Annotated in this window: 52 protein-coding genes (2 of these 52 only partly in view); 13 read left to right on the top strand and 39 right to left on the bottom strand. The window is 64.7% G+C overall.

The features are described from left to right. The 3 genes from clpA to AC3WLX_RS23260 all read right to left on the bottom strand — a co-directional run. On the bottom strand, window positions 1-2,267 hold the 5' portion of the coding sequence (gene clpA, locus AC3WLX_RS23270; RefSeq protein WP_492337732.1) for an ATP-dependent Clp protease ATP-binding subunit ClpA. It extends 142 nt beyond the left edge of the window; the window shows 2,267 of its 2,409 coding nt (coding positions 1-2,267); the start codon lies at window positions 2,265-2,267; its stop codon lies off the left edge, out of view. A 285-nt stretch (window positions 2,268-2,552) separates the two neighbouring features. Next, entirely contained in the window at window positions 2,553-2,885 is a 333-nt protein-coding gene (clpS, locus tag AC3WLX_RS23265; protein ID WP_063194953.1) for an ATP-dependent Clp protease adapter ClpS, read from the bottom strand. 581 nt (window positions 2,886-3,466) lie between these two features. After that, the gene (locus tag AC3WLX_RS23260) at window positions 3,467-3,805 is read right to left on the bottom strand and encodes a phasin family protein (RefSeq protein ID WP_061877269.1); all 339 of its coding nucleotides are present in this window, start codon (window positions 3,803-3,805) and stop codon (window positions 3,467-3,469) included. A gap of 386 nt (window positions 3,806-4,191) precedes the next feature. Between AC3WLX_RS23260 and AC3WLX_RS23255 the strand changes: the two genes are divergently transcribed. Next, entirely contained in the window at window positions 4,192-6,042 is a 1,851-nt protein-coding gene (locus tag AC3WLX_RS23255) for a serine hydrolase (RefSeq protein WP_492337731.1), read from the top strand. Window positions 6,043-6,274: 232 nt separating this feature from the next. Here the strand turns inward: AC3WLX_RS23255 and AC3WLX_RS23250 are convergent, their stop codons facing one another. The 4 genes from AC3WLX_RS23250 to AC3WLX_RS23235 form a co-directional block, all read right to left on the bottom strand. Next, window positions 6,275-7,000 (bottom strand): DnaJ domain-containing protein, encoded by a 726-nt coding sequence (locus AC3WLX_RS23250; RefSeq protein WP_492337730.1) that lies wholly within the window; start codon window positions 6,998-7,000, stop codon window positions 6,275-6,277. A 57-nt stretch (window positions 7,001-7,057) separates the two neighbouring features. Further along, on the bottom strand, window positions 7,058-7,807 hold the full coding sequence (locus tag AC3WLX_RS23245; protein WP_492337729.1) for a vWA domain-containing protein: 750 nt from the start codon (window positions 7,805-7,807) through the stop codon (window positions 7,058-7,060). Window positions 7,808-7,930: 123 nt separating this feature from the next. Further along, complete coding sequence (locus AC3WLX_RS23240) at window positions 7,931-8,791, bottom strand: alpha/beta fold hydrolase (RefSeq protein ID WP_492337728.1); 861 nt, start codon at window positions 8,789-8,791, stop codon at window positions 7,931-7,933. Window positions 8,792-9,134: 343 nt separating this feature from the next. Further along, window positions 9,135-10,058 carry a division plane positioning ATPase MipZ gene (locus AC3WLX_RS23235; protein ID WP_492337727.1) on the bottom strand — a complete coding sequence of 308 codons (924 nt, stop codon included), beginning with the start codon at window positions 10,056-10,058 and terminating at the stop codon, window positions 9,135-9,137. A 276-nt stretch (window positions 10,059-10,334) separates the two neighbouring features. Between AC3WLX_RS23235 and panC the strand changes: the two genes are divergently transcribed. Next, complete coding sequence (gene panC / locus AC3WLX_RS23230) at window positions 10,335-11,186, top strand: pantoate--beta-alanine ligase (protein WP_492337726.1); 852 nt, start codon at window positions 10,335-10,337, stop codon at window positions 11,184-11,186. On the opposite strand, the gene AC3WLX_RS23225 is transcribed toward panC, so the two are convergent. From AC3WLX_RS23225 to AC3WLX_RS23210, 4 genes are all read right to left on the bottom strand, one after another. Further along, window positions 11,183-11,623: a DUF1489 family protein gene (locus tag AC3WLX_RS23225; protein ID WP_291631928.1), complete on the bottom strand. Its 441-nt coding sequence runs from the start codon at window positions 11,621-11,623 to the stop codon at window positions 11,183-11,185. The genes panC and AC3WLX_RS23225 overlap by 4 nt on opposite strands. A gap of 42 nt (window positions 11,624-11,665) precedes the next feature. Continuing rightward, window positions 11,666-12,658, bottom strand: a complete 993-nt coding sequence (locus AC3WLX_RS23220) for a hypothetical protein (protein WP_492337725.1) — start codon at window positions 12,656-12,658, stop codon at window positions 11,666-11,668. 155 nt (window positions 12,659-12,813) lie between these two features. Continuing rightward, on the bottom strand, window positions 12,814-13,017 hold the full coding sequence (locus AC3WLX_RS23215) for a hypothetical protein (protein WP_291631452.1): 204 nt from the start codon (window positions 13,015-13,017) through the stop codon (window positions 12,814-12,816). Between the two features lie 259 nt (window positions 13,018-13,276). After that, window positions 13,277-13,939 carry a glutathione S-transferase family protein gene (locus AC3WLX_RS23210; protein WP_291631454.1) on the bottom strand — a complete coding sequence of 221 codons (663 nt, stop codon included), beginning with the start codon at window positions 13,937-13,939 and terminating at the stop codon, window positions 13,277-13,279. Window positions 13,940-14,063: 124 nt separating this feature from the next. Between AC3WLX_RS23210 and AC3WLX_RS23205 the strand changes: the two genes are divergently transcribed. Then, window positions 14,064-14,783, top strand: coding sequence for a DUF599 domain-containing protein (locus AC3WLX_RS23205; RefSeq protein ID WP_291631456.1), 720 nt, complete (start codon window positions 14,064-14,066; stop codon window positions 14,781-14,783). An 873-nt stretch (window positions 14,784-15,656) separates the two neighbouring features. Here AC3WLX_RS23205 and AC3WLX_RS23200 read toward each other — a convergent pair. From AC3WLX_RS23200 to mgtE, 4 genes are all read right to left on the bottom strand, one after another. Beyond that, window positions 15,657-16,553 carry a hypothetical protein gene (locus tag AC3WLX_RS23200; protein WP_492337724.1) on the bottom strand — a complete coding sequence of 299 codons (897 nt, stop codon included), beginning with the start codon at window positions 16,551-16,553 and terminating at the stop codon, window positions 15,657-15,659. 49 nt (window positions 16,554-16,602) lie between these two features. Beyond that, complete coding sequence (locus AC3WLX_RS23195) at window positions 16,603-17,421, bottom strand: aldo/keto reductase (RefSeq protein ID WP_492337723.1); 819 nt, start codon at window positions 17,419-17,421, stop codon at window positions 16,603-16,605. A gap of 119 nt (window positions 17,422-17,540) precedes the next feature. Further along, complete coding sequence (locus AC3WLX_RS23190; protein ID WP_492337722.1) at window positions 17,541-17,843, bottom strand: helix-turn-helix domain-containing protein; 303 nt, start codon at window positions 17,841-17,843, stop codon at window positions 17,541-17,543. Window positions 17,844-18,061: 218 nt separating this feature from the next. After that, window positions 18,062-19,483, bottom strand: a complete 1,422-nt coding sequence (gene mgtE / locus AC3WLX_RS23185; RefSeq protein WP_492337721.1) for a magnesium transporter — start codon at window positions 19,481-19,483, stop codon at window positions 18,062-18,064. Window positions 19,484-19,566: 83 nt separating this feature from the next. Between mgtE and AC3WLX_RS23180 the strand changes: the two genes are divergently transcribed. Then, window positions 19,567-20,394 carry a polysaccharide deacetylase family protein gene (locus tag AC3WLX_RS23180; protein ID WP_492337720.1) on the top strand — a complete coding sequence of 276 codons (828 nt, stop codon included), beginning with the start codon at window positions 19,567-19,569 and terminating at the stop codon, window positions 20,392-20,394. 156 nt (window positions 20,395-20,550) lie between these two features. Further along, window positions 20,551-21,876 (top strand): polysaccharide deacetylase family protein, encoded by a 1,326-nt coding sequence (locus tag AC3WLX_RS23175; RefSeq protein WP_492337719.1) that lies wholly within the window; start codon window positions 20,551-20,553, stop codon window positions 21,874-21,876. Window positions 21,877-21,880: 4 nt separating this feature from the next. Here AC3WLX_RS23175 and AC3WLX_RS23170 read toward each other — a convergent pair whose 3' ends face one another. Further along, a complete protein-coding gene (locus tag AC3WLX_RS23170; RefSeq protein WP_291622612.1) occupies window positions 21,881-22,255 on the bottom strand; it encodes a hypothetical protein in 375 nt (124 codons plus the stop codon). Window positions 22,256-22,541: 286 nt separating this feature from the next. On the opposite strand from AC3WLX_RS23170, the gene AC3WLX_RS23165 reads away from it, so the two are divergent. Beyond that, window positions 22,542-22,799, top strand: a complete 258-nt coding sequence (locus AC3WLX_RS23165; protein ID WP_291622614.1) for a hypothetical protein — start codon at window positions 22,542-22,544, stop codon at window positions 22,797-22,799. Here the strand turns inward: AC3WLX_RS23165 and AC3WLX_RS23160 are convergent. Genes AC3WLX_RS23160 through AC3WLX_RS23140 form a run of 5 tightly spaced genes read right to left on the bottom strand, consistent with a single transcriptional unit; the run spans window position 22,796 to window position 25,484 of the window. Beyond that, window positions 22,796-22,984: a hypothetical protein gene (locus AC3WLX_RS23160; RefSeq protein WP_291622615.1), complete on the bottom strand. Its 189-nt coding sequence runs from the start codon at window positions 22,982-22,984 to the stop codon at window positions 22,796-22,798. The two genes, AC3WLX_RS23165 and AC3WLX_RS23160, sit on opposite strands and share 4 nt — an antisense overlap. Before the next feature lie 57 nt (window positions 22,985-23,041). After that, complete coding sequence (locus AC3WLX_RS23155) at window positions 23,042-23,941, bottom strand: NAD(P)/FAD-dependent oxidoreductase (RefSeq protein WP_291622617.1); 900 nt, start codon at window positions 23,939-23,941, stop codon at window positions 23,042-23,044. Further along, window positions 23,938-25,014, bottom strand: coding sequence for a flavodoxin family protein (locus tag AC3WLX_RS23150; protein WP_492337718.1), 1,077 nt, complete (start codon window positions 25,012-25,014; stop codon window positions 23,938-23,940). Before AC3WLX_RS23150 ends, AC3WLX_RS23155 begins: the two co-directional genes overlap by 4 nt. A 60-nt stretch (window positions 25,015-25,074) precedes the next feature. Further along, window positions 25,075-25,275, bottom strand: a complete 201-nt coding sequence (locus AC3WLX_RS23145; protein ID WP_291622621.1) for a hypothetical protein — start codon at window positions 25,273-25,275, stop codon at window positions 25,075-25,077. Next, window positions 25,275-25,484 (bottom strand): hypothetical protein, encoded by a 210-nt coding sequence (locus tag AC3WLX_RS23140; protein ID WP_291622623.1) that lies wholly within the window; start codon window positions 25,482-25,484, stop codon window positions 25,275-25,277. The genes AC3WLX_RS23145 and AC3WLX_RS23140 overlap by 1 nt, the downstream gene beginning before the upstream one ends. A 258-nt stretch (window positions 25,485-25,742) precedes the next feature. On the opposite strand from AC3WLX_RS23140, the gene AC3WLX_RS23135 reads away from it, so the two are divergent. Beyond that, entirely contained in the window at window positions 25,743-26,027 is a 285-nt protein-coding gene (locus AC3WLX_RS23135; RefSeq protein ID WP_291622626.1) for a hypothetical protein, read from the top strand. 26 nt (window positions 26,028-26,053) lie between these two features. Here the strand turns inward: AC3WLX_RS23135 and AC3WLX_RS23130 are convergent, their stop codons facing one another. The 3 genes from AC3WLX_RS23130 to AC3WLX_RS23120 form a co-directional block, all read right to left on the bottom strand. Then, complete coding sequence (locus AC3WLX_RS23130) at window positions 26,054-26,254, bottom strand: hypothetical protein (protein WP_291622628.1); 201 nt, start codon at window positions 26,252-26,254, stop codon at window positions 26,054-26,056. A 159-nt stretch (window positions 26,255-26,413) separates the two neighbouring features. Then, a complete protein-coding gene (locus AC3WLX_RS23125; protein WP_492337717.1) occupies window positions 26,414-27,160 on the bottom strand; it encodes a Crp/Fnr family transcriptional regulator in 747 nt (248 codons plus the stop codon). Beyond that, entirely contained in the window at window positions 27,160-30,330 is a 3,171-nt protein-coding gene (locus AC3WLX_RS23120) for a CheR family methyltransferase (protein ID WP_492337716.1), read from the bottom strand. The genes AC3WLX_RS23125 and AC3WLX_RS23120 overlap by 1 nt, the downstream gene beginning before the upstream one ends. 387 nt (window positions 30,331-30,717) lie before the next feature. On the opposite strand from AC3WLX_RS23120, the gene AC3WLX_RS23115 reads away from it, so the two are divergent. The 3 genes from AC3WLX_RS23115 (at window position 30,718) to AC3WLX_RS23105 (ending at window position 33,629) form a co-directional block, all read left to right on the top strand. Beyond that, window positions 30,718-31,113 carry a response regulator gene (locus AC3WLX_RS23115; RefSeq protein ID WP_492337909.1) on the top strand — a complete coding sequence of 132 codons (396 nt, stop codon included), beginning with the start codon at window positions 30,718-30,720 and terminating at the stop codon, window positions 31,111-31,113. 758 nt (window positions 31,114-31,871) lie between these two features. Then, window positions 31,872-33,047, top strand: coding sequence for a zinc-dependent alcohol dehydrogenase (locus AC3WLX_RS23110; RefSeq protein ID WP_492337715.1), 1,176 nt, complete (start codon window positions 31,872-31,874; stop codon window positions 33,045-33,047). Between the two features lie 12 nt (window positions 33,048-33,059). Then, the gene (locus tag AC3WLX_RS23105; protein ID WP_492337714.1) at window positions 33,060-33,629 is read left to right on the top strand and encodes a hypothetical protein; all 570 of its coding nucleotides are present in this window, start codon (window positions 33,060-33,062) and stop codon (window positions 33,627-33,629) included. A 219-nt stretch (window positions 33,630-33,848) separates the two neighbouring features. Here the strand turns inward: AC3WLX_RS23105 and AC3WLX_RS23100 are convergent, their stop codons facing one another. Next, window positions 33,849-34,457 (bottom strand): cysteine hydrolase family protein, encoded by a 609-nt coding sequence (locus AC3WLX_RS23100; protein WP_492337908.1) that lies wholly within the window; start codon window positions 34,455-34,457, stop codon window positions 33,849-33,851. Between the two features lie 419 nt (window positions 34,458-34,876). Here AC3WLX_RS23100 and AC3WLX_RS23095 point away from each other — a divergent pair, with 419 nt between their 5' ends. After that, entirely contained in the window at window positions 34,877-37,183 is a 2,307-nt protein-coding gene (locus AC3WLX_RS23095) for a polysaccharide biosynthesis tyrosine autokinase (protein ID WP_492337713.1), read from the top strand. Window positions 37,184-37,315: 132 nt separating this feature from the next. On the opposite strand, the gene AC3WLX_RS23090 is transcribed toward AC3WLX_RS23095, so the two are convergent. The 9 genes from AC3WLX_RS23090 to AC3WLX_RS23050 all read right to left on the bottom strand — a co-directional run bounded on the left by AC3WLX_RS23090 (window position 37,316) and on the right by AC3WLX_RS23050 (window position 47,842). Then, window positions 37,316-37,681 (bottom strand): helix-turn-helix domain-containing protein, encoded by a 366-nt coding sequence (locus tag AC3WLX_RS23090; protein ID WP_291631095.1) that lies wholly within the window; start codon window positions 37,679-37,681, stop codon window positions 37,316-37,318. Window positions 37,682-37,920: 239 nt separating this feature from the next. Then, a complete protein-coding gene (locus AC3WLX_RS23085) occupies window positions 37,921-39,375 on the bottom strand; it encodes an undecaprenyl-phosphate glucose phosphotransferase (protein WP_291631097.1) in 1,455 nt (484 codons plus the stop codon). 141 nt (window positions 39,376-39,516) lie between these two features. Further along, window positions 39,517-40,542 (bottom strand): peptidylprolyl isomerase, encoded by a 1,026-nt coding sequence (locus AC3WLX_RS23080; RefSeq protein ID WP_492337712.1) that lies wholly within the window; start codon window positions 40,540-40,542, stop codon window positions 39,517-39,519. Continuing rightward, window positions 40,539-41,132 carry a hypothetical protein gene (locus AC3WLX_RS23075; RefSeq protein WP_291630560.1) on the bottom strand — a complete coding sequence of 198 codons (594 nt, stop codon included), beginning with the start codon at window positions 41,130-41,132 and terminating at the stop codon, window positions 40,539-40,541. Before AC3WLX_RS23075 ends, AC3WLX_RS23080 begins: the two co-directional genes overlap by 4 nt. A 2-nt stretch (window positions 41,133-41,134) precedes the next feature. Further along, window positions 41,135-42,937 carry a putative porin gene (locus tag AC3WLX_RS23070; protein WP_492337711.1) on the bottom strand — a complete coding sequence of 601 codons (1,803 nt, stop codon included), beginning with the start codon at window positions 42,935-42,937 and terminating at the stop codon, window positions 41,135-41,137. Between the two features lie 41 nt (window positions 42,938-42,978). After that, window positions 42,979-43,695: an energy transducer TonB family protein gene (locus AC3WLX_RS23065; protein WP_492337710.1), complete on the bottom strand. Its 717-nt coding sequence runs from the start codon at window positions 43,693-43,695 to the stop codon at window positions 42,979-42,981. A gap of 9 nt (window positions 43,696-43,704) precedes the next feature. Next, the gene (locus tag AC3WLX_RS23060; RefSeq protein WP_492337709.1) at window positions 43,705-44,109 is read right to left on the bottom strand and encodes an ExbD/TolR family protein; all 405 of its coding nucleotides are present in this window, start codon (window positions 44,107-44,109) and stop codon (window positions 43,705-43,707) included. Window positions 44,110-44,113: 4 nt separating this feature from the next. Continuing rightward, entirely contained in the window at window positions 44,114-46,045 is a 1,932-nt protein-coding gene (locus AC3WLX_RS23055) for a DUF2341 domain-containing protein (RefSeq protein WP_492337708.1), read from the bottom strand. Continuing rightward, window positions 46,046-47,842, bottom strand: coding sequence for a ShlB/FhaC/HecB family hemolysin secretion/activation protein (locus AC3WLX_RS23050; RefSeq protein ID WP_492337707.1), 1,797 nt, complete (start codon window positions 47,840-47,842; stop codon window positions 46,046-46,048). It abuts the gene before it with no gap. A 309-nt stretch (window positions 47,843-48,151) separates the two neighbouring features. Between AC3WLX_RS23050 and AC3WLX_RS23045 the strand changes: the two genes are divergently transcribed. Together AC3WLX_RS23045 and AC3WLX_RS23040 are read left to right on the top strand one after the other, a co-directional pair. Further along, window positions 48,152-48,811 carry an RNA polymerase sigma factor gene (locus tag AC3WLX_RS23045; protein WP_492337706.1) on the top strand — a complete coding sequence of 220 codons (660 nt, stop codon included), beginning with the start codon at window positions 48,152-48,154 and terminating at the stop codon, window positions 48,809-48,811. After that, window positions 48,708-49,025 (top strand): FecR/PupR family sigma factor regulator, encoded by a 318-nt coding sequence (locus AC3WLX_RS23040; protein WP_492337705.1) that lies wholly within the window; start codon window positions 48,708-48,710, stop codon window positions 49,023-49,025. The genes AC3WLX_RS23045 and AC3WLX_RS23040 overlap by 104 nt, the downstream gene beginning before the upstream one ends. 58 nt (window positions 49,026-49,083) lie before the next feature. On the opposite strand, the gene AC3WLX_RS23035 is transcribed toward AC3WLX_RS23040, so the two are convergent. The 5 genes from AC3WLX_RS23035 to AC3WLX_RS23015 all read right to left on the bottom strand — a co-directional run. Then, window positions 49,084-49,872, bottom strand: coding sequence for a lytic transglycosylase domain-containing protein (locus tag AC3WLX_RS23035; protein ID WP_291627187.1), 789 nt, complete (start codon window positions 49,870-49,872; stop codon window positions 49,084-49,086). A 38-nt stretch (window positions 49,873-49,910) separates the two neighbouring features. Further along, on the bottom strand, window positions 49,911-50,330 hold the full coding sequence (locus AC3WLX_RS23030; RefSeq protein WP_492337704.1) for a hypothetical protein: 420 nt from the start codon (window positions 50,328-50,330) through the stop codon (window positions 49,911-49,913). Between the two features lie 160 nt (window positions 50,331-50,490). Continuing rightward, window positions 50,491-51,699 carry a polysaccharide biosynthesis/export family protein gene (locus AC3WLX_RS23025; protein WP_492337703.1) on the bottom strand — a complete coding sequence of 403 codons (1,209 nt, stop codon included), beginning with the start codon at window positions 51,697-51,699 and terminating at the stop codon, window positions 50,491-50,493. A 298-nt stretch (window positions 51,700-51,997) separates the two neighbouring features. Next, window positions 51,998-52,210: a hypothetical protein gene (locus AC3WLX_RS23020; RefSeq protein WP_291627181.1), complete on the bottom strand. Its 213-nt coding sequence runs from the start codon at window positions 52,208-52,210 to the stop codon at window positions 51,998-52,000. A gap of 264 nt (window positions 52,211-52,474) precedes the next feature. Next, on the bottom strand, window positions 52,475-55,940 hold the 3' portion of the coding sequence (locus tag AC3WLX_RS23015; protein WP_492337702.1) for a filamentous hemagglutinin family protein. It continues 9,641 nt past the right edge of the window; only the last 3,466 of its 13,107 coding nucleotides appear in the window; its start codon lies beyond the right edge, outside the window — the gene reads right to left on this strand; it ends in the stop codon at window positions 52,475-52,477.

The following is a 55,940-nucleotide window of genomic DNA, read 5'->3' as shown; positions in this document are numbered from 1 at the left end:
CCGATCTTCTCCTTGGTCTCGTCGGCCTCGTCCTTGACCAGCACAACGCGGACATGACCGCCACCCTTGAGCTTGCCGAACAGCACCTCGTCGGCCAGCGGCTTCTTGATGTGCTCCTGGATCACGCGGGCCATCGGACGCGCGCCCATCTGCTCGTCGTAGCCGTGCTGGACCAGCCAGGCCTTGGCAGGCTCGGACAGCTCGATGGTGACGTCGCGGTCGCCGAGCTGCGCCTCGAGCTGGAGCACGAACTTCTCGACCACGGTGCCGATCACGTCGACGCTGAGATGGCCGAACGAGACGATGGCATCGAGACGGTTACGGAATTCCGGCGCGAACTGCCGGTTGATCGCCTCGTGGTCGTCGCCTTCCCGCTTCGAGCGCGTGAAGCCGAACGCCTGCTTGGCGAGATCCGCCGCACCGGCATTCGTGGTCATGATCAGGATCACGTTGCGGAAGTTGACCTGCTTGCCATTGTGATCGGTGAGCCGGCCGTGATCCATGATCTGGAGCAGCACGTTGTAGAGGTCGGGATGTGCCTTCTCGATCTCGTCGAGCAGCACGACGCAATGCGGATGCTGGTCGACGCCGTCGGTGAGCAGGCCGCCTTGATCGAAGCCGACATAGCCGGGAGGCGCGCCGATCAGGCGCGACACCGTGTGCCGCTCCATGTACTCGGACATGTCGAAGCGCAGCAGCTCGACTCCGAGCGTCGCCGCGAGCTGCTTTGCCACTTCGGTCTTGCCGACACCGGTGGGCCCTGAGAACAGGTAGCAGCCGATCGGCTTCTCCGGCTCCCGCAGGCCGGCACGCGCCAGCTTGATGGAGGCGGCAAGCGATTCGATCGCCCGATCCTGGCCGAACACGGTGCGCTTCAGGGTCTGCTCGAGGTGCTTGAGCACCTCGGCATCGTCCTTCGAAACGCTCTTCGGCGGAATCCGCGCCATCGAGGCGATCGTGGTCTCGATCTCCTTGATGCCGATGGTCTTCTTGCGCTTGTTCTCGGAGACCAGCATCTGCGCCGCGCCGGACTCGTCGATCACGTCGATCGCTTTGTCCGGCAGCTTGCGGTCGTGGATGTAGCGCGAGGACAGCTGCACCGCCGCCTCGATCGCCTCATTGGTGTATTTCAGCCGGTGGTAGTCCTCGAAATACGGCTTGAGACCCTTGAGGATCGCGATGGCGTCCTCGACCGTCGGCTCGTTGACGTCGATCTTCTGGAAACGCCGCACCAGCGCGCGGTCCTTCTCGAAGTGCTGGCGGTATTCCTTGTAGGTGGTCGAGCCCATGCAACGGATCGTGCCCGAGGCGAGCGCCGGCTTGAGCAGGTTCGAGGCATCCATCGCTCCGCCCGACGTCGCGCCCGCACCGATCACGGTGTGGATCTCGTCGATGAACAGGATGGCGTTGGGATGCGCCTCGAGCTCCTTCAGCACCTGCTTCAAGCGCTCTTCGAAGTCACCGCGATAACGCGTGCCTGCGAGCAGCGTGCCCATGTCGAGCGAGAACACGGTGGCGGCCGCAAGCACCTCAGGCACTTCGCTGTCGACTATGCGCTTGGCGAGACCTTCCGCGATCGCGGTCTTGCCGACGCCGGCTTCGCCAACGAACAGCGGGTTGTTCTTCTGCCGGCGGCACAGCACCTGAATCGCGCGGTTGATCTCGGAATTGCGTCCGATCACCGGGTCGATCTTGCCGTCGCGCGCCTTCTTGTTGAGGTTGACGCAATAGGTCTCGAGCGCCTCGCCCTTCTTCTTGGCGTCCTCGTTGCCCTTGGCCTCGGTTTCCTCGTCGACGCCGCGCACGGGGCGCGCCTCGGAGACGCCGGGCCGCTTGGCGATGCCGTGGCTGATGTAGTTGACCGCGTCGTAGCGCGTCATGTCCTGCTCCTGCAGGAAATACGCGGCGTGGCTCTCGCGCTCGGCGAAGATCGCGATCAGCACGTTGGCGCCGGTCACCTCTTCGCGACCGGACGACTGCACATGGATTACCGCGCGTTGAATCACGCGCTGGAAGCCGGCGGTCGGCTTGGCGTCGTCGGCGCCATCCGTCACCAGGTTCTCGAATTCGGTCTCAAGGTAATTGACGAGGCTCGCACGGAGCTTGTCGAGATCGACGCTACAGGCGCGCATGACGGCGGCTGCATCGGAGTCGTCGATCAGGGAGAGCAAGAGATGCTCGAGCGTCGCGTATTGGTGATGACGCTCGTTTGCGATCGCCAGCGCACGATGCAGGGATTGTTCAAGGCTTTGGGAAAAAGTCGGCATTCGCGTCCTCTATGGCCCCCACCATCATGGTCGTGATCGCCCGGTCAGGCAACAACAACCTTTGTCACATATAGTTATACAAGACCGCGGTGAAAGACCGGTTCCGCGACTCGGTGGCGACACATCTGCGGTATTTTCGATGCAAAACCCGTTCCGATTTGGGCAGGATGGGCGCTGGCGCACGATTCCGTAGTTTTGCCGCCTGCGTCCAACAGCGCGCAGCCTTCACGCGACAACGACGTTGCGGCTTACAAGAGAGCCGCCTTCAAACGCGGCGAAAGGCGTCTACTTCTTTTCCATTACGCATTGCAGCGGGTGCTGGTGCTTGCGGGCGAAATCCATCACCTGCGTCACCTTGGTCTCGGCGATCTCGTAGGTGAAGACGCCGCACTCCCCGATGCCATGATGATGGACATGCAGCATGATCTTGGTCGCAGCTTCGATGTCCTTGTTGAAGAACTTCTCCAGCACGTGAACGACGAACTCCATCGGCGTGTAGTCGTCGTTGAGGATCAGCACGCGGTACAAGTTCGGCCGCTTGGTCTTGGGCTTGACCTTGGTGATCACCGAGGTGTTCGGACCCGAGGGAGTGCCCGAACGGTTCTCGTCATTGCTCATGCGAGGAGCGGCGGCAGCGGCTGGCGCGGACAAGTCGAGGCTGGAAGTCAATTGCAGCATGGCACAGGCGTTCAAAATTCCCCACGGAAGCGAATGCGGTCACCGCGCGACCCCGTCCTCCGGAGCCCGGCGCAGGCGCGCCAACCAGTTGGATCGCCGCTCCCGACAAATCCGGTCAAGCCGTATCGCTCGCTAGCAATATGGCCCTGCCCCTGGCTGGCCGCAAGCACGCGAAGCTACGGCCAATGCAGTCGCGGCAGTTCCGATTCCCGGTCCAAGCGATCCTGGTCAGGTTAATCAATCCGGACCGATTTGACAAAACCTTCCGCGCGGCTGGTTTAGAACGTGTCGACCAGGAACCCGCCGTAACCCGCCTCCAGCTAGCTACGCCGAATCCACGGCTCGCTGGAGCGATCCGACTGCGAACCGCATTATTGCGCCGGCAGCAGCGACAGGTTCGATCTGGTCAGCGCAGCCGGTGTTGCGCTCGAAGCTGCGCGCACCACGCTTCGGATCATCGCGCACAGCAAAAAGCCCGGCTGGTGCAGCCGGGCTTCTCAATTCCAGGATGTCCTGAAACCTTACTGGGCGGCCGGGGTGAACTTCGACACGATGGTCTCGACCGGCTTGAACGCCTGCTTGGCGAGGTCGCTGTAGAGGCCGGCGATCTTCTGCGATTCCGCAACGAAGGTCTCGTAGGAGGAACGGGCGAAATCGGTCTGCGCTTCCATGGCCTTGTCCAGCGACTTTACGCCGGAAAGCTTCTCGACGAAGGACTTGGTGTCCTCGAACGACTTCTTCGTATAGTCGCCATAGGCGCTGGCGATCGCCTGAAGGCCGTGCTGCACCGAGGTCGCGGAGGCAACACACTGCTCGAACTGCTCTTTCCCGTAGTTCTGGAAATCTTCAACCTTGAACATGTCGGAATCCTTATCCCTGGCTCGCGTCGGGAAGCCCCGGCTCCCTGACTCCGCACAAAAATAGTGCAACGCACAAAAAAGTCAAGAATCTTGTGCGCCGCACAAAATCGGGGGTAATCGCCGAGATTCCCGGGGTTTTCCGCAAGGGTTCCTTAAGCTTTTGGAAACCGGGGCGCCCTACCTTGATTCCCTGGACGTGTTCACTTCCGCGAGCGGTCAAAAGCCGTTTGAGAACATCACCTTAGCCAGAACAGCGGCTCAGGTCCAACGTCCCCCGCGGCGAACACCAGCGGACGGACAGCCTGAGCAGGTAATCATCCCGGGTCTTTTGGGCACAATTTCGCCCCACGAGCCGGTGATCAAGTCAGAAACGGGGACGGGGTTCCATGCTTCGTAACAACTTGTCTTCCTCGCGCTGGGCGCGGGTTGGCGTTTTCGGGCTGCTCACGGTCACCACCGCAGTCATCTTCACCATTGACGCTGCCGAGGCGCGCCGCCACCGGCGCCATTACGCGCATCACAAGGTGCAGCGAAGTGTATCCGAGAGTTCCAACCCGAAATTCGCGTCCATTATCGTCGACGGCAATTCCGGCGCGGTACTCCAGGCAACAAGCCCTGACGCGATCCGCCATCCGGCCTCGCTGACCAAGATCATGACCCTTTATCTGCTGTTCGAGCGCCTTGAGTCCGGCAAGCTGAAGCTCGATACCGAAATGCCGGTGTCCAAGCACGCCGCCGATCAGGATCCGACCAAGCTAAACCTGCGTCCCGGCCAGACCATCCGCGTCGAGGACGCGATCAAGGGCCTCGTCACCCGCTCCGCCAACGACGCCTCAGTTGTGATTGCCGAGGCAATCGCCGGAGACGAAGAGGCCTTTGCCCAGATGATGACGCGCAAGGCGCGCTCGCTCGGCATGTCGAAGACTGTCTACCGCAACGCCAATGGCCTTCCCAACGACGAGCAGGTCACGACCGCGCGCGACCAGGCTACGCTCGGCCGCGCCATCCAGGAGCGCTTCCCGCGCTATTACCGCTATTTCGCGACCTCGACGTTCAACTGGCGCGGACAATCGATCCGCAACCACAATCACCTGCTCGGCAGCGTCGAGGGCGTGGACGGCATCAAGACCGGCTACACCCGCGCCTCCGGCTTCAACCTCGTCAGCTCGATGCGCCGCGGCAATCGCCACCTGATCGGCGTGGTGCTCGGCGGCCGCAGCGGCGGCTCGCGCGACGCCATCATGCGCAACCTGCTCGCCGAGAATCTCGACAAGGGCGCGACCACGCGCACCGTCGTCGCGGTCACCGAGCGCAACGCCGCCGATGCCAATACCGATGTTGCCGACGCATCCGACACCCCAGCACGGCCCCCCGCGCAGGTCCAGGCCGCGGCAGCCCCGGCCCCCGAAGCTGCCCCGTCGCGCCTCGCCGCGCGCCTGGCGACCCTTGCGGCCGCCACCGCCGCGATGCCGCCCGCCCAGCACCGAGCGGAACCCAGCAAGCCTGAGGTTCGCCCGACCGAATCCAAGATCGAGCCCGCGCCGCTCACCAATGGCGTGATTTCGAGCCAGCCGCTCTCCATCATCCCCGGCTCGTCCGAGCCGATGAAGCCGGTCCGGGTCAAGACGGTCCAGGTCAAGGCCGGCACCGTGAAGGTCGCCTCCGCCGCCCCTGGCCAGGTTGCGCCGCCCATCACCAGCACGATCCCCTCCCGTGCGGAGGTCGCTGAGACCTCCGGTGCGGTCGTCGCAAAGGCCGATCTCGTCAGCAAGCCGGAGCCGGTAAACCAGCCGGAAACGTCGAAGGTCGAGAACGCCCGCGCCGAACTGCCGCGGCAGCCGGCCGGCTTCGGCACCGGCAACGGCATCTTGGGGGTGCTGCCGGCCGCAACCGCGGCGGCGCCCGTTCATACCGGCCCGAAGCTCGCATCCGCCGACCCGGCGCCGCAGCCGATCCAGATGAACGCCCCCACCAAGCCGGTCGTCAGCCACAGCGGCTGGATCGTCCAGGTCGGCGCGCTCGAGAGCGAGAGCGAAGCCAAGCAGCGCATCGACGCTGCCCGCAATTCGGCACGCGGCCTGCTCAGCAAGGCCGATCCGTTCACCGAGCCCGTCGTCGCCAAGGACAATCGCAAGCTCTACCGCGCCCGCTTCGCCGGCCTCGAGCGCGACCAGGCGGAAGCCGTCTGCCGCACGTTGAAGCGCGCCGAGATCTCCTGCATCACCGTTCGCAACTGATCTCCTTCCCCATTCCAGACCAAATGCCCGCGCCATGCGCGGGCATTTTCGTTTTGGGGATGGGGTAATGCCGAGGCAGTTCACGACAAGGCCGTTCCACGACAACCTCTCGTCAAGGATTTACGGTTAAAACTTTACCCAAGGGATCGACCACGCCAACAAGGGCGGGCGACGGCAGACAGAGCAGAACGGAGCTCACGCGGGTACGGGCGTTTGTAGCGTGGTGCCGGAGTTAGCCGTTATGCGTGCGAAGCAGAGTATCCTTGGCCTCGTTTACCCGGGCAGCGAGATACGTCGAGCCCCCCTGGTCGGGATGGAGTTTCTTCATCAGGGATTTGTGCGCCCGGCTGATGTCGTCACGCCCCGCTCCCGGCTGCAAGCCAAGGATCTGATAGGCCTCCTCCGCCGTCATTTTGTTGCTCGCCGCAGAGCGGCGCTGCCGCCCTGCCGCATCGCCCTGCGCGTCCTGACGCCAAGCGGGAAACCGGCGGTCCAGATAGCTTTCAAGTAAGGCCACGCTCTCGGCGTCGAACGTCGGGACAATCGCCAACAAGCCGGCGAGATCGAACTCGCCAAGGTCGCGCCCGGCATGAGGTCCGGCGACGATCTGGCCGGTCAGCTGGCCAGTGTCGTGGTCGAGTCGCATGTCCAGGAACGGCGACCGCACCCGCGAGGTCTGCCCCGACGGGCGCGTCGCGCCGCCGCCGAAAAGCCCACCGAGATTGCCGAAGCCTGCATTGGCCAGCGGCGTCCAGCCGAGCAGCCCGGCGCCAAAGATTCCGAGCGGGATCGCCACCGCCAGTTCGCCCCGCAATCCCGTGAAGGCCGCGACCGCCAGCGCAAGAACGCCGCCGCCGAATTTGATGGTGCGTGCCAGCACCGCCGGATTGGCGGAGCGGAACATCTGGAGCAGGAGGTAAAGCGTGATAACGGCAACAGCGCCGGCGATCAGGGTCATGGCTGGAATATAGTCGTCCTCTTGCCGAAAAGCATGGCATCCACCGCCGCCTGGTCGCTACTTCATTTGGCTGATCAGCTTCGCCGCGCCGCTCGCGCTTCCCGCCAGCTTCAATAGCGCCTCGCGTCCGCCAGCGGCATAGGCCGCAGCTGCCCGCAGCAGCTCGCGCAGCTGCGCCGCCGCACCAGGATCGAACCGGCACCAGGCGCCGCCCGTCAGGCGCGCGATCTCGCGAAAGGCCTGCTCGGCAACGGCGTCATGCCCCTCCTGAAACACGAACACGGGCACCTTGAGCATGCCGAGCTCGCCCGCCTTGGCGCAGAGCTCGCTGATGTCTTCCTCCATCGCATCGCCGACGAAGACCACGGCCCGCACGCCCGATGCGACCGCCTCGCGCCGGGCTTCGCTCAGCACCTTGCCGATCTGGGTATCGCCGCCGCGGCAATCGATCTTGCTCATCAGCGTGGCCAGCTTGCCGCTGTCGGAGATCCAGCCCGTGGCGCGGCACTCGTTGAAGCCCCGATAATAGACCAGCCGGATGTCGAGGCTGCCGAGCGCCGCAGTCTCCCGAAACATGTCGGCCTGCAGCGTGCAGGCCATGTCCCAGGTCGGCTGACGGCTCATGGTCGCATCCAGAGCGAAGATCAGGCGTCCCTTCGCGCCGGGCGCATGCGGCGACAGGGCCCGTGCCTTGGCGACGAAGGCGGCGATGTCATCCGAGGTTGAGGTCCCCGCTCGCGACAGCGAGCCGTCTGCTTGCGCCGAGACGGCGTCGCGACCGCGCGGTTTGATAGGCTGGCCCGACATCTCTGCTTGCACCCTGCGTGAGCGGCTAATGTGGTCAGCGCTTGCAGCCCGGTCAATGTGCAAAGCCTCCGCAGGCTTGCCGCCGGCGGAGGCTTCGACGATCGGTGCGATCGATGGGTGACGTCAGCTCTTTGCGGGTGCCATCAGCGCGACCGGGCCTGGCTCGAGGATCTTGGGCGGTGCCGATTGCGTGTCGACCGGCGCCAGATCGCTGTCGGTCGTGCTCAGGAATTTGTCGAGCATGCTCTGGATCGAGCTCTTTGCCACATCCGGGCCGGTGTCGCGCATGTCGTTGTGCTGGAACTCGGTCTTCACGACCTGGATACCAGCCTTCTCGCATTCCTCGTCGGTCGGAATCACCCCCGCATCGGCCTTGAACTGAGGATCCTGGGAGCGGAATGAGAGGATCTTGAACTTGCCGGCAGTGACGAAGGGCACGCGCAGATTGTCGAGGGTGACGACCTTCTTGACCTCATCCGGATACTGCTTGGCGAAGTACATGGTGATATCGCCGCCCATGGAGTGGCCGACCATCGTGACCTTGTCGTAGTCGGCGTTAGGCTGAACCTTCTTCATCTCGTGCATGGCAAGATGAATGTTGGCGACGCCCCGCAGGATCTGCGGCAGCCGCCCGACATAGAGCTCGCCGGGCTTGGTCACCATCGGAGGATCGGTCGGCAAATCATGCTGCGGGCTGACGGCGATGTAGCCGCGCGCAGCGAACATGTTGGCGAGGAAGCCATACTCGGTGTTCTTGACGGTGTTGCCGTGATTGATCACCGCGACCGGCAGTTTGATCATGCCGGCGTTGGCCTGCATTTCCTTGTCGCGGCGCACGGCGATGGAGACAGGCACGGGACGGTTGTCGCGCGAGGCATCGTAGAAGGTGATGGTCTCGTGCTTGATTGCCCACTTGCTCGCCGTGAAATAGGCGATGCCGCAGAGAGCGCTGACCGAAACCAGAACGGCAATTCCACGCTTCATTTTCGTCCTCAGCCTCAGGCCATAGCGGCCTGAATACCTGTTGAAAATCGTGTTGTTCCGGAGCTCTTCGGCCCCTGGTCGCCTATCCCTAATATATGTCACAGCAGCGTGACAGGAAGGCTAAATATTGTGACTCCGCAGCCCTTTCATTGTGCGACGCACACGCTTTGTAAGCACCCCATCCTCCTACCGCTACGCCAGGTGCAACTTACCATTGGACGCAACCCGTCTTGAATGGGTTCGATTTCGCAGTGAATGCGGCATTAAAACGCGCCGGGCGCAGACCGGGTTCCAGCCTAAGCCGACTGCTCGAAACGGCCGGAAGTAGCCCTATACCCGCAGGTCAGGCGCCGAGGATATCGTGGACCTCGAGCGGCTTGTCGACCTGGCTGAACCATTCGGCGCGGTTGGCCGCCCGGCGGCGGCCGCGCTCGTCGAGCGGCAGCTTGAGCTGGCGGAGTAAGCTCGTCACCTCCTCCCGCGCGGTCAGATGGCCGAGATTGGGCCGCATGCCGAGCGTGGCCTCGTCGATCTCGTCGAGCGCGGTCAGACCGCGGGGGAAGAATTCGCGGTAGACGACACGTTCTGCGAAGCCGTCGACATAGCGGAAGCCCAGCCGCAGCGACAAATCCTTCAGGCCCTCGGCCACGAGCTGCTTGTTGCGGGAGCCGAGCATTGAGAGGCGGTTGCGCACGACGATCCAGTCCGTGGTGGCGCCATCGACCTGGCGGCGCTTGCGCCTGACGTCGCGCACCATCTCGGCATAGTGGCTTTCGCCCGTCACCGCGTAAGTCGCGGGATCGACGGTGCCGAGCACGTCGAAGTCGAGGAAGCTGTCGTTGATCGGTGTGACCAGGGTGTCGGCCATCGAATGGGCAAGCCGCATCAGATAGCTGTCGGTGCCGGGGGTATCGATGACGATGAAGTCGAAGCTGCTCTCGACCGCCGCGACGGCTTCCATGAACTGCTGGAACTCGGAATTCTCGTTCTCTGCGATCTGCATGGTCTCGCCGAGCTTGATGCAGCGATGCACCGGCAATTCGAGGTCGAGCTTGGTGCGGCCGGCCCAGGCGGCGCGGTTGTCGATGTAATGGGTGAAGCTTTGCTGGCGGCAGTCGAGGTCGATTGTGGCGACGCGCTGGCCGGCCTTCAGAAGCGCAACGGCGATGTGCAGGGCGGTGGTCGACTTGCCGGAGCCGCCCTTCTCATTGCCGAGCACAACCACATGCGCCGAGCCGGATTGGCCTTGGCTAGCTTGCACAAGCATAGCAATCCCCAACACACCGAGCGAATATCTTCGAGTTGACCGCCGCTGCGGTCAAGTGAAATGCGTGACACGTCCTGCAAATTGCAATGCGCCGTTCTTCCCTTTGAATCGCTGAGCCGATGTTGATCCGTCCCACGGCGTCGCGGCGACCCGCGCGGCCTTGCGCGGGATGCTGTGCCGCATCCGGATGCATGGCGTCCACGATCGCCGCTTGTTATGGTTAGCCGGTGCAGCGCCAGCCGCACCCGCACCGATTGCCAACCCCGCCGAGTCCTGATGTCATCAAGCCCCCTGATCGCCCGCACGGTCCCCGCCCTGCGGCGCGCCCTCGACAGTCTCCGCAAGCGAAAGGCCACCATCGCGCTGGTCCCGACCATGGGCGCCCTCCATGACGGGCATGTGTCGCTGGTCCGCCTGGCCAAGCGGCGCGCCAGCCGCGTCGTGGTCTCGATCTTCGTCAACCCGACTCAATTCGCGCCGACCGAGGATTTCGGCGCCTATCCGCGCACCTGGAAAGCCGACATCGCCAAGCTCGCGGCCGAGGACGTCGATATGGTCTGGCACCCCGGCGTCGAGGCCATGTATCCGCAAGGCTTCGCCACTCGCGTCGTGCCGGAGGGGCCGGCGCTGGCCGGACTCGAAGACCGCTTCCGGCCGCACTTCTTCGGCGGTGTCGCCACCGTCGTCGGCAAGCTGTTCACGCAAGTCCGGCCGGATGTTGCGATCTTCGGCGAGAAGGACTTCCAGCAGCTCCGCGTGGTGACGCAGATGGCGCGCGACCTCGACCTCGGCGTCAAGGTGATCGGCTCGCGCACCGTGCGCGAGCGCGACGGGCTCGCGATGTCCTCGCGCAACGTCTACCTCTCGTCAGAGGAGCGCCAGACCGCCACCGTCCTCTACCGGGCCATGAAGGAGAGCGCCGGACGCATCCGTGCCGGCGATGCGATCGCCCCGGCGATGGCCGGCGGCGCCGAGATGATCACGGCGGCGGGCTTTGCGCTCGACTACTACGAGATCCGCCATGCCGAGACGCTGGCACCGGTCACCTCGCGCAAGGACGGCCCGTTGCGGATCCTGGTCGCGGCCAAGCTCGGCACCACCCGGCTGATCGACAATATCGCGGTCTAGAGCAAACCGAGATCGCGCAGCTCGCGCCGCATCGGTTCCGGCATCGCCGCGATCGAGCCGGCGGCGGACCTGCCGAGATCGGCAGGCGCGGAATCCTCGGTGAGATAGCGCCAGCCCTGGAACGGGCGCATCGGCCGGGGCGACACCGAGATCACCTTCGGCTGCATCACGATCCTGCAGCGCCCTATGCCGTCCTTGTCGCGGAACGGCTCGATGCCGATGATCTTCTCCCGCGCGGCGACCTCGCCCTTGATCACCCAGTAGAGCGACCCGCCGGCGAGGATCTCGGCGTCGCGCTTGGGCACCATGCGGGTGACGTGGATGTGATGTTGCGGCAGACCCTTCTTCTTGGCGGTCTGCATCCGTTCGGCGATCCACTCCTTCAATTCCTTGACGGAGTCGCAGCCGACGGCAAGCTTGATCAGATGTAGCGGCATGCGCCAGCATTAGCCGGGCAGCCCCGCATTGGAAATGCCGATCTACTCGTTATCCGCAGCCGGAGGAGCGGCCACGGAGGCCGGTGGTGGCGCGAGCGGAACCGGTGCGGCTGGCGCGCGCGCCGCCTTCGGTACCGGCGGCTTCTTCGCGGCCGCCGCAGCGGGTGGCGCGGCAGCCTGTGCCGAGGCCGCGGCGGGCGCACGCGGGGCCGGCGCTGCATTCGTGGCGGGCGCTGCCTGCCTCGTCGTTGCCGTCGGCTCCGGATTCATGATGCTCACCGGGGGCGTCGACGAAGCGCTCGGGAACTCCGCATTGGTCGGCTTGCCCGTCGGCATCGCGGGAGGCAGCCCGGCAAGCGCTGCGGTGGACGGCATTGCCGGCGCCGCTGCCGGTGCGGTCCAGGTCGGCGCATGGCGCGCAACCAGCATGTCGTAGAGATGGGAGTCCATGTTGGCGGCGACCTGCTGCTGGTCGGTCAACGAGCGGAACGCGGCGCAGTCGAACTGCGTGCAGCCGTCACGCGTCACCAGCACATGCGCGACAACGCCGTAGCGGTCACGCTCGAGCGACTTGCGCAGCGCCTTCATGTCGGGTGTCAGGCTCTTCTCGGCCGTAGCGGTGTCGCCGAGCGCGGTCAGCCGGTCGATCCTCGCGGCCGTGTAGGAGACCGCGGCAGCCGCCGCGTCGGGCGCACCAAACAGGGCCTTCTCGCAGCCCGCGGCGACGGTGTCGCCGGCGAGATCGTCGAGGCAGGATAGCGCAGGCAGGCTCGCGGTCACCGCGGCTTGCGTCCGCGGTTCGGCCGGCGCGCCTTGCCCCTCCGATCCACGGAGCTGCATGGCGGTCGGCACCGTGATGGCGAGGGCGAGCAGCGTGATCACGGCCAGCGCGCCATTGGCAACCGATCGGTCGGCGCGCAGCAGCGTGACGAGCAGGATCAATCCGAAGCAGCCGGCCGCCGCCAGCGTCATCCACATCGGGAAGGCCGGCGAGCGCCAGATTTGGTCGAGCGAAGAAGCCCATGCCCAGTTCATGCGCGACGTCCCCTCACGCGAGCAAAGAGCGAATGGTCAAGCGAGCACCTCGAGTCGGCAGCTGCCCCCACCCACCATGTGAGGGTGAAGCGGGCCTTTTGACGGCGGCAAAGGGCAATTCCCGGGAGAGGCCGATGCGTTGACGGCGTCAGCCTTCAGGAGAGTGCGAGCTGGCTTTCCTTGGCAACGCGCTCGAAGGCTTCGGTCGAGCTCTTGATGCGGTACTGGCAGTCGTCGCCGTCGGTCGGGAGCAGACGGATAATCTCATATGCACCGCTTGCGGCCGGACGCGCGACATTGCTGGCCGTGAACAGGACGCGCGATCCCACGGGGAATTTGTGCTTCAACACCCTCTCCATCACTCAAACAGCGCCCGCCTCGCCCAGTTGTCCCACTGCGAGGGCCGGCCGGAAACCCGGGTCGTTGTATAGCACGCGCCCGGTGCTTTTGGCCAGCGCCATGCCGGCACGGCAGGCACTCAATTTACGCAGTCATTTCAAAATGATAACGGGATAGCCGGCGGGGTGATGATACCGGCGGAGGGGTTAATTCCGCCGACATGTCGCAGCCTGTCGCACCCTCATCCCATCGGCGGCCGTCCTCCCCGGCCGGCGCCGGTCAGGCGTCCTCGAACTTGGCGATGACGAGCGTTTCGGCCAGTCCTTCGCGGGTCCATTCCTGGAACGCCGGCAGCGCCATCATGGTCTCCATGTAGGCCCTGGTGTCCGGCGCCACCTCGATCGCATAGGTGCGAAAGCGGTGCACGACAGGGGCATACATGGCGTCCGCCGCCCCGAAGCGGCCGAACAGGAACGGTCCCTGTGCGCCGTAGCGGGTGCGGCACTCGCGCCAGATCTCCTCGATGCGCGCGATGTTCGCCTTGGCATCCGCCGACAGTGCCACGGCACCGATCGGCCGATGCAGGTTCATGCCGCATTCGTTGCGTAGCGCCACAAAGCCGGAATGCATTTCGGCGCACACCGACCTGGCATGCGCGCGCGCGGCGACGTCGTCGGGCCAGAGCTTCGCTTCCGGATAGCGCTCGGCGACGTATTCGATGATGGCAAGCGAATCCCAGACCGTGACGTCGCCATCAACCAGCACCGGCACCTTGCCGGCACGGCTGAAGGACAGGATCTGCTCCTTGTCCGCGGGATTGTCCGTATACAGCGGAATGAGCGTCTCCGCGAACGGGATGTCGTTGGCGCGCAGTGCGAGCCAGGGCCGCATCGACCATGACGAGTAGTTCTTGTTGCCGATCGCGAGTTTCAGCGCAGCCATGTCAGCAGTCCTTCCCGAGACGTCCTGATGCGAGCCGCTTTTAACGCCATCGCCTGCCGCCAATCAATCGTTGCCGCGCCCGGCCGTGCGTGGCAATCGTTGCGATCCTCGCGCGGAGAGCGGCATGAGCAGGCACTGGGTCGACATCGTCGCCGTCGGCTTCTTCATCATCGAATGGCTGGTCTATGCCTTGACGCTGGAGCACTCGGCCTATGGCCGCGACAGCCTGTCGGCCCGCATGAACCGCTATCGCGAGGTCTGGGTGCGACGGATGCTCGACCGCGAGACGCGCATGGTCGACATGCAGATCATGGCTTCGCTCCAGAGCGGCACCGCCTTCTTCGCCTCCACCAGCCTGTTCGCGCTCGGCGGCGCGCTGGCGCTGCTGCATGCCACCAACGACGCCATCACGATTTTGAGCAAGCTGCCGGTCGACCTCAGCACCTCGCCGGCGATGTGGGAGCTGAAATGCGTCGGCCTCGTGCTGATCTGCGTCTACGCCTTCTTCAAGTTCGCCTGGGCCTATCGCCTGTTCAACTATGTCGCGATCCTGTTCGGCGGCATGCCGCCGGCAAACCGGCGCGACACGCCCGAGGCCGAAGCTCACGTCATCCGCACCTCGCGCCTGTTCGAATCCGCCGGCCGTCATTTCAACCGCGGCCAGCGCGCATTCTTCTTCGCGCTCGGCTATCTCGGCTGGTTCGTCAGCCCCTGGGTGTTGTTCGTGACCACGGCAGCCGTGGTGGTCGTGACCTGGCGCCGGCAGTTCGCGTCCAGCGCCTGGGCCGCGATGGCGCCGGAGGTGGTGGATGACGATGAAGGAGCGCGGAAGCGCGGTCATTGAAGCGAGCGCAGCGAACTCGTAGGGTAGGTAGAGCGAAGCGAAAACCATTGCGCATCCTCGTCGCTGAAGCATGATAGGTTGCGGAAGGGCTACACCCATCCTGCGCCATCGCAGACATGCCTTCCCGTTCTCGCGGCTGATTTCGCCCGAGCTTTGCTTCATCTCCTCACCCTCTCGATCGAGAGGGCGCAGGGAAGGCCGGGTGCCGACTGGCACCCGCGGTCTGCTGCGCAAAATGCACACGCAGAAAACCGCACAGCAGCATACAGGTGTCGCCGAACACTCGGCCTTCCCTGCGCGATGGTCGGACGGCTTATGCCGCGCTCTCCCGGGAGCCGAACTTTCCCTCTGGCCTCCCTCGCCCTCGCGAAATTCACCGGCCGCCGCGCCGGTTGACGCGATTGCCGCATCCGCAAGAGCTTGACCGTAGCAACGACGGCCAGGACCACACGGTTTTGCCGTACGCGCGGTTCGCTTGACCCCACCGGCTCCGACGACGTTGTGCACGTTGCCATCGAAGACCGGCGGGACGAACCTGTCAGCGCCGTTCGTCCGCGCGCGGCCACGAGCTCACCGGGGACTACCCTCCCTGCCCGCGCCTTTCGCGCCCGACGCTGCCGCGTCCACCGCAAGCCCGGCTCGCGAACATGACGACCTCACGATCGCCCCTCAAGGATGAACCGGGATGCGCGACCCATACGACAAATCCGAATTTCGGTAAAGTGGAATATTTTCGCAGCGGCGGGTTGACAGAGGGCGACACAGGCGCGGTCGCGTAGCCCGGGTGAGCGAAGCGATACCCGGGACTTCATCAGCAGAGCTCCCGGATGTCGCATTCGCTCATCCGGGCTACGGCCCGCGGCTACAGGGCAGCTACGACCCGAAATCCCGCGGGCTGAACGGCAGATCGAGCACCTTCCATTCCGCGTATTTATCGGCCGGCAGCATCTTGTAGGGCTGGCAGTTCTGGAGCGCGCTCATTGCGGACTTCACCAGGGCCACGCCCTTGGCAGATGGCGGGGCCGCCATCAGGACCGGCTCGCGCAAGAGCGTGCCGTCGGTGGCGAACACCGCGCGCAGCTTGATTTTGACGTTGTCGGCGGGGCCTACGCCGGCCGGGAGCTTGGCGCAGCTTCGCAAGTGACGGCGCAGCGCGGCAATGATTTCGGGTGGAAGCCTGGCGGCGATCGTATCCTTTGCATCGCCGCCATCGTCCTGGAGGACGTCTTTCGGCAGCTCCGTCGGCAATTCAGGCGGGAGGCCGAGCATGACGCCGTATTTGACAGTGACGTCCGGCTGCGGCGCCTGATAGGCCGGCGCCGCCGCGGCCTGCTGCTGCGGCATCGGCTGAGGCGGCTGGGACTGCTGCGGCGGCTGCTGCTGCGGCACGTCGGCTTGCCGCGGCTGCGGCGCCTGCGTGGGCTGCGGCTGCTTTTGCTGCGGTGCCTGCGATGGCGGTTGCGGCGACGCCTGCGGCTTGTCCGCCGGCTTTGGCGCCGCGTCTGCCTTGTCGGTGATATCGAGCTTCGGTAGCTTCAGGTCGGGGAGCGGCTCCGGGGTCTTGTCCTTGACGTCTTCCTGAGCTTTCTCCTCGGCTTTGGCTTCCTCCTCCTTCACCTGCTCCGGCGTGACGATGTCGACGCTCACCGTCTCGGGCGGCGCGGCGTGAAACGGATGTACCTCGCTGATCACGACGACGAGCGCCACCAGCGTCAGATGCGCGATTGCCGACGCCGCAATGTCCGTCCGTATGATCTTCCGCAGTTCCATCGAGCGATCTTGGGTTGCCGTCGCGGTCGTAGCATACCCGGGTCCCCTCTCAATCCCATTTCGGGGCGAAGCCAAAGTCAGTCAGGCGTCCCTTCGGGCTGGCGAGCGCCGCGATCCGGCTCATCTCGTCCTCCGACAGCTCGAAATCGAAGATCTCGATGTTTTCCGACAGGCGCTCGATGCGCGAGGTACGCGGGATCGCAGCGACATTCTGTTGCACCAGCCAGCGCAGGCAGACCTGCGCCGGCGTCTTGCGGTGGATGCGCCCGATCTCGGCCAGCGTCTGGTCGGACTTGATGCGGCCCTTGGCGATCGGGCTATAGGCGACCAGCGCGAGGCCATGCTCGCCGCAGGCCGCCCGCACCTTCGCCTGGTCCAGATAAGGGTGATACTCGACCTGGTTGCAGACCAGCGGCTCCGGCGACAAGGCGGCCGCCTGCTCGATCAGCGCCACCGTGAAATTGGAGACGCCGATGTGGCGGGTCAGCCCCAATTGCTTTGCATGCGACAGCGCTCCGAGCGTCTCCGCCAGCGGTACGTGAGGGTTGGGCCAGTGCAGCAGCAGCAGATCGACGGAGGGAAGCCGCAAGCGTGCAAGGCTCTCCTTGACCGAGCGCTCGAGATCATGGGGCGCGAAATGATTGGTCCAGACCTTCGTCGTGAGGAAGACGTCGTCGCGACGGACGCCCGAGGCGCGCAGGCCGTCGCCGACCTCGCGCTCATTGTCGTAGGCCTGCGCGGTGTCGATGTGGCGATAGCCGAGCCGCAGCGCCTGCTGCACCAACCGGGCGGCCGGTCTTCCGCTCAGCTCCCAGGTCCCGAGCCCAATCGCCGGGATCCTTGCGCCATTGGCCTCGACGAACAGCATGAGGAATCCTCTCTGTTGCGGCAGCCCGACCGCCATTATGGACCCGGCCGTCGCTGCTGCCAACGAAGCCGCAGCATCCGGACCGGGATCTTCGATGCAAGACTAACGGGAGGTGTGCGTCAGGCCTTGGCGAGCGCCTGGAACACCGTATCAGGGGCATGCGCGATCACGGCGAGCAGCGCGCGGGCCGGACCACGAGGGGCGCGCTTGCCCTGCTCCCAGTTGCGGATGGTCTCGACGGGGACGCCGAGCTTGGCGGCGACCTCCATCTGGGTCAGGCAGGCGCGGCGGCGCAAATCGCGCACCGCGAGCGACGAGGTATCGGCGGGCGCGGCGTTCACCGACGGCTGGACTGGAAACTCCTGCCCATCCCGCAATTCGACGATCCGTCCGTCCGCCTTCAGCCGCAAACGCATGCCCATTCCCCCAAGCGGGCATGATGATGCGGCAGGTCGCTTAAGGTGGAATTAAAGATGGCACTCTCGTGCCTCGGACGCAGCGCAAGGCGCCGCCCTAGCGGCGTGGTGCGCTGCTGAGCCGGGGCCCATGCCGCAGCATGGTGCCGTGCCGCCTTCCGGGTCCCGGTTCTGCGCAGCAACGCGAAGAGCGTTGCAGCGCGCCCGGGACACAAGAGGGCCGCCTACCTCAACCCGAACCAGAGCGTCGCGATGCCGAGGAAGGAGAAGAAGCCAACGACGTCGGTCACCGTCGTGACGAACGTGCCCGAGGCCACCGCAGGGTCAGCCCGCACGCGATCCAGCGCCATCGGGATCAGGATGCCGCCGAGCGCACCGGCGATCAGGTTGCAGACCATTGCAAGCCCGATGACGATGCCAAGGCCCGGGATCTTGAACCAGGCCACCGCGGCAATGCCCGTGATCACGGCAAAGGCGAGCCCGTTGACGAGGCCGACCAGAGCCTCGCGCATCACGACGCGCCAGGCGTTGGAAGGGCCGAGCTCGCGGGTCGCGAGCGCCCGCACCGCGACCGTCATGGTCTGGGTCGCGGCATTGCCGCCCTGGCTCGCCACGATCGGTGCCAGCACCGCGAGCGCGACCATCTTCTCAAGCTGGCCCTCGAACAGGCCGAGCACCGAGGACGCCAGAAACGCGGTGGCGAGGTTCACCAGCAGCCAGTTGAAACGGGCGCGCGCAATCGTCAGGAAGGTGTCGGACAGCTCTTCGTCGCTGGTGACGCCGCCGAGCGCCTTGAGGTCCTCGTCCGCCTCCTCCTCGATGACATCGACGACGTCGTCGACGGTGATGACGCCGACGAGGCGGTCCTGGGTATCGAGCACGGGTGCGGCGACGAGATTGTACTTGCCGAACATGCGCGCGACCTCCTCCTGGTCCTCCAGGACGGAGACGCGGCGGCGGTCCTCGTCGGTGAGCTCGGTCAGCGCCACCGGCCGGCGCGTGCGCAGGAGCACGTCGAGCGGCACCGCGCCCTGCCAGTGCTGCTCCTTGTCGACGACGTAGATCTCGTAGAAGCGATCAGGCAGATCCGGCGTCTCGCGCATGTAGTCGATCGCCTGGCCGACGGTGAAATCCTGGGGCACGGCAATGAACTCGGTCTGCATGCGGCGGCCGGCGGAATTCTCCGGATAAAGCAGGCTGCGCTCGAGCGCCACGCGCTCCTTGAGCGGCAGCTTCTCAAGGATCTCCCCCTGCTCCTCGGCGTCGAGGGTCTCCAGCAGCTCGACCGCATCGTCGGATTCGAGCTCGCGGACGCCCTCGGCGACCGTCTCCGGCGGCAGCTCCTCGAGGATCTCCTCGCGGATGGTCTCGTCGACCTCGTTCAACGCCGAGAAGTCGAAGTCTCGGCCGGTGAGCTCGACCAGGCGGACGCGCTGGTCGGGCTCCAGGGCCCCGATCAGATCGCCGAGATCGGCCTCGTGCAGTTCCGCGACACAGGCCCGGAGCGCCGCGCTGTCACCGGCCTCGATCGCACGGGCGATTTCCTCGACGAATTCGTGCCTGATATCGCCGTCTTCATTGCGCATCGGCACGTGGTCGAGTACCGAATCCGCAGCGGTCGGGGCAACGTCCATCTGTTCATCCATGGCGCGCCTCGCCGTTTGACAGGTTGAAACGGGTGGTATGAGCTGAGGGTTCAGGCAATACCCACAAGGCGAAGCCGAGCGCAATGACAAAGATGCTGCGACTGAGGTGGACCTCGACCATGGCGGGCGTGCTCGCCGCGACACTCATCGGCACCGCGGCGACCGTCATCGGCGCCGCCGAGACGGAGGCCGCCGAGTGCCCGCGCAAGGACGCGCTCGGCACCTCGCGCGTCCTCAGCGTCGACGCCAAGACCACGCCGCGGGTCGGCCTGAAGAGCTTTCCGCAGACGCTGCCGCTGGCCGACCGCGAGGTGGTGCTGACCTTCGACGACGGGCCCAACCCGCCGACGACATCGAAGGTGCTGGCCGCGCTGGCGCAGGAATGCGTGCGCGCGACCTTCTTCCTGATCGGCCAGCACGCCTCCGAGCACCCCGACATGGTCAAGCGCATCGCCCGCGAGGGCCACACCTTGGGCCATCACTCCTTCTCGCATCCGTTCATGGGGCGTATTCCGTTCGAGAAGGCCATCGCCGATATCGACCGGGGCATCGTCGCAGACGAAATGGCGCTGCACGGAATCTCGACGACGACACCGTCAACGCCGTTCTTCCGCTTTCCCTATTTCGAGTCGACACAAGCGCAGCTCGACCTGCTCCAATCGCGCGGCATCATCGTGTTCGGGGCCGATCTTTGGGCCAGCGACTGGGAGGAGATCACACCGGAGCAGCAATTGAAGCTCGTCACCGAGCGCCTCGCTGCGAGCGGCAAGGGCATCATCCTCTTCCACGACAACAAGGCGCGCACAGCCGCAATGATGCCGGCGTTCCTGCGGTATCTGAGGGAGAACGGCTATCGGGTGGTTCACATCGTACCCGCGGGCGCTCCGCAGAAGAGCGCCGATACGCGCTGATGCCGGAATGTCACGCCGGCGCAAAATGGGGTGATTTGGGGGCAATTAACACTCTGTTCATGCTACCCCGTGCAAAGATAAGGCGGCTGCGGCTGAACCGTTATGGGGCATCTCCGACCTATCTAGGCACCGATTGCATGGGGGCAGACGAGGTTCATGATCGGAAGTAGCGTTGTTCTGCGGACGCGATCGTGGATCGTCCTTTGCCTGGGAATTCTGGCCACCGCTTCGCCGGCCGCGCGCGCGGCCGACTGTCCCGGCAATCCCGAAGCCCTCGGAACGTCCCGCACCCTCGTGGTCGATCCGCGCGAGCATCCGCTGATCGGTACCATGCAGTATCGCGAGACGCTGCCGCTGAAAGACCGCGAGGTCGTCCTGACCTTCGACGACGGTCCGATCCCGAAATATTCCAACCAGGTGCTGAAGATCCTCGCTGACGAGTGCATCAAGGCGACCTTCTTCATCGTCGGCAACCAGGCCAAGGCCAATCCGGACGGCGTGCGCAAGCTGGTCGCGGCGGGTCACACCGTCGGCACCCACAGCATGGACCATCCGCTGACCTTCGACCGGATGCCGATCGAAAAGGCCGAGGCCGAGATCAACGGCGGCATCGCGTGGACCGCGGCCGCGATGACCGATCCGTCCCAGCTCGCCCCGTTCTTCCGCATTCCCGGCCTGATGCGCGCCGAGGGCGTCGAGAACCATCTGATCTCGCGCGGCATCCAGGTCTGGAGCGCCGACTTCCCGGCCGACGACTGGCGCCACGTCTCATCCGACCGGGTGTACCAGCTCGCGATCCAGCGGCTGGAGGCCAAGGGCAAGGGCATTCTGCTGCTGCACGACATCCAGGCCCGCACCGTGGCGGCGCTACCCAAGATCATCCGCGACCTCAAGGCGAAGGGCTATCGCATCGTGCATGTGGTGCCCGCAACCGCCGAGCGGGCGGCGACGCCGACCACCGCGGTTGAATGGCTGCTGCATCCGCCGACCGAGACGACGCCGATCGCACGCTGGCCGCGCGTGCCGCAATTCGTATTCACGCAGACCAGGATGCTGCCGGCACCTGCGCTCGCCGACCTCAACGCGCAGATCGAGCATCAGCCGCTGCTGCCGCGCAGGACCATGGCGCAGGCCAGTGTCGCCGCCAGCCTGCCCGTTCCCGGCCGCGAACTCTTCGCGATTCCCGAGGGCTCGGTGGAGGTGCTGCTGTCGACGACCTTGTCGCGGCGTGCCGCGACGCGGCTCGCCATGGCCGCCCAAACGCCCCGAGCGGCCAAGACCAAGGCAGCTCAGGGCAAGACTGCCAAAGGCAAGCCGGCCAAGCTGCAAGGGCCGCGCACGGCGCATGCGGCGCCGGCGGCAGCCAATGATGGCGCGCAGCCCCTCGACATCGCGCCCAAGAATACTGCGGCGAGGGCTGCAGCCTCGAAGACCGCCGTGCCCCGCCCGACCCGCGTCGCCAGCCTGAAGAAGCGCGCTTGAGCCCTTACTGCCGCATGATGGCGGCGACGCAGAGCAGCACGATCAACGCCAGGAAGAACAGGTCCATATAGGACTTGAGCTCGCCGTCGCGCCGCAGCCGCGCAACGTCGGTAACGACCTGCTTGCGCACCGAAGTTCCGCCCGAACCGTCGTTGATCGGAGCCTGAAGACGCCTGGCCTCGGCCTCCAGCTTCTCGATCTTCTGGAAGAAGTAGAACGCACGCAGCGTCGAGGCTGCGCGCATGGCGGAGTAGATCAGCACGAGGATCGCAAGGATCGCCCGGTTCGGATATTTCTCCATGAAGTTCAGGCTGAAATAGACCACCGCCATGAAGGCGAAATTGGTGAGGAAGCGGTAGACGAAGCTGAGAAAAACCATGCTGGCTCGAACCTTGAGGGGACGCAACGCTGTGGTGTCGCGTGATCCGGGGACCGGGGGACCCAGACCGGAACGGCCAGCCTGGATGCGGTAGCGGCCGTCTACGCCAAGTTCGTTTCGACAATGATACGATCGCCCCGCAACTTGCCGCCTTTTAGCCGGACACGGCGACAAGGCAAGCTGCAGCACGGCCATCGGCCTGCCCGCGCCGCCTGCCCGCAACGGCTCAATGGCGAATTGGCGGAAGTCGCGGTATGCTGCGACCGCCAGATGTGGGGTTCTGCCGATGCCGAAGAAGGGAATCACGGGCCACGACGACTGGGTTCTGACCGAAGCGCTCGCGACCGCCCTGGTGGCGCTGCAGCAGCTCGAACCGAAGCACCAGCCGAACGCGCATATGGACGACCTGCGCAAGCTGCTCGCGGACGGCAAGGAGCCGGCAGCGGTGAGCCTGCACCTTGCCCAAGCCAAGTGCCGCCTGTTTCCGGAACTCGATCCGCTGCAGATCTACCGGGAATACGGCATCGGCGAGGAGTATGGCTAAGGGCCGCCTGCGACCGATCCTGCGATCACCATGGCCAACGCGCCGAGGTCGATCTTGCCGTTGACGGTCAGCTCCTCCGAGCCCTTCGCGTTTGCAGCGCCGTGGACCTGCAGCGATTGCGGCCGGTCGGCAGCCTGACGCTTCAACTCGTCGATGATGGCTTCCTTGAGCTTCTCTTCCAGCATGGGCTCTTCCTTCGCGCGTCCGTCCAGTCAAGACCAAGGCGCGCGCTTCGTTCCCCCTCAGGCCAGCCGCCGCGGCAGGCTGTTGTGGATCGTGCAGGCGGCAATTGCGGCATGGCCGAACGCGACCGAGATCTGGTGCAGGTCGGTGACGACGTCGCCGATGCCGTAGAGCCCGTCGACCGACGTGCGCTGATGACCGTCGACCTTCAAATGACCGTCTGCGGTGTGGTCGGCGCCCAGCGCTGTCGCGAGCCGGGAGCGGACCTCGGCGCCCATCGCGGGATAGACGATGTCGAATTGCGCGGTCCGTCCGTCGGCGAAATCCGCTTCGACGCCGCCGTCCCGCCGTGCCAGGCGCAGCTCGGGCGCGAACACGATTCCGACACCCGCCTCGGACAACTCCGATGTCGCGACCTTGGCGTCGTCGGCGCCGGTCGCGAGCAGCGTCACGTCGCTGGAATAACCACGCAGGAAGAGCGCCTTGCTGGCCGCACGATCAAGCGGCCCGACGACGCCGATGCGGCGGCCCGCTGCCTCGAAGGCGTCGCAGACCGGGCAGTAGCGCAAGAGGCCGTCCGCGACCGCCGCGCGCCACTCCGCAAATGGCGGATGCGTATCGACGATGCCGCAGGCGAGCACGACGCTGGCGACATGATGCGTGCGACCGTTCCAGATCGCTTCAAAGCCGTGTTCGTGCCGCCGCAATGCCGTGACCTCCGCCGCGACCCGCCCGACGGCGAGCTCATTCAGCTGGGCCGACATCCGTTCGATCAGCTCCGTGCCGGACAGGCCGTGGACGAAGCCGGGGACGTTATGACTGCGCGGGATCAGCGCTGCCCGGCTCGCGCCGGCGTCCACCACGCAAACGCCACGGCGAAAGCGCGCCAGATAGATCGCAGCCATCAGCCCGGCCGGGCCGCCGCCGACGATCAGGCAGTCGAGCGCCGCGCCGGTCATTTGGGGTTCGGATCCGCAAGGCCGGCGCCGGGCTCCTCGAGGCGCCCGCTCCGCGCGAGCCGGACCGCGTTGCCGAGCGCGCGTGCTGCGTTCTGCACCTCCTGCTGAAACTCTTCGTCCTCGTCGAGCGCGCGATGCGATGTGGCGTACGGCTCCATATAGCCGACATAACCGTCGAGCTCGGCGAAGCGTCCGGCCGAGATCAGCTGCATGTCGGTCAGCCAGTCGGACAAGGCCCGGCGCACGCCCTCGGCGCCGACCGCGTCGCCGTGAACGACGACGCCGAAATGGCGGCCGGCGAGATGGCGCGGATACGGCCAGCCCTTCAGCTCGATGGCCTTGGCTTCGGCGGCGTTCTTGCCGTGGGTCGAGGTCGGATCGGGATTGCCGCCGTCGGCGCAGACCATGCGGTCGATCATCGCCTTGAGTCCGGCGGGCACGTGATACCAGTTCACGGGTGTCACGATCAGAATGCCGTGGGCCGCAACCCAGAGCGAATAGATCTCGTTCATCCAGTCGTGGGTCTGGCCCAGCGAGTGGTTCGGATAGCAGCTGCACGGCCAGTGACACAGCGGCATGGCGGTGCTGACGCAGGACTTACAGGGATGAATGGTCTTGCCGAACTCCGAAGCGAGGCGCGACAGATCGAGGATGTCGACGGCAAATCCCATCTCGATGAAGACCGGCTCGGCCAGCTTGACCAGCCGCCAGGTCTTGGACATCTCGCCGGGACAGGTGTGCTCGCTGCGGGCCGAGCCATTGATGACGAGGATGCGCGGCATCTCGTCGGCATTGTCGTGGCGGCGCTGCGCGTCCAGGATCCCAGCGCGCGCATCGAGCCAGTCGACGGCAAGATCGTAGCCGGGATCGGAGAAGCCTACGCCGGCCTTCCGCGTCAATGGTGCCTTGCGCGAATGGCTGTAGGCGTCCCAGGCCGTCGCGGTGATGGCATCGAGCTCACCCCCAAGCCGAGCAAAGGCGGGATCGACGAACTGACGCTTGTAGCGTCGCTCGAACACCTCGCGCGACAGCCTGACGGGCGGCATCCCCTTTCGAACGTCGGCATCCGTCATGCTGGCTCCTGGCGAAGTCGGTGTCTTCCGACCAATCCGGCGCCCCAGCGCGCGGTTCCTCTACTGGCGCGCAAGCTCCTGCGGCGCGTCGAACTTCGCGATCCTCTGGTCGAGCCGCCACAACTCGATGCGGTGGACCAGCACGAGCGCGGCGGCTTCCCGCTTGGCCTGCTCGTCGTCGTCGCAAACGAGATTGATGCATCCGAACACGTGCCCGTCCGGATCGACCTGGAACGCACGGTAGTGCTTGAAGCTTCCCACTAGGTTGGCCCTCGCCTTGGAGTGACGGGCGCGCTCAGCCAGTCCGTCAGGTTCGACGCCACTTCGTTCTGCTTGGCCCGACGCAGCAGCATCTCGCGCTCCCTGCCGGGCGGCAGATCGTGCGCGCGCTCGCGAGCGTTTTCGGCGAACGCGTCCAGGCGCTCCTGGAGCGATTGAGTCTGTTTCCTGCGGTTACGTTTGGCGGTCATCTCGATTTTTACTCTAGGATTTCGCAGTGGTGAAAGCGGCCCCGGCGGGGATCAAGGCGCCGGGGCCTCGAGGCTCCTGCCGGTCGGCCGGCCCAGCCGGCAGCGTTTGTAGCTTCCGCCGCAACTTCCGGTTCCGGCATTTCCATAAGTTAACGCCGCGCGATTTTGCGTTGCGCGCTGGATGATCACGCACCCCGGAGTACGGCGGAACCGAAATGCTGATTCGTATGTTCAAGAACGATCTGAAGGAGGAACATCATGGCAAAAGCAGCATGGAAACGGCCGGGCTCGCCGATCGGCCGCAAGGGACCTCGCAAGGCAAATCCCGCATACAAGCGCCGCGCACGCCAGCCCTGGACGCCGGCGGATGTGAGCAAGCTGAAGCAGCTCGCGAAGGGCAATACTCCGACCGGCGTGATGAGCATCAAGCTTCAGCGCCCGGTCGCGGCCATCCGCAGCAAGGCGCAGCGCGAAGGCATTTCGCTGCGGCCCGTCAACCGCTCGCCATACAACAGGCAAAGCAAGGCTGCGAAAAAGCGCTGACGATCCGCGCCGGGGACGGCTGGAGCCTAATTCGGCGGCTGCAGCCCCGGCGAGCGCAGCCACTCGCTCATCTGGGATCCCGTTTCCGCCTGTCGCGCCTTCCGTAACATCTCGTCGCGGGCTGCGCCGGGCGGCAACAAGTTCGCCTGCTCGCGCAGCCGCTCCGCTTCCGCTGCCAAGCGGGTCTCTAGGGTCTCCACGTGCTTGAATCGATGTCGCGTCGTCATCAGGCGTTCTCCCTAGTGCATGAGCCGAGCGCGCCGCTGCGTTCTGCCATGTACAAGTCGGCTGGACGATAACGTTCCAGAGCGGGAACGGTTGCGTGCCTTCGCGAAGACCGAGCTAGCGTTCCTCGGTGTCGCGATGCGCCTTTAGGGCGCGGCCGTTCAGCCACGCCGATAGAGTTGAAGATAGCTCGGCGAATACAGCGCCGCGACCTTGAGCGCATCGAGATCGGGAATGGTCAATGTCCGATCGCGCAGGACGATCAGGCTTGCCGCGCGCAACTCCTGGAGCGTCCGATTGAGATGGACCACGGACAGGCCGGTGGCGTCGGCGAGATCCATCTGCGTCACGGGCATGATGCAGGAACTGCGGTCGACCATACCGACGGGGCGAAGCCGCTCGAAGATCTCGCAGAACAGATGAGCCACGCGCTCCACGGCGACGCGCCGGCCGAGATTGACGGCCCATTCGCGCTGGATCGCCGTGCTGACGAGTGTCTCGCACTGGAATGCTTCCGCCAGCGTAGGGTCGCCCGCCATCAGTCGCTCGAAACGCGGTCGCTTGATGTCGGAATAGACTGCCGGAGTCAGCGTCGCGATGGAATGATCCAGCGTCGGTAGCAGGAACGCGTGCGCGTCACAGCTTTCGCCTGGGAAGATGAAGTTGACGATCTGGCGCCGGCCGTCCTCCAGCGACTTGTAGCGGCAGAGCCAGCCCGACAGCACGACACGGACGCTGTCGACGGGATCGCCCTCGTTGATCAGATCCTCGCCTGCTCCGGCGCGCTGCAATCCCTCGAGCAGCGCGGATTGGAGTGATGCGCGCGCTTCCGCCGACAACGGCCGCAGCGTGTTCAGCCGGCGAATGGCCGGCTCCAGCACGCTGCGATCGAGGGTCGACAACGGCATCAGCCAGCCACCACCGGTGTATGGAAGGTCCGCTTGCTAATGGGAATGGTGATCATGCACTGCAGCCCCGTAGTGTTGAATGCAAGTGTGGTCCGCCCCTTGAACTCGAATGCCAGGGTTCGTTCCAGAAGCTCGGTACCGAAGCCTTTTCGTGCCGGCGGCGTGACCGGCGGGCCGCCGCGCTCCCGCCATTCGAACACGAACTCGCCGGGCTCCCTGCTCTCGTCGAGGCGCCAGTTGATTTCGATACGTCCGCTCGGCCGGCTCAGGGCGCCGTATTTCAGCGCATTGGTCGCAAGCTCGTGGATGGCGAGCCCGAACGTCTCGGCGGCCTTGGCCTGGAAGCGCACCTTCGGGCCGGAGACGCGCATCTGCTCGCCTTCGCGGGCATTGTAGGCGAGCAACTCCTCGACCACGAGATATTCGAGGTCGACGCCTCCCTCGGGTTCGCGCGTGACCAGCGCCTGGGTACGCGCGAAAGCGTTGAGCCGGCCATCGAGATGGGAGGCGTATTCCTCGACGGTCGCACTGGACTCGGCCGAGCGCCGGGCGATCGAGCGCACCACCCCGAGCGTGTTGCGGACGCGGTGCTGCAGCTCGGCCAGCAGCAGGCGCTGCCGCTCCTCGGCGCGGGTGATCGCGGTGACGTCGACGAAGGTGACGACGACGCCCGCGATGAAATTGTCGATGCTGCGATAGGGCAGTATCCGGACGATGTAGCGCCTGCCGCTGTCCGGCGCGCTCAGTTCGCGCTCGACGCTGGCGAGCGTGCGCAGCACGCGGCGGATGTCGTCATAGAGCTCCTCGATCGGGATGCGCGCCTTGATATGGGCAATGGGCCGCCCGACATCCGTCTCGACGAGATGCAGGATCTGCGTGATCGCGGGCGTGAAGTTCATCACGCGCAGATCGTTGTCGAGGAACACGGTGGCGATCTGCGTGCTCTCGAGGAAGTTCTTGAGATCGCTGGTGGCGCGCGTCAATTCCTGGACACGGTGCGCCAGCTCGCCGTTGACGGTGGTCAGCTCCTCGTTGACCGATTGCAACTCCTCGCGCGACGTCTCGAGCTCTTCGTTGGCCGATTGCAGTTCCTCGTTCAGCGACTGGTATTCCTCGTTGGAGGATTTCAGCTCCTCATTGGTGCTCTCGAGCTCCTCGATCGTCGCCTGGAGGCGTTCGCGCGTCGCGCGCAGCTCGCTCTCGAGGCGTTCGACATGCTCCGTGCGCACCAGCGCATCGGGATTGCCCTGGTCGGCTTCGACGGCCCGCGCAGGCCCCTCCTTGAACAGAACGACGAAATTGCGGGAGCCGCCGGCGCCCTCCTGGATCGGCTCGACGGTGATGTCGACAAAGACGTGGTGACCATTCACTCCGAGCTGCACCTGCTCGGCCTGGGCCGGCGCGCTGGTCTGGGCCGCTCGGCTGAGCGCCGTGCGCAGCTCCAGGCGCAGATCGCGGTGCACGAGCTGGAGCAGGTCGAGCGTGGCGGCGCCCGCCGTCGGCTCGATGTAGCGGCCGGTGCGACCGGAGAAATGCAACACCCGGAAATTGTCGTCGGTGATAACATAGGCCGGTGCGTAGCGCTCGGCGATGCGATGGGCGCGGCGCTCAAGTCCGACGTCTGGCCCGAACGAGCGAACCGGCGGCACCTCGACGGCGGCCCTGCCCGCCGCCGTCGTGATCGGGAATTCCGGCGGCAGCCCCGTGCCAGTCTCCAGTTTCTTGAAGATGCGGGCGCGGCGGTCGATCGGCGCGAACAGTTTCGGATGCCGGGTCACGTTTTCGGAATTGCCGAGAAAGAGATAGCGCTCCGGCAGAAGCGCAAAATGGAACAGCGGGATCACCCGGTTTTGCAGTTCCGTATTGAGGTAGATGAGCAGGTTGCGGCAGGAGACGAGATCGAGGTTGGAGAACGGCGCGTCCTTGATGACGTTGTGCTGCGAGAAGATGCACATCTCGCGCAGCTCCTTGACCACGCAATACGTGTCGCCCTCGCGCACGAACCAGCGCGCCAGGCGCTCGCTGCTCATGTCCGCCTCGATGTTGGTGCGATAGCGACCGACGCGCGCGGTCGCCAGCGCCCGCCCGTCGATGTCGGTGGCGAAGATCTGGACTTGCGGCACGGAATCCATCCGCGCCATGTGCTCGCGCAGGAGAATGCCGATCGAATAGGCTTCTTCGCCGGTGGCGCAGCCGAGCACCCAGACGCGCACCTGCTGGCCCGCCGCCTTGCCTTCGAATATCCTCGGGATGATCTGGGTCTCCAGCACCTCGAACTCACGCTTGTCGCGGAAGTATTCGGTGACGCCGATGAGCAGGTCGTTGAAGAGGTTCAGCGCCTCGTCCTTGTCGTTCCGCAAGAAATCGACATAGGCGGGAATATCGTCGATCTGGACCACCTGCATGCGCCGCTGCACCCGGCGCAGAAAGGTGTTCTGCTTGTAGCCGTGGAAATCGTTGCCGGTCTTGTTGCGCAGGATGTCGGCGATGCGCGACAGCGAGGCCGCAGCAGCGGCCAGCACCTCGTCGAAGCCCTGCTTCTCCTCGAGGCGCCGCAGATGCCGGGCGTAGACCTGGATGTGCTCGGGTATCTCCTCCGGCGGCAGCACGTAGTCGGCGATGCCGGCTGGCGTGTTGCCGTCGACCAGGTGCTCTGCCTCCCCCGGCCCTGCGACCTTTTCGGCGATGGCGAGACCGCCATGGTCCTTCAGAGTCGCGGTGCCGAGCGTCCCGTCGCCGCCGGTGCCGGCAAGGAGAACGCCGATGGACTGCTCGGCGCGCTCCTCGGCCAGCGAGACCAGGAAGCTGTCGATGGTAGCGCGCTCACCCGGGGCCTGCTCGGCCTTGCGGATCGCGAACCGATCGCCCTGGATCGTGGTGATCATCGCCGGCGGGCACAGATAGATAGTCCCGCCCTCGACGGCGTGGCCATCGACGATCTCGGCGATCCTGCTGCCGTGGGAATTTTGCACCGCTGTGCGCAGCCGCGGCTCGTTGGCAGCTTCGTGGTATTGAAGCGCCACCACGACGGCCTGGTCGACCCCGACAGTCAGCTTGGCGAAGAAGCGCTCGATGCTGTCCAGTGCACCGGGCGAAGCGCCTACCCCGATGATCAGCGGGGATTTGAGCGTGCGCTCTGCATCGAATGGCTGGCCGCCGATTTCATTCATGGCTCTTGTGGCTCTCGTTCACTCGGCGGGGCCGATGGGAGCCCGGCCTCTGCAACGGTAGGAATCGAATACCATCAAATATGCCTCGAATCCCGCACGATTCCCCGTCCGATCGCTTGTCGGCGGCGTGAAGGTCCTGGAAGCTTGGCCCCGCTGCCGGCGACGGTCACCGGGATGCCGATACCCGGGGCGGGAATGTGCCGGATAATAAAGAAGGTCAGCCGAGAAGTCTGCCCAGATCCGCTTCAGGGGCCAGGCGGCGCCGGCCGGGCCTCCGATGCCGATGTCGCGGTTGTTCATGGAACCGACCTCCGACTGCATCGTTTTCAGTTTGCACCACGCAGGATTGCCGTTTTATGTTCCTGCCTGGGTGGAGACCGAAACAGCATGGCGGCATCGGCCCATCAACGCGCCCCGCTCGCGGGGCGCCGCATCTTCGTGGTTGAGGACGAGTACTTTCTCGCCGACGACATCGGCAGGACGTTTCGCGCGCTCGGCGCGGAGATCGTCGGCCCCGTTGGTCACGTCGGCGACGCGCTGGAGATTCTGCACGATGGCAGCGTCCTTGATGCCGCCGTCCTCGACGTCAACATCCGCCGCGAGATGATCTTTCCGATCGCCCGCGAACTGAAGGCGCGAAACGTGCCGTTCCTGTTCACGACGGGATACGACCAAATCACACTCGGTCCGGAGTTTCAGGACGTGCCGCTGCTGGAGAAGCCGATCAATCTTCCGGAAATGGCGCAGAAGTTGGCCGGGCTCATCGCCGGTCCAGGAGCTTGACCCCGCACGAGGCGTGACCGACTGAGGTGATCGCCGCCGGCCGAGGATCAGAGCAGGCGCGCGAAGGCGAGCCAGGCGGTGACTGCCAGACACAGGATAACCGCGGCGTAAGGGAGCGCGACGCGCAAGGTTCCCCCCAATTCAGCTCAACATCATCCAGCCGATCGCGACCATCATCACGAGAAAACCAGTAATTGCGGTCGCAATAAAGGCCTGTTCGATGCGATCCATCGCCAACGCAGCCCCTCTGGTTCAGCCCGTACAATTTGACCGTTTCGGGGCCGCTGCGCATTAGGCTATGTGAATCGGGGGCCTTCGTTTGAAGCAGGGCGATCGCATATGGGAGGGACCTCCGGCGGGCCCTTCAGGATGGGGATCGAGTGTGTCGCGCCAGTCTCAACGAGACCCGATGCTGCTTCGCCTCCCCCTGAGCGACCGCCACCGGGTCCGCAAAGCGCGGCCCGATGACAGGCTCCGCGGTCGTCTCGATGGCGAGGCGCTTCAAAAAGCCAATGCGATTGCCTGCCCCTGCGCGCGCCAACTGGCGAGTTCCATGCCGATACCCGTGGACGCGTCGGTGACGACGCCGAGTTGATTGGCGGCCATGCGGCGTATCCTTGCGATCGAGGTGATCACGCTCGATCGCCGCCCTGCCCTCTCGTTCCTAATTGCGCAGCGCGAAGAATTCGCGCGCTGCGATAGCAACCATCGTTCATGCCTCGACTTAGATGCCACGTGGCTCACACGGAGGACGGACGATGAAGGCGCTGGTCTGGCACGGCAAGGAGGACATCCGGTGCGACACCGTGACCGATCCGGAGATTCAGGATCCGCGCGATGCGATCATCAAGGTCACGAGTTGCGCCATCTGCGGCTCCGACCTGCACCTCTTCCACAACTTCATCCCGGGCATGCTGCCCGGTGACATCATGGGCCACGAGACCATGGGCGAAGTGGTCGAGGTCGGCTCCGGCGTCAACGGCAAGCTGAAGAAAGGCGACCGCGTCGTCGTGCCCTTCACCATTATTTGCGGCGAATGCGACCAGTGCAAGCGCGGCAATTTCTCGGTGTGCGAGACCACCAACCGCAAGCGCCATCTGGCCGACAAGGTGTTCGGACACGCGACCGCGGGCCTGTTCGGCTACACGCATCTGACCGGCGGCTATCCCGGCGGCCAAGCCGAATATTTGCGCGTGCCGTTTGCCGATGCGACGCACATCAAGGTGCCCGCAGGCATCCCGGACGAGCAATTGCTGTTCCTCAGCGACATCTTCCCCACCGGCTGGCAGGCCGCCGCGCAATGCGACATCGAGCCGACCGACACGGTCGCGATCTGGGGCTGCGGCCCGGTCGGGCAAATGGCGATCCGCAGCGCGATCCTGCTCGGCGCCAACCAGGTGATCGCGATCGACTGCCTGCCCGATCGGCTCAGCATGGCCGAAGCCGGCGGCGCCACCACGATCAATTTCGAAACCGAGAGCGTCGTGGAGCGGCTCAACGAGCTGACCGACGGCAAGGGCCCGGAAAAATGCATCGATTGCGTCGGCATGGAATCGCATGTGATGGCCTCGCTGCCCGACACCCTGCTCGACCGCGCCAAGCAGATGGTGATGGCTGAGAGCGACCGCCCGCACGTGCTGCGCGAGATGATCTATGTCTGCCGTCCCGGCGGCATCATATCCGTGCCGGGCGTGTACAGCGGCCTGTCCGACATGCTGCCCATGGGCGCCTTCATGAACAAGGGCCTGACGATGCGCACCGGCCAGACCCACGTCAACCGCTGGACCGACGACCTGCTCCGCCGCATCGAAGAGGGCGAGATCGACCCGTCCTTTGTCATCACCCACACCGTCCCGCTCGAAAAGGGACCGGAGATGTATCAGATGTTTCGCGACAAGCGAGAGTCCTGCGTCAAGGTCGTGCTGAAGCCCTGAAGGAGCAGATCCATGTTTCATTTCTCCAACATCGTTCGCACCAAGGGCGACCCGAAGATCGTCGAGGCCGGCCCGAGCCTGAAGCAGCCGGCCGATCAGCTCGCGCGCGCGCTCGGCTGGTTCAGCATCGGACTTGGCGTCGTCGAACTGTTCGCGCCGAGGCGCGTGACGGAAACGCTGGGCATGGAAGGCCACGAGACGATGGTGCGCGCCTTCGGCGTGCGCGAGATCATGTCCGGCATCATGTCCCTGTCGGTCGACAAGAACGCCGGCCTGTGGGCCCGCGTCGGCGGCGACGGACTCGATGCCGCCGCGCTGCTGTCGGGGCTGACGCCCGACAACCCCAAGAAGGGCAACATCGCGCTGGCGCTGCTGATGGTCGGCGGCATCGCCATGCTCGACTACCGCGCCGCGCAGGCCACCAAGCCGCGACGCCCGCCGCGCGATGCCCGGCGCAAGCTCTACCCGAGCCGCAGCGGCTTCCCCAAGGGCATCGAAAGCGCAAGGACTGCAGCAAGGCAGATCGCAGCGCACGCCAGGACAGACCAGGTGAAGCAAGGTGATGCGCACCGAGTCCCGTGACGACGTCGCGTCGGAATTCGCTGTAAGCATTCGATCAGGCACGGACGATACGCGCCGCCATGGGCGAGGAGGCTCCCCTAAATCAGTGGACACCTATAGCTTCAGCGGCGAGAGGTGTCACATGACGACGGCAGCGATAGACATCGCGGTCGCTCGTGTCGTGCTAAAGGCCCACGCGGCGCACCGCGCCTCGATGCTTACGGATCGTATCCGCGCACCCTACTCCCGCCAGAATGCAGCCAGCTCTTCCGCCGTCACCAGGTCGACCTGGCCGTGAAAGCGCGTGCGATACATCGTCATGAGCGCATCGTGCCCGACGTCGGACGAGCTGCACAGCGCGTCCTCGACGATGACGATCCTGAAACCGAGATCGACGGCGCTCAGGACCGTCGAGAGCACGCAGACGTCGGTCTCGGCTCCCGATATCACAACGGTGCCGACGTGCTTCTCGACCAGCAGGCTCGCAAGACCGGGATTGCTGAAGGCAGAATAGGCCGGCTTGTCGATCACGGCAGCGGGCGGAACGAACCGGCTCAAGGCCGGCACGAGTTCGAGCGCCGATGACGGCAGATGCCTCCGGGTCGCCTGGTGCCAGCGGCGAAAATAGCTCTGCCACTGCCCCGGGCGATCCTCCGGATCCTGCGGGGTGATGAATCGCGTGAAGATCGTTCTCTCCGGATGACGCGAAACGACCGAGATGATCGTCGGCAGCACCCGCTCCATCCAGGGCGTCGCCCACAGGCCGCCGGGGGCGAAAATGTTCTGCATGTCGATACAGAGGTGAACGGCGCCGCTGATCCCGGCAACCTCCGACGTAGCGTCCCTCATCATCTCCACCGTCGAGCGCATTCGATGACAAGTTGCGAAATGCAGGATGAGGGCTTTGGTTCCGAATTGCCTGCCGCGCAAACACGACCAAGAACAGTGATGAAGACGAAGGTGCTGCGCGCTGCGGGGCGGTCGCATCTCGCGGTGGTGGACACACCAGGGCTCTGCAGTTCTCATCTGCCGGCCGGCTCTGCCTCATACACTGTTACAAATGTGTATTACTTCTCGGCTAGAGATAACGTGACAATGTTATAGATGGGCTACTGCGGCCCAGACCAGCTGCGCCTCAAGGCCGTGGTCGGGCCGATTGTATGTTGCCGGTCTGGCCAACCGGGTTTCGCGTCGCAGTTCGCGCGGCTTGCGAGGCGCAACCGACGTCTGCCTTCCGGCCAAGGAATTGAATCACGATGGATATGCTGGTGAGCCGAACCGCCGTCGACCATACGGTGGGCGAAGCCTCCGGATCGATGTCGGCCCTGATCGAGCAGCTGACCGGTCTGGCCCGGCGACAGTACCGGGTCTTTGTCATCGTGCCTGCCGCCGCGCTCGCAATCGGCCTGCTCTACCTTCTGCTGACCCCGGCGCAATACACGGCCACCACCACCCTGCTGATCGACAGCACCACGCTCCGAGTCCTGCAGAACCAGCTTCAGCCGCAAGGGGACGTGCCGCTGGACACGCTCCAGGTGGGTTCACAGGTCGAGATCCTGGCATCCCGCAAGCTCGGCCTCGATGTCGTGCGGAATCTGCGTCTTGCCGATGATCCGGAGTACGCCGCCTCGTCCAGCTGGAACCCCTTCGCATCATCCGCAGGGCCAAGCATCGAAGATCGCGAGCAGCACGCGCTGGACCGATTTCTCGCCCACCGCACCATCAGCCGGGCTGACAAGACTTACGCCCTCAATATCTCCTATACATCGAAAAGCCCGGCGAAGGCGGCGACAATCGCGAACGCAATCGCTGAAGCCTATATCGACGACCAACTCGGCGCCAAGTACCAGACCGTGACTCGCGCCGGGGCCTGGCTGCAGGACCGCATCAATGAATTGAGGTCGAAGGCCACCGCAGCCGACCGCGCCGTGCTCGAATTCAAGGAAAAGAACAAGATCGTCGATCTCGGCGGGGCCGGGCCGACAACTGCAGGCGCGGGCACGTTCAGCCGGCTGATCGGGGAGCAGCAGCTCTACGAGCTGAACAGCCAGCTTGCGGCCGCGCGCGGGGCGACCAGCGAGGCGAAGGCCCGGCTCGACCGCATCGAGCAGGTGCGCAAGATGGACGTCAGCGAGGGCGCCGTCGCCGATACGCTCAAGAACGACGTGATCACCCGCCTGCGCAACCAGTTCATCGATCTTTCCGCGCGCGAGGCGAACATCTCCGGCCGCTACGGCTCCGATCACGACGCTGCCGGCCATCTGCGCGACCAGATGGACGAGATCCGCCGCAACATTGCGGCCGAGCTCGGTCGGGTCGCCGGAAGCTACCGCAGCGACTATGAGATCGCCAAGACGCGCGAGGAGAATTTGGAGCGCGCGCTGGCCGCGCTTGTGTCCGAGGGACAGCTCACCAACCGCGACCGGCTGGGGCTCGCGGAGCTCGAGAGCTCGGCAAAGGTCTATCACACGCTGTTCGACAATTTCCTGCAGCGCTACATGGAGGCGATCCAGCAGCAGTCGTTCCCGATCACCGACGCCAGGATCATCAGCCCGGCGGTGGCACCGACGAAAAAGAGCAAGCCGGTCGCTCCGCTCGTGCTGGCCATTTCGCTGTCGCTAGGCATCATGGCGAGCATCGGGATCGCAGCCCTGCGGGAAGCGGTCGACGGCGTTTTCCGGACGAGCCGCCAGGTCGAGCAAGAACTCGGCGCCCGATGCCTCTGCATCGTCCCGCAGATATCGGAAGGGGCCCCTGGGTTTATGCGGGCCCGGACGGTCACCGCCCCGGGGGCGTCGTCCATTCCCGCCCTGCCCGCCCCCTCCTCGGACACCGGCGAATCCGCGCCCGCCGGCCCGCAGTACTTCGCCTTTGGCGATGCGCTGAAACGCCGGGCCGTCGACGACCCGATTTCCGTGTTTACCGAGGCGTTCCGCGCGATCAAGGTCAGCGCCTGGCTGCAGGCCAATGTCCGCCAGACCAAGGTGATCGGGGTTACGTCGGCCCTGCCGGCAGAGGGCAAGTCGACCGTTGCGGCCAATCTTGCGAATCTGATGGCCGACGCAGGCCGACGCGTGGTCTTGATCGACGCGGATCTGCGCAACCCCACCCTCGCGCGATCGCTCTCGCCGCGCCCGCAAGCGGGCTGGCTCGACGTGATCAGCGGAAAGCTCGACCTGACCGAGGCGACCGGACGTGAGCCGACGACCGGCTTGGCCCTTCTGCCGTTGCTCCTGACCGAGGCTCCCGTCCATTCCGATGAGATCCTCGCCTCGCAGGGATTCCGCGATCTCCTGGAGCAGCTGCGCAAAAGCTACGACTACATTATCGTGGATCTGCCGCCGCTGGCGCCGGTGGTCGACGTTCGCGCCACCGTGCCGGCGATCGATTCCTTTGTGTTCGTGGTGGAATGGGGAGCCACGAGCGTCAAGACGGTGCGCCGTCATCTGCTCCAGGAAACGGAACTGCACGAACGCTTGCTGGGCGTGGTGCTGAACAAGGCCAATACCCGACTGCTCGAGCGGTTCGAGCAGCCCGGCATTTACCAGAACGGCTACTATATGAGGGGAGCCTAAAGCGCGACAACATTCGGATGGATCGTCATGGCGCTTTAGGTTGTTGTCTACGCACGATCTTTCCGGAGAACCGGTTCGCGCTTTACCCGATCATGCTGTAGCGGCGCAGCAGCTTGGCGGCGTGAATTCTGTTCAGCCGTTGTCCGGGCGCCGCATACGGGCACCTTGGCGCGAGCGAAGCTCCTCTTCGTACTTCAGTTTTTCGAGCAGCATATCGGTTACGAGTCGGCGCAATTGAGCGTTCTCGATCTCCAGCCGCTTGATCGTCTCCTCCGAACTCGCATCATTGGCTCCGGATCGCGGGGGGGTCTCAAGGTCGCGTAAACCGTTGCCCGAAGCTGGCGAAGATTTGAGCATCTTCTTCCAGCGATGGTACGTCATGATGCTGACGCCAAGCGCTTTGGATATCTCGCGCTGGGTTTTGCCCTTTGCCGCCAGTTCGTTGGCCTGCGCAAGCTTGGCCGAAATCTCGTCGGTGGCATGCCTTTTCCCAACCATAATGGGTCCTTTCAGGCCCGAATGCGCTAGCCCAAGTCTAGTAAGCGCGAATCGTGAACCTTTTCAATAGGCCCCCCGGACTTCCCCCGGCCATCGTTGCCCGAATGGCCGCCTCCTTGGATCTGCTGGAGGCACGGTCGGGCTGAACCCGCTGCGCTGCCCCGTCCCGGCGCCTGCCAGCTTCAGCATGAAGCGCTCTCAGTGCTGCGCTTGCAGGTCAATGCGGGAGCGCGACCGCATCAATACGCATTGCGTGGCCACATCAGCTCAACGGCCGTTCTGAACATGATGTAAACATCGAGCGTCAGGCTCCAGTTATCGATATACCATAGATCTAGCTCGATCCGCTGCTTCATCAATTCCAGCTGTGGCGTGCCCCCTCGATAGCCGTTGACCTGGGCCCAGCCGGTGATGCCCGGCTTGACATGGTGGCGGAACGCGTAGTTCGCGATCATCCGGCCGTATTCGTAATCGTGCACCAGAGCGTGAGGTCGCGGCCCGACGATGGACATGTGGCCCTGCAGCACGTTGATCAATTGTGGCAGCTCGTCGATGCTGGTCTGCCGCAGCAGCCGCCCGACCCTGGTTACCCTGGGATCCTGCTTGGTCGCCTGGACGACAGACCCGCCATCCTCCTGCACGCACATGCTGCGCAACTTGTAGATGACGAAGGGCTTTCCGTTGAAGCCATGGCGGCGCTGCCGAAAGATTACCGGTCCGTTCGACTCCAGCTTGATTGCGATGGCTGAAATCGCCAGGGGAAGTATGAGGATCAGCAGCGACGTCGTCGCCACGACGATATCGAGCAGCCGCTTGCTCATCCGGTCCAGCGCCGAGAGCGGAGCCGGCTGCACCTCGACCATGTAGAGCCGTTGCGACATCGAGGTCTGGTGCCGCAGCACCGTGGAGACAGCGCAATCAGGCAACAGCCGCACGGGAAGCGGGATTGCACGCAAGTGGCGGAGCACTGCGGTGACTGCCTGCGGAGCCGACCAGGGCAGCGCGAGGACGATCTCCTCGGCGCCAGCGTGACGGATCCGCGCCGTCATGGCCTCGCCTCGCTTCGCCTCGGATCCGGGGAGCAGGTCGTCGACACGCGGCAAGGTCACGCGGTCGATCTCCTGAAGCCCGAATCGGGTCAGCAGTTCGTTCCGGTCGAACTGTGCGAGTTCCGGGGCCGTTCCGACCACAACCACCCGCCGCCCACGAATGGTCCCCGTCAGCAGCGCGGCTCTAAGGCTGCGCTTCGCCATCCATCGTCCGCAGACCAGACCGGTAGCGGCAACCGCGACGAAGCAAAGCACCGATCCCCGCGAGACCTCGGCACCAGACTTGAAAAGGAACAGGACCACCGGGATAGTCACCGCCGCGATGCACCAGCCGGCCAGGACGCGGCCGCCGTCGCGCTCGGCATCCAGCAAATGGTTGTGTCGGTACAAACCCAGGAAGTGCGCGACGAGAACGTGGGCAAGGCTTGCGACCAATCCCATCCCTGCATAAAAACCGACATCGCCAAGGCCCCCCCCGAGGGCATGCTGATACCCGAGGCCGCCCAGTGCACCCGCCGCAACGATGATGGCGGCGTCGAGGGTCGCGAACAGCGGCTCGATCAGAACGAACGGAAGGGCAAGGTGAGGCCGCGATCGGGGCTCGGATGTCGCGGTCGATCTAGCCGTGTTGGTCAAGTCGGTCACAATGCACCCCCGGCATCGAAGTCGCGATCCCGATAACACGCGCATTGTACCATAATTATGATATTTTTACTGTTAGTTCACCATTGATGACGGCTACACCGATGAGCTCCGGCGACGTCGTCGCAATGTCACACCAGCCGTTCAGCGTGACGGCGCTGCGTCGGGCCTGGGTTCGAGCAGGCGCGACAACGCGATCTCGTTCACGACGGGCGGGGTCTGCTTCAGCAGCTCCGCCACATAGGCACGGCGGTTCGCCTCGACGCGCTCGGCCCGCATGCGCTGCACCAGGGCATCCCTCACGTCGGCGAGCGGCCGCGTATGCGAGGCCTCGGTGTCGACCAGTTTGATAACGTGCCAGCCGTCCTCGAGCCGGATGGGATCGCCGATCCCGGATTTGGGCAGGCCCGTGACCTGCGCGCGTATTTCGGTGCGCAGATCGGGCTCGGCAACCCAGCCGATCTCCCCTTCCCGTCCTGCGGTTGCCGCATCCTCCGACGAGGCACGCGCGATCGCCCCGAATTCCGCGCCGGGTTGCTTCACCTTGCGCATGATGTCGTCGAGCTTCCGCCGCGCGGCATCTTCCGCCGCCTTGTCGGCATCCTTCGCGAGATTGACCACGATCTGGGCCAGCCGGAAGCGGCGCGGGACCAGGAACGCGCTGGCGTTGGCTTCATAGACGTTCTTGATCTCGGCCTCGCTCGGATATTGGTCGCCCACGGCCGTGACCGACTGCAGATAGGTTTCGACGATGAGACTGTCACGGGCACGCGCAAGCTGTGTCACCACGCTCGGCTGCTGGTCCCACTTCTTCGCCGTCGCTTCCTTCAGCACCAGCCGATTGGCCAGGAGCGCGCGCACGGTCTGATTGAGCAGCGCCGGATCGCGCGCCATCGCCGCCTGCTGGCGGACGTCCAGCATCTGGATCGTGGTACGGACCTCCTCGGCAGAGACATCGCTGTCGCCGACGCGGGCGATGACCTCGCCGCCCTTCGCCGCAGCGTTGTCCTGCGCCGCCGGCTGTGTCGGCTGGGCAAGAGCCGGCGCCGGCGCCGTGCGCTGCGCGGCGGGCGGCGGGTTGCGGGTTTGTGTCTGCGCCTGCGCCATCGGAAGGGACGAAACGGTCGCCAAGAGCGCGGCGGTAAGCAACATGGAGTTGGAGATGGTCATGGCTTGGCCTTCTGCTCGATGATCTTGTCGCGAAAATCCTGCGCAGCGTTCTGATGCTCGACGCGCTGCAGCCCGAACACGGGATCGTGGTCGAGCACCTTCTCCAGCGGATCCATCCGCTCATATTGCTTGACGACGTCGTCGGCGATCCTGACCAGTCGGACGTTCTTGGCCTCGCAGGCCTTGGCGCTCGCCTTCCAGGTCGTCGCCTCGCCCTCGAATTTGGCGCGCTCGGCATCCTTGGTGCGGGCAACTGTGGCCGCCTCACCATAGGCCGCCTTCCACTTCTCCAGCGAATCGTCACGCTCGGCAATGCGCTCGTTGAAGTCCTTCACGGCCTGGCGATAGGCTTGCTCGGCCTCCTTGACCTGGGCACGATAGGCCTCATTCTGCTTGCGCAGGCGATCGCGCTCCTGTTCGGCCGCGGTCAGCTTGGCCTGCACCGCGGCGCGCTGGTCCTCGGCGGCACGCGCCTGCGCCGTGGCGCTACGCAGCGCCTCGCGCAGACGATCGGATTCCTGATCGGCTTGGGCGGCGCTGGAGATCACCAATGCCAACGCAGCTGCAGCCGACAAACGCAAAGCCCGCATGATCAGAACCTCGCGTTGAGATCGAGCTGGACGATGTCCACGGCGTAGGGCAGGCCCGCGATGTTGTTGGCGCTCATCCAGCGCACCGACGCCCAGATGTTCTCGCCGAGGCCGACATTGCCGCCGATGAAATAGCCCTTGAGGTTGGTGCCGCCGAGTCCGAAGTCGGAATCGACGAAAGCATCCACCATGGCGTCGGATTCCAGATATTTGTAACCGACATGCGCATTCCAATCCCAGAGATGCTTGATCTGCTTGTTGCCCACCGTCAGGCGTGCGAGCCATCCCTGGTTGCCGCCGTTATAGGGGCCGGGATCACCGTTGCCGGTCGGCCCGAAGTTGTTCACGGCTACTGCGGCCACGGCCGATCGATTGAAGGCAGTGTTCCACACGTATTCCGCGTCCAGGACGACGTGGATTGGATAGAATTGCGCAAAGTCGAGTTGGGCGCTTGCGACGACTGGACGGAAATCGCTGGCCAAGCCGTAGTATTGATAGTTCAGGGTAGTGACGGGCGAGATGAGCGTCGGAATGTCGCGCAGTCTCATGTAGGTATTGCCCTTCTGCGCAAATGGCGGCCGCAACAGATCCGTGTTGCAGGAGTCGCTCGCAGTAGCGACAAGACATGTGCTGGAGAGCTTGCCTTGCGCGTTGGTGAAGTCGTAGTAGGCGACCGCCATCGTCAGGGTTGTTTCGGGATCGAACCTCGCGGCGAAGCCGCCCTGCGCTCCAAATAGCCATTTGTCGCGGCTTGGCGACTTGATCGGGCCGGAAAGGTCAACCGTATTCAGGCCGGCGTTCAGATCCGTATTGAAGACCGGAAAGGCGCCGCCCGCAAAAAATGGCGTGAGACCTTCGGCGATTTCCTGCCTGGCCTGGACAGCCAGGCCGTCGAAGCCGAGGTCTCTGTACCAAACGAGATCGGTCGGCGACCAGAACGGGTTGTCGAAGCGGCCCACCGATGCCGCGAAGTCCTGCGTCGGTTGATATTTGACGAAGGCGCGGTCGAGCCAAAGGGCATACTTCGAGAAATTGCCTCCGTTTCCGCCGAAGGTCTGGTTCAAAGAGACAGGCGAACTGCTCTCACCTGTCGCGATCCTGAGCCCCGCGGTAAAACCGTCGAACAGATTGACGTCAGCGCCGAGCCGCGCCCGAAAGCGGAAACGATTGCGGTCTTGGCTGGTGTTGTACGTCGGGGGAAAATACGGATTGACCGCGTTCGCGTTGTCTTCGAGGAACGGGCTCCCGGTGTTGGTCGCATTGAAGTTCTGAAGCGGGCCGTTTCCCGGAGGGAAGAAGTCTCCCTCGTAACGTGCGCGAATGTCTCCGTAGAACTTGATCCGCTGCGCCCATTCCGGATAGAGGCCCGGCGAGGCCCAGCCCTCCTTGTGCGCGCGGTCCATCACTTCGGCCCGGATCTCCTCGCGCAGCTGCTTGCGGACGATCTCGGGGACGTAGGTCACGCGCTTGGTGCCGGGGGGCGAGACGGCGTCCGCCGCACCGGTCGCCTTCTTCTCGGCGCTGTCGGCCTTGGCCGCTGCATCGCGCGTCGCCTGGCGGGCGACATAGGCTTCGTCATCGGCCTGCTTGATCAGGGCGGCCGCCTGTTCCTCGCTGAGCGTGCCCTGCTTCACCAGGAGATTGATCAGGTTGACGGTGGCGTTCGAGGACGGCGCTGCGGCGCGCGAGACCGTGGGGCGCTTGCCTTGCGCCACACTGTCGTCCTGCGCCGCAGCGGGGGCTGCGCAGGCGACCAGCACCAGGGCCGTCGTCGCCACCTCTCGCGTTCTCAGTTCACGCCACATGACGTCACCTCTTCTCTCAACTCACTCGACTTCACCAGAACTCATCCCGCCCGGCTGCGCGCCGTGATGCGGGTGATGATCGGCATCGGCATATCCCTCGGCGGCGGCTCTCGCATGCGCATGCCGCCGATCACCTGATCGCGGATCGTCGCATCGAGCGCACCATCTCCCGTCGAGGGCGAAAGCTGAACCCGGCTGACCTTGCCCGAACTGTCGAGCCAGACGCGGATCACCGCCTGCATCGAGGCGTAGCGGGTCTTCTCGTTGGCCTGGAGCGCGGCTTCCATCTGCGACTGCACGATGCTCGCGTACCAGCCGAAGCGGCTGTTGCCGCCGCCACCCCCGCCGCGTCCCTTGCCCTGCGCCAGGCCTCCGCCGCCGGGCCCGTTGCCGAGACCGAGGTCCGGCGGCCCCGGAGTCGGATCCGGTCCGGCATCGGGCGGCGCGTCTTTGGGAATGTCGACCTGCTTCTCCTCGACGACATCCTTGATGGGCGTCTGCTCCATCACTTTCTGTTCGGGCTGCTGTTCCGGCTGCTGCTCGGGCGGCGGCGGTGGTGGCGGCGGCGGAGGCGGCGGTGGAAGCACCATCGTCACCTGAAGCTCGTTGACCTTGCGCGGCGGGTCCTTGTCGCCGCTCATCACCATGACGACGATGCCGACGGTCAGCGCAATCACGACCAGAGCCGAACCGCCGAGCAGCAGATAGCGCCGCCATGCCGGACCGTCGTCCTCGTTGCTGTCGTCGTCCCACGCCATCATCCCGTCTCATCGCGCCGACGGCTTGGTCGCCATGCCGACCTGATTGAAATTCAGGCGCCCGAGCAGGTCGAGCACGTCGACGACGTTCTGATAAGGCGTCTGGCTGTCACCCCGCACGACGATGGGAAACTCCGGTGTCAGCGCACGCTGCTGCACCAGGCGCTGCTCCAGCTCGGGCAGAGTCACCGGGATGGTGTCGAGGAACAGCTTGCCGTCGCTGGCGACCGTGATCGCCTTGGTGGTCTGCTGCGCCAGCGACGGCGCCGCGCTCGCCTTCGGCAGGTTCGCCTTCATGCCCTGCACGGTCGCCGTGGTCATGATGATGAAGATCACCAGCAGCACGTAGGCGAGATCGAGCATCGGGGTGATGTTGATGTCGTCGTACGGCTTGCTATCGGACTGGACTTGCATCGGTCTACTCCGCCGCCTGCTTCACCGGCTCGTCCGGAATGTCGTAAGATTCCGCGATCCGCGTGATGAACTCGTCGACGAAGACCTGCATCTCGCTCGAGGCGTCCTTGATGCGGATCGTCAGATAATTGTAGGCGAACAGCGCGGGGATCGCGACGCCGAGGCCGGCGACGGTCGCCACCAGCGCCGCCGCGATGCCGGGCGCGATGGCGTTGACGTTGACGTCACCCGAGGCCGCGATCGCCGCGAAGGTGATCATGACGCCGACGACTGTGCCGAGCAGGCCGAGGAACGGGCCGCCCGAGATCGCGATGGTCAGCATCACCATCAGCCGGTTGAGGCGCTGGCTCTCCCTCACGAAGCCGCTGTCGAGCACGGCGCGGATCGACTGGATCGCCTGGGGCGACAGCCGGCGATAACCGCCTCCCGCAAAGCGCCGCCGAATCTCCTGTGCGCCGGCCGCGAACAGCCGGTAGAGCGGCGAGGCATGGACCGCCCTGCGCTGCTTCTTGCCGAGCTCGCCTCCGAAGGCCGGATCGTTCTCCTGGGCATCCAGCTGGAGCAGGCCGCCGATATCGGTCGAGCTCTCTCGGAAGTGCTTGAGGAAGATGGCGTTGCCGGCCGCGATGCGGTTCAGATACGAGACGCGATCCACCATGACGTACCAGCTGACGAATGCCATGATCGCGAGCAGGCCGATGACGATCCAGCCGTCGAGCGTCACCGCGCGCAGGAGCACGCCGAAATAGCCGCCGCTGAACCAGCCCGCATTCTCCTCGTCCACACTGAAAGCGATCAGCTTGGCCTGGTCGGGACCCTGCCCGATCGCGCCGAGCTTGATGAAGCCGGCCGGACGCGCGACCTTGGCAATCTGGAATTCGTCGATGTCGCCGGCAAAGCCCACGGCGGTGCCGGTCGATACGGCAGCAGGGGGAGTTGCATCGGCGGCAGGGGCGGCCGCATCCGCAGGGGGGGCAACTGCAGATGCGGCACGACCGAGTTGCGCCGAGCCCGTCATGGTGGGCAGACCGGCGGCGAGCGTCGCGGCCTGATTGCCGTCGACGTAGAGGGTGATCTGGCCGCCCTTCGCGGTGAAGGCGATCTGGTGCCAGGTGCCGGCCGCGATCGCCGCGCCGCCGGCACTGCGCTGGACGTTGCCGCCGTTCGCGACTTCCACGAAGGCAACGCCGTTGTCCAGCCCGACCGTGAGCCCGTTCGCGCCCTCGCTGCGTGAGAAGACAACGGCTCCGGGTTGCGGTGCGGTCATCTTGAACCAGAGCGACCAGGTAAGTTCGCCGTTCTCGGCGACAACCAGCGAGGGCGAGCCAGGCAGCATGAGCGCGGTCTGCCCATCGAGGCGGGCTCCCTGCCCGATGATGGCACCGTCCGCGGCGGGGACCGCATTCTGCGCAGCGTTCGCCCAAGCCGTGATGTCCTGCGCCGGCGTCGAGCGATCGTTGAAATGATAGACCAGCAGCGTGTCGGGATCGTAGGTGCCCTTTGCGTCGACGGCAGCAGGAGCCTTCTGGTTGCCGTAATAGAGCCAGATGTCGTTTTTGGCGCCCGGCTTCAGGTCGGGGACGCCGACCCAAACCAATGCCTCGCCGAGCAGCGAGTCGTATTTCTCGACATGGTGCTTGAGGGGCGTCTTGTCGTCGGCGGCTACGAAGCGCAGATCGCCGCCGTCCTCCTTCGCTGCGCCGAAGCGGAAATTGCCCACGTGAAGACGGACCAGCACCTGAGCCGGGCCGATCGCATCGCTGATCCCGGCACCGGAGGGACCGGTGTCGACCGTGATCTTCTTGCGCAGCGTCCACTGCTCGTTCCACCACGCCGACGCCGAACTCGGCCACAGCGCTGCAAGAAGGAGCAGCGCGAGCATCAGCGGTGCGCTCAGGCGAAATCGGGGACGTGATGCGAAGCGAGAGAGCGACATCTAGAATTCTCCCCAGAGCCGAAAGCCGAACCGTGGATGATTGGCGACCGTGACCTGCTGGTTGGTCAGCGGCACGCCGACGAATACGATGCTGTTGAAGTAGCGAAGTGTCTTCATCCGCATTCCGACGCCGTAGCTCGCAAGATCGAAGTGCGATTGCTGGTCGACGAGGGGCTCGTGGATACGCGCGTGACCGGCGTCGGCGAACGCGAAGAAGCGCCAGTCGTCGACGGCGTTGAACTTGATGGGATCGCCGATCGGATTCGGCAGGTTTTGTGCCATGTATGGCGCGAGGTTCGGGCTGCGGATTTCGACCGTTCCTGCAACGCCGTAGTCGCCGAGCACCTCGGACTCCAGATATCCACGCACCGTGTCCTGTCCGCCCAGGCTCAGCTGTTCGCTGGACACCAGCGGCTGATCGGCGGCCTGGCCCTGCAGCTTCGCGTATAGCTGGAAGCCTTCGGCCAGTTCCTGGGTGTGGGATATGTCGGCATGCAGGTGCGCGAAGCTGGCCGTCGCCTTGTAGCGCTTGGCGTCGAACTCTTGCGGGCTGCTGCCGACGCCTCGCAAGCCTGTCGTGACCACGGCATTGAGCTGCGTCAGCCGTCCCTCGGCCTGCCAGCTTGCGCCGTAGCTCGCGACGAGCGGCGCGTAAGTCACAGGGGAGTCGAACGCGTCGGTGCCGAGCCGCAACGTTTGCTGAAACTCTTTGTAGTCGACGCCGAGCGACAAGGTGTGGAAGAGTTCGCCCTTGCCCGGCAAGGTCAGCACCGCGCGACCGCCGACCACCTGACCCGGACCGACGACGTTCGCACCTCCGACGGTTGCAACCGAGCTCTCCGACTTCAGGCCGTAGACGAGCACGCTGAGCCAATCGATTTCCGTCCGGGCCAGATACGAGCCGGAGATCACCATCGCGTCCTTCGGATTGAGCGGTGCCCACTGGAAGGTCCACGTCATGGAGTGGCCGAGCTGCCATAGATTGTCGTAACGGAGCGATACGCTGGATCGCAGCGCCGTGGTGCTCGGACTCTGCCGGTTGTTGATCTCGGCACTGCCGTGCAACGGAAACGTGTCCTCGACGTTGAGATCCACGTCGATTGTTCCGGGCGTTACACCGGCCCGCAGCGCCGGGGTCACACGGCGGTCCGGCCACCGGTTGAGCGCAACGATGTCCTTCGTGACCGCCTGGAAGTTCGGCAGGGTTCCTTCCTTGAGCGAAGGCGCGCTGCCCTTGATGTTGGCGAGATCGAAATAGCGTGATCCTTTGACACGCAACCGCCCAACGCGATTTTCGGCGACCTTGAGCACGACGAAGCCGCGCTGCGCATCCTGCTCCGGGACCGAGACGGCGACGGTCTGGAGGCCCTTGTCGTGATAAGCCTTCTCGACGGCCGCGCGGGCCTTCTCGACCTCGTCCGCGGACTTGTTGGGACCTAGAAAGGGGTAGACAGCCGCCTCGATTTCGATCTGCGGCAAACTATCCGCTCCCTCGACGCGATATTCGTCGATATCGAAGCGCGCTTGCGGCTCAGCGGGCTTCGGGGCGACGCCATCCTTCCCGGCATCGCGTTTCTTCGATGCATCGTGACCGGGTTTTGCACCTGCAGGCGCGGCGGCAGCCTGCTTGGCGCCTGGACCAGCGGCAGTCGTCTCGGATTTCGCCGCGGCCGCCTTCGTCGTGCAAATCGCGCAGATGATCAAACCGCAGAAGATCCGGCGCCACGCACCAGCGGCGCCGGCCCTGATATCGCGCGGCAGCCACGGTGCACGACGATGCACACCGTTATGATACATACCCCGCGAATTCACCTGCGCCTCGATATCATTCTTGCACTGCGTCCCGCTCGTACACGGTTCGCCAGCATTGTTCGGACGGCCCGGACCGACCGAAACGCACGGTCTGGATGGCCTTATCCGCTAGACGTTGCATCGCGCGCAGCAACGAAAATTTTTTCGTGGCCCGCTCATTACCGCCGTGATGATTTCGTGCAACATAACTCAACTAACAAATCGAGATTGGTATTCACTAACGTTTCGTCACATTGTCGTTGTGCGGTCTAACTACCGTCCCGCCGTCAAGATAAGACTGAGTGGGGGCGTAACATGACCATCGACAGCATCAGCAGCCTGCGGACACTTCTGCTCGCTGAGTACGTGGACTTCGATCGGCGGTTGACGCGGCGGCTCGGCTCGCCGGACCTCGCTTCGGAAGCGCTCAACGAAACCTATCTGCGCCTGGAAAGGATGCGCGAGCTCGGCCAAGTGCGCAGCCCGAAGGCGTATCTGTTCCGCATCGCGCTCAACATTGCCGCTGACCGCCGCCGCGCCGAGAAGCGCCGCCTCACCTCCGGCGAGGTCGATGCCCTGCTCGACATTCCCGACGACCGACCCGACGCCGCGCGCGTGATCGAGGATCGATCCGAGATCAACTTGCTCAAGCGCGCAATCGCCGAGTTGCCGGAGCGCCGCAGGCGCGTGCTGATGCTTTCGCGTATCGAGGGCATGCCGAACCGCGAGATCGCTGCCCTGCTCGGCGTGACGGTCCGCACCGTCGAAACCGACCTCAAACAGGCCGTCGAACACTGCGCCGATCGCCTCAAACGTCCCACCCGAGTCAACTTCGGTTTTCAGCGTCCAGCTTCGTCATACGTACAGAGATATGTCGATCGCGAGCATCCGCTCACGGCCGGCGGGTGCGGGAAAGCGCTGGATCGTGACGAAGCGAAGCCAACAGGTCGATCACTTAGATCCCTTAACTCGTGAAGCCCTGTCCTTCATCCTGCGGCTCAAGTCGGGTGAGGCAACGGTCGCCGATGCCGAGCAACTGATCGACTGGCGCGGCCGAAGCCCCGCGCACGAACATGCGTTCCGCGATGCCGTGAAATGTTGGCGCGCCATCGGTCAAGCGCTCGCGAGCGGTCGGGCAAGGCCGGCGGCCCGGCGGCGGCGCGCCTCGGCCCCGAAGCCCCGCTCCTGAGCCAGCCGGTCGATCGGCCCCCGTCAATGTCGCCGGAATCAACCCGGATCAGCCTCAGTCATGGCCTGCGTTCGACCGCGCCTTGCAGGCGCGTGTTCAGTGACGTGAAGTCGATCGCTCCGCCGGCCGTCCGTACGCGACCGCCAGTGCCCCGGCTGCCTGCCGGGCGGCCGAACGTCGGCTGCGGGACCGAGCCGGTCACGGGAATTCCGTTCGCAGTCAGGTGCGAGCGGACTCGCGTGCAATATTCCACGGACAGATGAGAGAATCGCGTTTCGCCGTGGCCGGCCCGGTATTTCATGGCGGCGGTGCAGAGATCTCCGTTGGCACGGCGCCAGGCGCCGGCGAGATAGCGCACCCCATAATGCACGTTGACCTCGGGCGTCGCCAGTTCGGCGGGCGTGCCGGCAAAGCCCATCATGCGAGCCGTGGGCAACATCACCTGCATCAGGCCGACCTCGCCATCCAAACCGACGACGCGCGGATTGTAGCGGCTCTCCACCGCCATCACGGCGTCGACCAGGGCCGGCGGCAGGCCGAAGGCAAGCGACTCACGCTCGATCAACGAGCGGTACTCGGCGCGGCCGGCGCGCCAATCACGGCCGAACATCGCGCCGGTGCGATAAGCGGACACGAAGAGCAGCGGATTGGCCGGCGGAAAATCCGCTGCAGTGAGCGGCCGGGGCGCGAAACGTTCGAGCTCCAGCGGCGCCACCTCGTCATCGCCACTCGCGACTTCGGCGACCGCATCGGCCTTGATGCTTCCGTCAATCGCGACATCCTCCTCGCAACGCGCCTGCTCCGGCAACAACACCAGACAGACGGCGGCGAGCAGCGGTAGAAGCAACCGCCTGCGGTCGCAAGCTTGTCCGTGACGTGCTGACATCAGCGCCGCGGCAGAACGTTGGTGGGAATGCTCGGGGGACGGTACGGAATGGCCGAGCGGCCGTAGTTCGAGCCGTATTGCTGACGGACAGCGGCTTCGTTCACATTGCCGACACGCACGTCCGGCGAGCGCGCATCGATGGGTGGCAAGTTGAGCGACGGGTTCACCTTGTCCACTTCGCGCCTGAGCTTCTGATTGAGACACCCGAAGGCGCCTTCGTTCCCGATCTGCACGTCAAGACAGCGCTCGAAGCTGGGCCCGGGCTGACCGCCTATGATCGTGCCCTGCCGCGGCGGTGGGATCGGGTCGAGCGGCCCCGGTCCGGGCGACTGCGCGGCGCCGGACCCCGCCATCGCAAACAGGCCAGCAGCAAGGGCCTGTCCGGCCAACCATCCACGTCGGTGCGAAGCCCGGCTCATGCCGCTCTCCCCTGCTCGCCGGCACATCGACTGGCCCGGCCGAAGGCGCCTCGTAACATCATCGGTCGACGAATGATGCCGGCTGATGTGATGAGTAACATCTACAAGCGGGGCGTCAAGCGGCCAGACGTGAATCGAGGTCGGCGGCACGTTCCAAACGTCATGGACCGGTGGTCGTGATCGTCGTCGTCGATGTCGTCGATCCCGGATTGCGGATGGTGTTGACGAGCGTCACGCCGCTCTGCGCCGTCACGAGGGTCGTGTTGATGAAGTAGAGAACCTTGGTCACGTCGACCTGAGGCGCGTTGGCGGCATAGATCACGTCGAACGGACGCATCGTCATTTTCGTCGCAATGAAGTAGCCAGCCGGATCCTGAAAATTGACGTTGAAGACAATCGGGACGGAGTCGCCGTCGAACTTCGAGCAATCGATGCCCAGCCGCTCCGCGACATCCCGCGGCTCGCGGCGATAGAGGAAGACGGAAGCCGGATCGGCTTGGAGGTCGAGCAGCCCGCGAGCCTTTGCGACCGCCTGTGTCAGGTTGATCCGCCAGGCGTCGAAATTGAACTCCCCCTGCTGACCGGTTGCGCCAAACGCGATGAACTTCATGGGCTCGCGATACAGATAGATGCGATCACCCGGCTGCACGAAGACGTTGCTGTTCGGGAAATGAACGAGATTGCCGAACGGGACCGTAGCCCGCTTGCCATTGCGCTCCAACACGACCCAGGTTTCCCACCCGGCACCGCTTATGCCACCGGCACGCGTGATCGCGTCGGTGATGCGGTCCTGCGCGCCGGCCGACGGCATCGGGAAGCGTACCGGCGTCCTCACCTCGCCGAAAACGCTGACGAGCGAGGAGCGCTGCTGACTCGAGGTCACGACGACCTGCGGGTCGATCGCGCGCTTCTTGATCTGGGCCAGGATATCCTCCTGCACCTGCACGTTGGTGCGGCCTGCTGCGCGAATGCGGCCGGCATAGGGCACCGTGATGTTTCCGTCGTTGTCGACGGCCTGATCAGGCAAATTCACGAAATTGCCGGGGCGTACGCCGGCCTCCAGCGGCACGTAAAGACCGCCGGCCGACGCCTCGAAGATGGTGACGCTGATGATATCCCCGATGCCGAACTTGATACTCGAGGGAGGCCGGGAGTCGGCGATGACACCCGCCAGTCCGTTGGGCTCGTATTTCTCGAGCAGCTGCACGACATCCGGATTGAGCTGCACCGTTGCGAACGGAAGACTCGTGGTGTTCTCGTTCCTCACGTCGAGACTGGCCGGTCCCGACATCGGTATGAAGCCGCAACCACCCAGTCCAACCGAGGCGATCACGCCATATGCGATCGACACAATCTTCCAAAACCGCATGACTATTTGCTTCACACCAAGCTGATGTTGGCCCGGACGGACCTTCAAGACGCCGCTGCACTTCGGGATGCGATGGATCGTCCTGCTTCATAGACGGCTCGCGGCGTGCATCAGCGAAAACGAGGTCTCCGGCCATGCTGTGCACGAGGCACGCGGCCGGCTGTGGACCAAAGGTCCCCGGAAACAATCTCGACAGCAGCGGGCGACGTCTCCGCCTGAACCAGCCGACACAAGGGCGACGATTGAATTGGGCTTACGATACGGATCTCGCCACCCGCGGGCGGCTAACGCGATCGTTTCAGGTCGATTTCAACAGATCGCGGAGCCGTGCGATCTCGATCTGGGTCTCGGAGACCATGCGCATCAGCAGTGCGTTTTCGTGCTCGAGGTTCTTGATGCGGCGCAGGCGGCCACTTTCGTCTTGCCGCAAGCCGAGATCGTAGATCTTGGCATTCGTCTTGTTCAGCGCGGACTCCGAGCAGATCTGCTCCAGCGGATGTGTCGCACGCATTTCAGCCCCCAAAACACAAAATCAGAAAGGAAACGTACGGACTTCGCAGGTCAGCAGCCCTCTGCCCTAACGCGTCGTTACGGATTGTTTAGGTAAGTTTCTTATCGTTGCTGTGACCGATATTTGAATAGGGTGTCAGATTCGCATCGGCCCGGTCGTCACGCTCCGCGGGTCTCCGAAGAGCAATATTGGCTCGTAACCGGCGCCTTGACGCGCTCCGACTGAGCGCAGGCGACCAATCGCCGCAAAGAACCATCCTGTCGATCATTGCTTGCCATCGCCCGCCGAGTTTTCATCGGTCTCCTTGCCGGAGTTATCCCGGCCGTCGCCTCCGCCATAGCCGATGACCTCGACGATGAAGATCGAGGCGGGCTTGCTCGCCCCGCCGGCGGTCGGAGTATCTGCCGTCTTGGCCGCGGCGCCGGCAGTGTTCGAACCGGCGGTCAACGCGCCGATGTTGGGCACTGAAATCGTGGGCACGCCGGTCGAGCTGCCCTGGACCGACGCGTTGCCGAAATTGGCAACGACGGGCGCGACGAATACGGCGTTGCCGGAGGACTGCACGCCCGCCGTGCCGAAATCGATCACGCCGCGCGGCGCAAGCAGATAGAGGTTCGACGCCCGGGCGACATTCGAGGCACGCAGCGTGCCGATGCCGGCGCCGGTGACGTAGCCACCGAGATCGATGAACGGGTAGTCGTCCTGATCGTAGAGCACCTGGAGCGCCGGTGCCGACAGCGTCGTCTTGGAGCCGCGGCCGGCGTCGAGATTGCCGTTGGAGCTCCACATCGTGACGTCACCGCCCTGGGTGGTAAGAACGCGGCTCGAGTTCACCAGCACGTTCTGGTCGGTGAAGGTGTTGATGGCCCCGCCGCCAAGGGTGAGGATGCCGATGTCGCGCAGCTTGAGCGCGGTATTCGATTCCGCCGCCAGGGAACCGACGATCAGGCTGCCGCCGGGCCCGAAGATCGAGACATCGCCGCCGAGCTGGGTCTGGACCGTGGCGTGAAGCAGGTTCATATCGCCGGTCCTGACGAGCTCGCCGGCGCCGCTCGTGCCGCCCCCCAGCGTGTTCTGAGTATAGCCGAACTTCGCCGGGAACATGGTGTCGATCATTTCGTAGCCGAACGCGGTCTTGAGGTTACCTTTGCCGACCTCCTTCAGCCCGACAAAGAAGGCTTCATCGACCAGAACGTGCTGGAGGTCCTTCGGCAGGCTCTTGAACTGCTCGAATGTCAGGCTCTCCTTCTCGCCCGTCCGAACGTTGGTTGCCACAACGGCGCCGAGGAAATTCGGGCTGGCGGGATCTAAATATTTGCCGATCATCGCGTCGTAGTCGATCCCGAACTTGACGCCGAACAGCACGTCGATGCTGGCACCCTGCTTGGTGCCGGCCGCCTCGACGAGGGCAGCGTTGCGCCGCGGGTTGTTCGAGGGGCCGAGCAGCGCTTGGTTGTAGATACCGACCGAGCCGCCGGTCGTGCCGCCGACGTAGAAATTTCCGACCGGAATCGAGTTCGAATTTCCGACCGAAACAATGCCCTCCTGCACCGGCGCCTGGCTCGCATTGTTGAACGCAGCAGGGAGGAACGGACCGATGTCGCCGCCAGCCTGCACCACGAGATAGCCTGGACCCGCGACCTGGATGCCGCCGCCATTGGCATACCCGGTATAGGAAATGTTGCCCCCAGCGACGATCTTGCTGACGTCGTTGACGTGGATGTTCTGCACGATGAGGTTGAGATCGACGATGTTGCCGCCGGCATAGATGCTGACCGGCCGGTTGATTTCGATGCGCTGGTAGACCTCGAGCCCGTCCCCCTTCAGACGGCCACCGTACGTCCCCGTAGCGGTGACGTTGCCGGTGGCGGCATAGATCCTCGCGGTCGTGTCGAGGCCTTCATCATCTGCATGCGCCAGAATGGCGCGACTTGAGGATTCGCCGTAGCCGCTGTTGGGCCGGTACGGATCGAACGCGGCGTCGAACAAGGCCGGTCCGGCGGAGATCAGCGGACGCGGTGACCTTTCGAGCGGTTCGCTCGACTGCTTGGGATAACCGAAGGTCAGATCGATCTCGCCCGCTGCCAGCAGGGCGAACGTGCCGTGATCGGACGCGCTCAGCACCATGCCCGGCATGTTCACCAGCGATCCGGCGACGTTCTGGTTGACGATTGCGCCGATGCCGGTGGTGATCAGACTACCCTGCAGGGCGATGGCCTCGAAACTGGCGGGATAAGCGGCGGCTGCCCCTGGTGCGGCCGTCGTACTGATCGTGGGGGACGACAGCCCGATCGACACATCGCCCGATTTGGCGAGGAGGCTGACCTTGCTGTCGGGACCGTAAGTATCGAAATACAGCGCCGTCCTCGGGACCGTCCCAGTTTCCAGCGGATTGGCCCTGCTCGGCTGCTGGGCATGCAACGCCGCCGGATTGACGACCCCGGCTACCGCGACCGAGCCACCGGCCACCACAATAATCTGTCCGGTGTCGACCGCAAGTTGCGGCAAGTTCGGCAGCGCCAGAGTGCTCTTGGCGTAGCGGTAAATGGTGCCATTGTCGCGGATGTCGCCGCCGGCTTCGATTCGCGCGTGGCCAGAGCCCTCGTAGAAGGACCCTCCACGAAGGTCGCGGCCAGCGCGCACGATCATGTTGCCGCTGCCATAGAGGTGCGTGACAGGCGTGCTGCCGGCGGTAAGACCGCCGGTGACCCTGCCCGTCGTCGGCGCCGACACAGAGACGTCGACCAGGTCGCGTCCGGCGAGTACGCTGATGTTGCCGCCGGCGCTGAGGAAGCCCTGCTGGAAGCTGCCATACTGGATCCACCACGCAGTCTGCGAGGCAATCGTATTTCCAGCGGGCGCAAACACGCCCGCACCGACGATCGCCGCGCTGCCGCTCGGCGTGACCGCGGCATTGGACAGCAGCCAGGGCTGATAATATTGCGGGACTTTCTTGTCGACGCTGACGTTGCCGATCACATCCCGCTGCGCATCGATGACGACGTCGCCACCCTTCTCAGGGAAGGCGGCTGCGGTGGGCGGACCATAATAAAGATCGGGGGCATCTGCGGCGGCTGCGTTGCCGTAGCCAAGCACGCGGGGCTCGTAGAAGCCGTTGGGATCGGTGACGACGATCGTCCCATCGGGTTTGACGCCGTAAGGATTGGCATAGGCCGCCGTGTTGACGCCGGCTGCGTAGATCACGCCCGGCGCGCTGGTGTCCTTGAGGATCACGTCCCGCGCTGCCGCGACATTGATATTGCCAGTCCCGGTCCGGATCATGGTCGGGATGTCAACCAGGACTGTGGAATTCGCAAGCTTGTCCTGCACCAGCGTCTGCGAGTAGCTGACGTGCTTGTCGACGATGACGTCGCCGACGTTATTGGCGAGCGAAACCCGTGCGCCGACATTGGCGCTGGAGAGGTCGGCACCCGCCGTGAGATTGTACGACCAGGACGACGGCGCCGTGATCGTCTTGATGTTGCCGGCGCTGCAATCGATAGTACAGACCCGCAGGCTGTGCGGGAAGAGGTCCGCCGCGGCGAGATCAAGACTGGACGGGTTGATGCCGTTCGCGGCCGCGTTGTAGGGAGCGGTTATCGAACTCCCGGGAGTGTTGAGATAATACGTATACGCGCCGATCTGCCGAACGATCGTGTTCTCGTCGAAATTGCGACTGGAGTCGGTGCTGGTGCCGAGATAATTGCCGAACTGGAAGAAGCCATCCGAG

This window comes from Bradyrhizobium sp. FW305-F6 (assembly GCF_058782905.1).
The sequence above is the reverse complement of the archived record's forward strand: the minus strand, read 5'-3'. Positions and strand labels throughout refer to the sequence as shown.

Excerpts from the sequence above, each read along its gene's own strand:
- AC3WLX_RS23070 (WP_492337711.1), bottom strand. The coding sequence starts at position 42,937 with ATGTGGCGTGAACTGAGAACGCGAGAGGTGGCGACGACGGCCCTGGTG.
- mgtE (WP_492337721.1), bottom strand. The coding sequence starts at position 19,483 with ATGGATGAACAGATGGACGTTGCCCCGACCGCTGCGGATTCGGTACTC.
- AC3WLX_RS23220 (WP_492337725.1), bottom strand. The coding sequence starts at position 12,658 with ATGAACTGGGCATGGGCTTCTTCGCTCGACCAAATCTGGCGCTCGCCG.
- clpS (WP_063194953.1), bottom strand. The coding sequence starts at position 2,885 with ATGAGCAATGACGAGAACCGTTCGGGCACTCCCTCGGGTCCGAACACC.
- AC3WLX_RS23110 (WP_492337715.1), top strand. The coding sequence starts at position 31,872 with ATGAAGGCGCTGGTCTGGCACGGCAAGGAGGACATCCGGTGCGACACC.
- AC3WLX_RS23105 (WP_492337714.1), top strand. The coding sequence starts at position 33,060 with ATGTTTCATTTCTCCAACATCGTTCGCACCAAGGGCGACCCGAAGATC.
- AC3WLX_RS23225 (WP_291631928.1), bottom strand. The coding sequence starts at position 11,623 with ATGCCGCTACATCTGATCAAGCTTGCCGTCGGCTGCGACTCCGTCAAG.
- AC3WLX_RS23255 (WP_492337731.1), top strand. The coding sequence starts at position 4,192 with ATGCTTCGTAACAACTTGTCTTCCTCGCGCTGGGCGCGGGTTGGCGTT.
- AC3WLX_RS23075 (WP_291630560.1), bottom strand. The coding sequence starts at position 41,132 with ATGCGGGCTTTGCGTTTGTCGGCTGCAGCTGCGTTGGCATTGGTGATC.
- AC3WLX_RS23040 (WP_492337705.1), top strand. The coding sequence starts at position 48,708 with ATGTCGATCGCGAGCATCCGCTCACGGCCGGCGGGTGCGGGAAAGCGC.
- AC3WLX_RS23195 (WP_492337723.1), bottom strand. The coding sequence starts at position 17,421 with ATGCTGTTCGTCGAGGCCAATGGCGCAAGGATCCCGGCGATTGGGCTC.
- AC3WLX_RS23125 (WP_492337717.1), bottom strand. The coding sequence starts at position 27,160 with ATGCCGTTGTCGACCCTCGATCGCAGCGTGCTGGAGCCGGCCATTCGC.
- AC3WLX_RS23190 (WP_492337722.1), bottom strand. The coding sequence starts at position 17,843 with ATGGGCATGCGTTTGCGGCTGAAGGCGGACGGACGGATCGTCGAATTG.
- AC3WLX_RS23115 (WP_492337909.1), top strand. The coding sequence starts at position 30,718 with ATGGCGGCATCGGCCCATCAACGCGCCCCGCTCGCGGGGCGCCGCATC.
- AC3WLX_RS23245 (WP_492337729.1), bottom strand. The coding sequence starts at position 7,807 with ATGTCGGGCCAGCCTATCAAACCGCGCGGTCGCGACGCCGTCTCGGCG.
- AC3WLX_RS23175 (WP_492337719.1), top strand. The coding sequence starts at position 20,551 with ATGATCGGAAGTAGCGTTGTTCTGCGGACGCGATCGTGGATCGTCCTT.
- AC3WLX_RS23060 (WP_492337709.1), bottom strand. The coding sequence starts at position 44,109 with ATGCAAGTCCAGTCCGATAGCAAGCCGTACGACGACATCAACATCACC.
- AC3WLX_RS23250 (WP_492337730.1), bottom strand. The coding sequence starts at position 7,000 with ATGACCCTGATCGCCGGCGCTGTTGCCGTTATCACGCTTTACCTCCTG.
- panC (WP_492337726.1), top strand. The coding sequence starts at position 10,335 with ATGTCATCAAGCCCCCTGATCGCCCGCACGGTCCCCGCCCTGCGGCGC.
- AC3WLX_RS23210 (WP_291631454.1), bottom strand. The coding sequence starts at position 13,939 with ATGGCTGCGCTGAAACTCGCGATCGGCAACAAGAACTACTCGTCATGG.
- AC3WLX_RS23235 (WP_492337727.1), bottom strand. The coding sequence starts at position 10,058 with ATGCTTGTGCAAGCTAGCCAAGGCCAATCCGGCTCGGCGCATGTGGTT.
- AC3WLX_RS23240 (WP_492337728.1), bottom strand. The coding sequence starts at position 8,791 with ATGAAGCGTGGAATTGCCGTTCTGGTTTCGGTCAGCGCTCTCTGCGGC.
- AC3WLX_RS23150 (WP_492337718.1), bottom strand. The coding sequence starts at position 25,014 with ATGACGGATGCCGACGTTCGAAAGGGGATGCCGCCCGTCAGGCTGTCG.
- AC3WLX_RS23065 (WP_492337710.1), bottom strand. The coding sequence starts at position 43,695 with ATGGCGTGGGACGACGACAGCAACGAGGACGACGGTCCGGCATGGCGG.
- AC3WLX_RS23045 (WP_492337706.1), top strand. The coding sequence starts at position 48,152 with ATGACCATCGACAGCATCAGCAGCCTGCGGACACTTCTGCTCGCTGAG.
- AC3WLX_RS23100 (WP_492337908.1), bottom strand. The coding sequence starts at position 34,457 with ATGAGGGACGCTACGTCGGAGGTTGCCGGGATCAGCGGCGCCGTTCAC.
- AC3WLX_RS23050 (WP_492337707.1), bottom strand. The coding sequence starts at position 47,842 with ATGTATCATAACGGTGTGCATCGTCGTGCACCGTGGCTGCCGCGCGAT.
- AC3WLX_RS23120 (WP_492337716.1), bottom strand. The coding sequence starts at position 30,330 with ATGAATGAAATCGGCGGCCAGCCATTCGATGCAGAGCGCACGCTCAAA.
- AC3WLX_RS23135 (WP_291622626.1), top strand. The coding sequence starts at position 25,743 with ATGGCAAAAGCAGCATGGAAACGGCCGGGCTCGCCGATCGGCCGCAAG.
- AC3WLX_RS23170 (WP_291622612.1), bottom strand. The coding sequence starts at position 22,255 with ATGGTTTTTCTCAGCTTCGTCTACCGCTTCCTCACCAATTTCGCCTTC.
- AC3WLX_RS23090 (WP_291631095.1), bottom strand. The coding sequence starts at position 37,681 with ATGGTTGGGAAAAGGCATGCCACCGACGAGATTTCGGCCAAGCTTGCG.
- AC3WLX_RS23155 (WP_291622617.1), bottom strand. The coding sequence starts at position 23,941 with ATGACCGGCGCGGCGCTCGACTGCCTGATCGTCGGCGGCGGCCCGGCC.
- AC3WLX_RS23160 (WP_291622615.1), bottom strand. The coding sequence starts at position 22,984 with ATGCTGGAAGAGAAGCTCAAGGAAGCCATCATCGACGAGTTGAAGCGT.
- AC3WLX_RS23020 (WP_291627181.1), bottom strand. The coding sequence starts at position 52,210 with ATGCGTGCGACACATCCGCTGGAGCAGATCTGCTCGGAGTCCGCGCTG.
- AC3WLX_RS23200 (WP_492337724.1), bottom strand. The coding sequence starts at position 16,553 with ATGGAACTGCGGAAGATCATACGGACGGACATTGCGGCGTCGGCAATC.
- AC3WLX_RS23260 (WP_061877269.1), bottom strand. The coding sequence starts at position 3,805 with ATGTTCAAGGTTGAAGATTTCCAGAACTACGGGAAAGAGCAGTTCGAG.
- AC3WLX_RS23165 (WP_291622614.1), top strand. The coding sequence starts at position 22,542 with ATGCCGAAGAAGGGAATCACGGGCCACGACGACTGGGTTCTGACCGAA.
- AC3WLX_RS23205 (WP_291631456.1), top strand. The coding sequence starts at position 14,064 with ATGAGCAGGCACTGGGTCGACATCGTCGCCGTCGGCTTCTTCATCATC.
- AC3WLX_RS23130 (WP_291622628.1), bottom strand. The coding sequence starts at position 26,254 with ATGACGACGCGACATCGATTCAAGCACGTGGAGACCCTAGAGACCCGC.
- AC3WLX_RS23180 (WP_492337720.1), top strand. The coding sequence starts at position 19,567 with ATGACAAAGATGCTGCGACTGAGGTGGACCTCGACCATGGCGGGCGTG.
- AC3WLX_RS23140 (WP_291622623.1), bottom strand. The coding sequence starts at position 25,484 with ATGACCGCCAAACGTAACCGCAGGAAACAGACTCAATCGCTCCAGGAG.
- AC3WLX_RS23025 (WP_492337703.1), bottom strand. The coding sequence starts at position 51,699 with ATGCGGTTTTGGAAGATTGTGTCGATCGCATATGGCGTGATCGCCTCG.
- AC3WLX_RS23055 (WP_492337708.1), bottom strand. The coding sequence starts at position 46,045 with ATGTCGCTCTCTCGCTTCGCATCACGTCCCCGATTTCGCCTGAGCGCA.
- AC3WLX_RS23030 (WP_492337704.1), bottom strand. The coding sequence starts at position 50,330 with ATGAGCCGGGCTTCGCACCGACGTGGATGGTTGGCCGGACAGGCCCTT.
- AC3WLX_RS23080 (WP_492337712.1), bottom strand. The coding sequence starts at position 40,542 with ATGACCATCTCCAACTCCATGTTGCTTACCGCCGCGCTCTTGGCGACC.
- AC3WLX_RS23215 (WP_291631452.1), bottom strand. The coding sequence starts at position 13,017 with ATGGAGAGGGTGTTGAAGCACAAATTCCCCGTGGGATCGCGCGTCCTG.